General features: G+C 67.6%; 50 protein-coding genes (1 of these 50 cut by a window edge). 19 read left to right on the forward strand and 31 right to left on the reverse strand.

The genetic code is table 11. The features are described 5' to 3' along the window. Nucleotides 1-627: the 5' portion of an amino acid ABC transporter substrate-binding protein gene (locus AB4Z37_RS08905; protein ID WP_441516348.1), read on the reverse strand. 573 nt of this gene lie to the left of the window's left edge; the window shows 627 of its 1200 coding nt (coding positions 1-627); its start codon is at nucleotides 625-627; its stop codon lies beyond the left edge, outside the window. Nucleotides 628-874: 247 nt separating this feature from the next. Continuing rightward, nucleotides 875-1498: a TetR/AcrR family transcriptional regulator gene (locus tag AB4Z37_RS08910; protein ID WP_441516349.1), complete on the reverse strand. Its 624-nt coding sequence runs from the start codon at nucleotides 1496-1498 to the stop codon at nucleotides 875-877. Between the two features lie 360 nt (nucleotides 1499-1858). Here AB4Z37_RS08910 and AB4Z37_RS08915 point away from each other — a divergent pair, with 360 nt between their 5' ends. Both AB4Z37_RS08915 and AB4Z37_RS08920 read left to right on the forward strand, forming a co-directional pair. Continuing rightward, nucleotides 1859-2662 carry an SDR family NAD(P)-dependent oxidoreductase gene (locus AB4Z37_RS08915; RefSeq protein WP_441516350.1) on the forward strand — a complete coding sequence of 268 codons (804 nt, stop codon included), beginning with the start codon at nucleotides 1859-1861 and terminating at the stop codon, nucleotides 2660-2662. A 31-nt stretch (nucleotides 2663-2693) separates the two neighbouring features. After that, a complete protein-coding gene (locus AB4Z37_RS08920) occupies nucleotides 2694-3815 on the forward strand; it encodes a DUF5938 domain-containing protein (RefSeq protein WP_441516351.1) in 1122 nt (373 codons plus the stop codon). 31 nt (nucleotides 3816-3846) lie between these two features. Here AB4Z37_RS08920 and AB4Z37_RS08925 read toward each other — a convergent pair whose 3' ends face one another. The 4 genes from AB4Z37_RS08925 to AB4Z37_RS08940 form a co-directional block, all read right to left on the reverse strand. Beyond that, a complete protein-coding gene (locus AB4Z37_RS08925) occupies nucleotides 3847-5814 on the reverse strand; it encodes a MacB family efflux pump subunit (RefSeq protein WP_441516352.1) in 1968 nt (655 codons plus the stop codon). 5 nt (nucleotides 5815-5819) lie between these two features. Beyond that, complete coding sequence (locus AB4Z37_RS08930; protein WP_441516353.1) at nucleotides 5820-6983, reverse strand: efflux RND transporter periplasmic adaptor subunit; 1164 nt, start codon at nucleotides 6981-6983, stop codon at nucleotides 5820-5822. A 167-nt stretch (nucleotides 6984-7150) separates the two neighbouring features. Beyond that, nucleotides 7151-8602: an efflux transporter outer membrane subunit gene (locus tag AB4Z37_RS08935; protein WP_441516354.1), complete on the reverse strand. Its 1452-nt coding sequence runs from the start codon at nucleotides 8600-8602 to the stop codon at nucleotides 7151-7153. A 47-nt stretch (nucleotides 8603-8649) separates the two neighbouring features. Further along, on the reverse strand, nucleotides 8650-9489 hold the full coding sequence (locus AB4Z37_RS08940; protein ID WP_441516478.1) for a DUF3313 domain-containing protein: 840 nt from the start codon (nucleotides 9487-9489) through the stop codon (nucleotides 8650-8652). A gap of 229 nt (nucleotides 9490-9718) precedes the next feature. On the opposite strand from AB4Z37_RS08940, the gene AB4Z37_RS08945 reads away from it, so the two are divergent. After that, the gene (locus tag AB4Z37_RS08945; protein ID WP_441516355.1) at nucleotides 9719-10444 is read left to right on the forward strand and encodes a response regulator; all 726 of its coding nucleotides are present in this window, start codon (nucleotides 9719-9721) and stop codon (nucleotides 10442-10444) included. Continuing rightward, on the forward strand, nucleotides 10444-11784 hold the full coding sequence (locus tag AB4Z37_RS08950) for a sensor histidine kinase (protein ID WP_441516356.1): 1341 nt from the start codon (nucleotides 10444-10446) through the stop codon (nucleotides 11782-11784). The genes AB4Z37_RS08945 and AB4Z37_RS08950 overlap by 1 nt, the downstream gene beginning before the upstream one ends. Before the next feature lie 15 nt (nucleotides 11785-11799). Here AB4Z37_RS08950 and AB4Z37_RS08955 read toward each other — a convergent pair whose 3' ends face one another. Then, nucleotides 11800-13140: an aminotransferase-like domain-containing protein gene (locus AB4Z37_RS08955; RefSeq protein ID WP_441516357.1), complete on the reverse strand. Its 1341-nt coding sequence runs from the start codon at nucleotides 13138-13140 to the stop codon at nucleotides 11800-11802. Nucleotides 13141-13247: 107 nt separating this feature from the next. Between AB4Z37_RS08955 and AB4Z37_RS08960 the strand changes: the two genes are divergently transcribed. Then, nucleotides 13248-13466 (forward strand): DUF1127 domain-containing protein, encoded by a 219-nt coding sequence (locus AB4Z37_RS08960; RefSeq protein WP_441516358.1) that lies wholly within the window; start codon nucleotides 13248-13250, stop codon nucleotides 13464-13466. A gap of 333 nt (nucleotides 13467-13799) precedes the next feature. Here AB4Z37_RS08960 and mtnA read toward each other — a convergent pair whose 3' ends face one another. Together mtnA and mtnK are read right to left on the reverse strand one after the other, a co-directional pair. Next, the gene (mtnA, locus tag AB4Z37_RS08965; RefSeq protein WP_441516359.1) at nucleotides 13800-14894 is read right to left on the reverse strand and encodes an S-methyl-5-thioribose-1-phosphate isomerase; all 1095 of its coding nucleotides are present in this window, start codon (nucleotides 14892-14894) and stop codon (nucleotides 13800-13802) included. After that, nucleotides 14891-16162 (reverse strand): S-methyl-5-thioribose kinase, encoded by a 1272-nt coding sequence (gene mtnK / locus AB4Z37_RS08970; protein WP_441516360.1) that lies wholly within the window; start codon nucleotides 16160-16162, stop codon nucleotides 14891-14893. Before mtnK ends, mtnA begins: the two co-directional genes overlap by 4 nt. A 290-nt stretch (nucleotides 16163-16452) precedes the next feature. Here mtnK and AB4Z37_RS08975 point away from each other — a divergent pair, with 290 nt between their 5' ends. Genes AB4Z37_RS08975 through AB4Z37_RS08985 form a run of 3 tightly spaced genes read left to right on the forward strand, consistent with a single transcriptional unit; the run spans nucleotide 16453 to nucleotide 20137 of the window. Beyond that, nucleotides 16453-17961, forward strand: coding sequence for a sugar ABC transporter ATP-binding protein (locus AB4Z37_RS08975; RefSeq protein ID WP_441516361.1), 1509 nt, complete (start codon nucleotides 16453-16455; stop codon nucleotides 17959-17961). Next, nucleotides 17962-19026, forward strand: a complete 1065-nt coding sequence (locus AB4Z37_RS08980; protein ID WP_441516362.1) for an ABC transporter permease — start codon at nucleotides 17962-17964, stop codon at nucleotides 19024-19026. Between the two features lie 58 nt (nucleotides 19027-19084). After that, a complete protein-coding gene (locus AB4Z37_RS08985) occupies nucleotides 19085-20137 on the forward strand; it encodes a substrate-binding domain-containing protein (RefSeq protein ID WP_441516363.1) in 1053 nt (350 codons plus the stop codon). 420 nt (nucleotides 20138-20557) lie between these two features. Here AB4Z37_RS08985 and AB4Z37_RS08990 read toward each other — a convergent pair whose 3' ends face one another. Together AB4Z37_RS08990 and AB4Z37_RS08995 are read right to left on the reverse strand one after the other, a co-directional pair. Continuing rightward, the gene (locus tag AB4Z37_RS08990; protein ID WP_441516364.1) at nucleotides 20558-22609 is read right to left on the reverse strand and encodes a bifunctional aldolase/short-chain dehydrogenase; all 2052 of its coding nucleotides are present in this window, start codon (nucleotides 22607-22609) and stop codon (nucleotides 20558-20560) included. 71 nt (nucleotides 22610-22680) lie between these two features. Further along, a complete protein-coding gene (locus AB4Z37_RS08995; protein ID WP_441516365.1) occupies nucleotides 22681-23652 on the reverse strand; it encodes a sugar-binding transcriptional regulator in 972 nt (323 codons plus the stop codon). A gap of 254 nt (nucleotides 23653-23906) precedes the next feature. Between AB4Z37_RS08995 and AB4Z37_RS09000 the strand changes: the two genes are divergently transcribed. The 3 genes from AB4Z37_RS09000 to AB4Z37_RS09010 all read left to right on the forward strand — a co-directional run bounded on the left by AB4Z37_RS09000 (nucleotide 23907) and on the right by AB4Z37_RS09010 (nucleotide 26040). Continuing rightward, nucleotides 23907-24212, forward strand: coding sequence for a putative quinol monooxygenase (locus AB4Z37_RS09000; protein ID WP_441516366.1), 306 nt, complete (start codon nucleotides 23907-23909; stop codon nucleotides 24210-24212). 72 nt (nucleotides 24213-24284) lie between these two features. Next, nucleotides 24285-25271 carry a GlxA family transcriptional regulator gene (locus tag AB4Z37_RS09005; protein ID WP_441516367.1) on the forward strand — a complete coding sequence of 329 codons (987 nt, stop codon included), beginning with the start codon at nucleotides 24285-24287 and terminating at the stop codon, nucleotides 25269-25271. A 106-nt stretch (nucleotides 25272-25377) separates the two neighbouring features. Beyond that, nucleotides 25378-26040: a DJ-1/PfpI family protein gene (locus AB4Z37_RS09010; RefSeq protein ID WP_441516368.1), complete on the forward strand. Its 663-nt coding sequence runs from the start codon at nucleotides 25378-25380 to the stop codon at nucleotides 26038-26040. Nucleotides 26041-26049: 9 nt separating this feature from the next. Here the strand turns inward: AB4Z37_RS09010 and AB4Z37_RS09015 are convergent, their stop codons facing one another. Beyond that, complete coding sequence (locus AB4Z37_RS09015) at nucleotides 26050-26469, reverse strand: hypothetical protein (protein WP_441516369.1); 420 nt, start codon at nucleotides 26467-26469, stop codon at nucleotides 26050-26052. 103 nt (nucleotides 26470-26572) lie between these two features. Between AB4Z37_RS09015 and AB4Z37_RS09020 the strand changes: the two genes are divergently transcribed. Beyond that, nucleotides 26573-27508 carry a GlxA family transcriptional regulator gene (locus tag AB4Z37_RS09020; RefSeq protein WP_441516370.1) on the forward strand — a complete coding sequence of 312 codons (936 nt, stop codon included), beginning with the start codon at nucleotides 26573-26575 and terminating at the stop codon, nucleotides 27506-27508. A gap of 145 nt (nucleotides 27509-27653) precedes the next feature. Beyond that, nucleotides 27654-28670 carry a cytochrome-c peroxidase gene (locus AB4Z37_RS09025; RefSeq protein WP_441516371.1) on the forward strand — a complete coding sequence of 339 codons (1017 nt, stop codon included), beginning with the start codon at nucleotides 27654-27656 and terminating at the stop codon, nucleotides 28668-28670. 35 nt (nucleotides 28671-28705) lie between these two features. Here AB4Z37_RS09025 and AB4Z37_RS09030 read toward each other — a convergent pair whose 3' ends face one another. Continuing rightward, nucleotides 28706-28861 (reverse strand): hypothetical protein, encoded by a 156-nt coding sequence (locus AB4Z37_RS09030; RefSeq protein WP_441516372.1) that lies wholly within the window; start codon nucleotides 28859-28861, stop codon nucleotides 28706-28708. A gap of 450 nt (nucleotides 28862-29311) precedes the next feature. Here AB4Z37_RS09030 and AB4Z37_RS09035 point away from each other — a divergent pair, with 450 nt between their 5' ends. Further along, complete coding sequence (locus AB4Z37_RS09035) at nucleotides 29312-30277, forward strand: hypothetical protein (protein WP_441516373.1); 966 nt, start codon at nucleotides 29312-29314, stop codon at nucleotides 30275-30277. 34 nt (nucleotides 30278-30311) lie between these two features. On the opposite strand, the gene AB4Z37_RS09040 is transcribed toward AB4Z37_RS09035, so the two are convergent. Then, entirely contained in the window at nucleotides 30312-30674 is a 363-nt protein-coding gene (locus AB4Z37_RS09040) for a methylamine utilization protein (protein ID WP_441516374.1), read from the reverse strand. A gap of 223 nt (nucleotides 30675-30897) precedes the next feature. Between AB4Z37_RS09040 and AB4Z37_RS09045 the strand changes: the two genes are divergently transcribed. Then, nucleotides 30898-33792 carry an EAL domain-containing protein gene (locus AB4Z37_RS09045; RefSeq protein ID WP_441516375.1) on the forward strand — a complete coding sequence of 965 codons (2895 nt, stop codon included), beginning with the start codon at nucleotides 30898-30900 and terminating at the stop codon, nucleotides 33790-33792. Nucleotides 33793-33804: 12 nt separating this feature from the next. On the opposite strand, the gene AB4Z37_RS09050 is transcribed toward AB4Z37_RS09045, so the two are convergent. The 4 genes from AB4Z37_RS09050 to AB4Z37_RS09065 form a co-directional block, all read right to left on the reverse strand. Then, nucleotides 33805-34236: a GNAT family N-acetyltransferase gene (locus AB4Z37_RS09050; protein WP_441516376.1), complete on the reverse strand. Its 432-nt coding sequence runs from the start codon at nucleotides 34234-34236 to the stop codon at nucleotides 33805-33807. Between the two features lie 95 nt (nucleotides 34237-34331). Next, nucleotides 34332-34730: a hypothetical protein gene (locus tag AB4Z37_RS09055; RefSeq protein ID WP_441516377.1), complete on the reverse strand. Its 399-nt coding sequence runs from the start codon at nucleotides 34728-34730 to the stop codon at nucleotides 34332-34334. 66 nt (nucleotides 34731-34796) lie between these two features. Next, entirely contained in the window at nucleotides 34797-35318 is a 522-nt protein-coding gene (locus AB4Z37_RS09060) for a cupin domain-containing protein (protein WP_441516479.1), read from the reverse strand. 61 nt (nucleotides 35319-35379) lie between these two features. Beyond that, nucleotides 35380-36777, reverse strand: a complete 1398-nt coding sequence (locus AB4Z37_RS09065; protein WP_441516378.1) for an MATE family efflux transporter — start codon at nucleotides 36775-36777, stop codon at nucleotides 35380-35382. Nucleotides 36778-36806: 29 nt separating this feature from the next. Here AB4Z37_RS09065 and pdxR point away from each other — a divergent pair, with 29 nt between their 5' ends. Then, entirely contained in the window at nucleotides 36807-38276 is a 1470-nt protein-coding gene (gene pdxR / locus AB4Z37_RS09070; RefSeq protein ID WP_441516379.1) for a MocR-like pyridoxine biosynthesis transcription factor PdxR, read from the forward strand. A gap of 19 nt (nucleotides 38277-38295) precedes the next feature. On the opposite strand, the gene AB4Z37_RS09075 is transcribed toward pdxR, so the two are convergent. The 9 genes from AB4Z37_RS09075 to AB4Z37_RS09115 all read right to left on the reverse strand — a co-directional run bounded on the left by AB4Z37_RS09075 (nucleotide 38296) and on the right by AB4Z37_RS09115 (nucleotide 47976). Further along, entirely contained in the window at nucleotides 38296-40038 is a 1743-nt protein-coding gene (locus tag AB4Z37_RS09075) for a chemotaxis protein (protein ID WP_441516380.1), read from the reverse strand. 2 nt (nucleotides 40039-40040) lie between these two features. Beyond that, nucleotides 40041-41135, reverse strand: a complete 1095-nt coding sequence (locus tag AB4Z37_RS09080; protein WP_441516381.1) for a protein-glutamate methylesterase/protein-glutamine glutaminase — start codon at nucleotides 41133-41135, stop codon at nucleotides 40041-40043. An 8-nt stretch (nucleotides 41136-41143) separates the two neighbouring features. Next, on the reverse strand, nucleotides 41144-41986 hold the full coding sequence (locus AB4Z37_RS09085) for a CheR family methyltransferase (RefSeq protein ID WP_441516382.1): 843 nt from the start codon (nucleotides 41984-41986) through the stop codon (nucleotides 41144-41146). 17 nt (nucleotides 41987-42003) lie between these two features. Further along, nucleotides 42004-42474 carry a chemotaxis protein CheW gene (locus AB4Z37_RS09090; protein WP_441516383.1) on the reverse strand — a complete coding sequence of 157 codons (471 nt, stop codon included), beginning with the start codon at nucleotides 42472-42474 and terminating at the stop codon, nucleotides 42004-42006. Nucleotides 42475-42544: 70 nt separating this feature from the next. Further along, complete coding sequence (locus AB4Z37_RS09095) at nucleotides 42545-44740, reverse strand: methyl-accepting chemotaxis protein (RefSeq protein WP_441516384.1); 2196 nt, start codon at nucleotides 44738-44740, stop codon at nucleotides 42545-42547. Nucleotides 44741-44768: 28 nt separating this feature from the next. Beyond that, nucleotides 44769-45245 carry a chemotaxis protein CheW gene (locus tag AB4Z37_RS09100; RefSeq protein ID WP_441516385.1) on the reverse strand — a complete coding sequence of 159 codons (477 nt, stop codon included), beginning with the start codon at nucleotides 45243-45245 and terminating at the stop codon, nucleotides 44769-44771. Further along, nucleotides 45245-47296, reverse strand: coding sequence for a chemotaxis protein CheA (locus AB4Z37_RS09105; RefSeq protein WP_441516480.1), 2052 nt, complete (start codon nucleotides 47294-47296; stop codon nucleotides 45245-45247). The genes AB4Z37_RS09100 and AB4Z37_RS09105 overlap by 1 nt, the downstream gene beginning before the upstream one ends. Beyond that, nucleotides 47293-47658 (reverse strand): response regulator, encoded by a 366-nt coding sequence (locus AB4Z37_RS09110; protein WP_441516386.1) that lies wholly within the window; start codon nucleotides 47656-47658, stop codon nucleotides 47293-47295. Before AB4Z37_RS09110 ends, AB4Z37_RS09105 begins: the two co-directional genes overlap by 4 nt. Nucleotides 47659-47661: 3 nt before the next feature. Beyond that, a complete protein-coding gene (locus tag AB4Z37_RS09115) occupies nucleotides 47662-47976 on the reverse strand; it encodes an STAS domain-containing protein (RefSeq protein ID WP_441516387.1) in 315 nt (104 codons plus the stop codon). A 306-nt stretch (nucleotides 47977-48282) separates the two neighbouring features. Between AB4Z37_RS09115 and AB4Z37_RS09120 the strand changes: the two genes are divergently transcribed. Further along, the gene (locus tag AB4Z37_RS09120; RefSeq protein WP_441516388.1) at nucleotides 48283-49362 is read left to right on the forward strand and encodes an HD-GYP domain-containing protein; all 1080 of its coding nucleotides are present in this window, start codon (nucleotides 48283-48285) and stop codon (nucleotides 49360-49362) included. On the opposite strand, the gene AB4Z37_RS09125 is transcribed toward AB4Z37_RS09120, so the two are convergent. The 4 genes from AB4Z37_RS09125 to AB4Z37_RS09140 form a co-directional block, all read right to left on the reverse strand. Further along, nucleotides 49334-49663, reverse strand: coding sequence for a hypothetical protein (locus tag AB4Z37_RS09125; RefSeq protein ID WP_441516389.1), 330 nt, complete (start codon nucleotides 49661-49663; stop codon nucleotides 49334-49336). The two genes, AB4Z37_RS09120 and AB4Z37_RS09125, sit on opposite strands and share 29 nt — an antisense overlap. An 82-nt stretch (nucleotides 49664-49745) precedes the next feature. Continuing rightward, the gene (locus tag AB4Z37_RS09130; RefSeq protein WP_441516390.1) at nucleotides 49746-51668 is read right to left on the reverse strand and encodes a putative bifunctional diguanylate cyclase/phosphodiesterase; all 1923 of its coding nucleotides are present in this window, start codon (nucleotides 51666-51668) and stop codon (nucleotides 49746-49748) included. A gap of 50 nt (nucleotides 51669-51718) precedes the next feature. Beyond that, entirely contained in the window at nucleotides 51719-52015 is a 297-nt protein-coding gene (locus AB4Z37_RS09135) for a hypothetical protein (RefSeq protein ID WP_441516391.1), read from the reverse strand. 53 nt (nucleotides 52016-52068) lie between these two features. Continuing rightward, nucleotides 52069-53739: a PAS domain-containing protein gene (locus AB4Z37_RS09140; RefSeq protein ID WP_441516392.1), complete on the reverse strand. Its 1671-nt coding sequence runs from the start codon at nucleotides 53737-53739 to the stop codon at nucleotides 52069-52071. Between the two features lie 499 nt (nucleotides 53740-54238). On the opposite strand from AB4Z37_RS09140, the gene AB4Z37_RS09145 reads away from it, so the two are divergent. Beyond that, a complete protein-coding gene (locus AB4Z37_RS09145; RefSeq protein ID WP_441516393.1) occupies nucleotides 54239-55252 on the forward strand; it encodes a PAS domain-containing protein in 1014 nt (337 codons plus the stop codon). A 71-nt stretch (nucleotides 55253-55323) separates the two neighbouring features. Next, nucleotides 55324-55800, forward strand: a complete 477-nt coding sequence (locus AB4Z37_RS09150) for an NUDIX domain-containing protein (RefSeq protein WP_441516394.1) — start codon at nucleotides 55324-55326, stop codon at nucleotides 55798-55800. Nucleotides 55801-55859 lie beyond the last annotated feature (59 nt).

Here is a 55859-nt window from a genome sequence, read left to right on the forward strand (position 1 = left end):
GCCGATCGGATACTTCTCGAAATACACCACCTCGAAGCCACGCTTCTTGGCGCTCTTCTCGAACTCGTTGGCGAGCGACAGCGGATAGAGATCGTTGCGGGCAAGGATGGCGACGCGCTTGACCGCCGGCGCCTTGGCCTTGATCAGGTCGGCGATCGGCTCGCTCAGCGTCGAGTTGTCGGTGTAGAGGCCGAACAGGTTCTTGTAGCCCTGGTCGAACACCTCGGCCGAGGACGCGCTGGAGGCGAGCAGCGGCACGCCGTACTTCTCGGCCACCGCGCTGACCGCCTTGGCCGCGCCGGAGCCGAACGGCGAGAACAGGAAGTCGACCTTGTCGTCGCTGATCAGTTTTTCGGCGAGCTGCACCGCCTTCGGCGTCGTCGACTGATAGTCGTAATAGACCAGCTCGACCTTGAACGCCTTAGCCCCGGCCTTGATGCCACCCGCGGCGTTGACCTTGTCCTGCCACAGCTCATAGCCCTGCTTCAGCTTGGCGCCTTCGGGAGCGAGCGCGCCGGTGATCGGCAGCGGCGCGCCGATGCGCAGCACCTCGTCGGCATGCGCGACCGAAAGCGAGAGCGTGGTTGCCGCGAGGGCGACCGCCGCCAGTGAGCGAAGCATTGTCATTCTTGATCAACTCCATTGTCGTCGAAGTTCCGATCTCCGCGACGCCTGATGTGAAGTCAATCAACGCGGCCAAGAAAGCAAAGTCCTGCCGCCGATATCGTAAATCTTGAAAGCGACGCGCTGCAATCGCGCGCCACCAGAGGACATTCTTCCTGCACGCCAGAATAGATTGATCTTCGTGCTGCGCTTGCGCCGTGTCTGCGGCAGCCTGCCGCAGGGATGGCGCCTGGCATGGCTGCCGGGCGGTTCAGCAGATCGACGGCAGCAGCCGCTTCACCTCGGCGACCATGTCGGGAACGGCACTGGCATCGTCGGCGAGATGCTTGAGCAGATAGCGCTGGAACAGGCCGTCGAACAGCGCATAGAGCACGCCGGGGGACACCACCGGCGTCTTGCCACCGAGCTCGGCGTAGCGCGAGGCGATGCGCCAGACCATGTTCTCGAGGCTCTGGTCGATTTCCAGCACGTCGCCGCGGAACGCGTCCTCGAACAGCGCCTGGGCGCGCAGGTCGTACCACAGGCGGTGCATGCTGGCGTCGTCGCGCAGCGTCTCGGCGAGCTTGCTGGCAAAGCCTTCCAGCAGCGCCTCACGGCTGCGCGCGGTGGCCGTGACCTCGTCGTAGCGCGTGACGCACTTCGCCTTGTAGTGGCGCACGCAGCAGCAGATCAGGTCGAGCTTGTCGGCGAAGTAATAGTGAAACACGCCGTGGGTGAACTCGGACTTCTGCGCGATCTCTCGCAGGCTGGTGCGGGCATAGCCGAGCTCGCCAAGGGTCGCGAGCGCTGCCTCCGCAAGCTCGATGCGGCGGGCGTTGAACTTCTCCTCGCGCAGGGCCTCGACCACGTCGGCGACCCGGTCCTTCGCACTCATCTGCCGCGTCATTCCCCTCGCCATCCACCCTTCCGGCCGCGGGGTTCGCTTTCGCCCCGCATCCATCTGCCGCCAGGTCCGAGACTGTGACGATCCCGTGCCGGCTTCGCAATCCTCTTGTGATGAGGGCATCAGCTTTATCTTGACAACTGTCAAGTTTTAGTTTGACGTCTGTCAAAATCAATTTTGACAACTGTCAAGGAAACGCGCCCCGTTCCGGGGAGGGCTCGGCGGCAAAGGCCTCGATCGAGGCCTTTCGTGACGTCTTGCTCGCGACATCGACATCCCCCGCGCAACCGGCCTCGACGGCCGGACCGCGGACGGCTGCCCATCACCAACGATCGTAACGGAGGAAATGACATGTCTGGACAAAGGCTTGCAGGACGAAAGGCGCTCGTCACCGGCGGCGCCCGCGGCATCGGCGCCGACCTCGCCGCGGCGTTGGCGAAGGCCGGCGCGGCGGTGATGATCGGCGACGTCCTCGCTGAAGAGGGCCGCGCGACGGCCGCGACCATCGCGCAGAACGGCGGCACCTGCGGCTTCGTGGCGCTCGACGTCACCAGCGACGCGCAGTGGGACAAGGCCGTCGCGACCACCGTCGCCGAACTCGGCGGCTACGACATTCTCGTCAACAATGCCGGCATCGAGATCGCCGCGCCGCTGATCGACGTCAGCGCCGAGGACCTCAAGCGCATGTTCGACATCAACGTAGTCGGTGTCGCGCTCGGCATGAAGCACGCATTCCGCGCCATGCGTCCCGGCGGCGCGGCCGGCCGCGGCGGCGCCGTCGTCAACATCTCGTCGGTCGCCGCCACCATCGCCTTTCCCGCCATCGCCGGCTACTCGGCCTCGAAATCCGCGGTCGATCGCATGACGCGGATCGGCGCGGTGGAAGCCGGCAAGCTCGGCTACGGCGTGCGGGTGAACTGCGTCTATCCCGGGCTGATCGCCAACGCGATGGGCATCAACCTCGCCAACGAGATCGTCAAATTCGGGCTCGCCCCGGACGTGGAAGCCGCGGTCGCCATGGTGCTGGCGCAGACGCCGCTGGGCCGGCTGTGCGAGCAGCGCAACGTCGCCGACGCCGTCGTGTTCCTGTGCTCGGACGAAGCGAGCTGCATCACCGGCGCCGGCCTGCCGGTGGACGGCGGCATGGGCACCTGATCACGAACCGCAATACAGGGAGGAGAATTCCATGAGCGACAAGAAACCCGTCGTCGTCTACGGCGTGTCCGGCTACACCGGCCGCCTCGTCTGCGAGTACCTGCGCGAGTACAACATCCCGTTCATCGCCGCCGGCCGCGACAAGGCCAAGGTGCAGGCGGTGGTCGACAAGATCCCCGGCATCGAGACCGCCGACTACGAGGTCGTGCAGGTCGAGCACACCGTCGAGGCGCTGACCAGCCTGTTCAAGGGCGCCAAGGTGGTCAGCAACATGGTCGGCCCCTTCATCAAGTATGCCGACACCGTGGTGGAAGCCTGCCTCGCCGCCGGCTGCCATTACACCGACACCACCGGCGAGCAGGACTGGGTGCTGCATGCGCAGCAGCGCTGGGGCGAGACGTTCGGCGCGAAGGGCCTGCTGCTGTCGCCGGGCATCGCCCAGATGTACACCACCGGCGAGATCGCCGCGAACATCTGCCTGGAAACGCCCGGCCTCGACACCCTCGACATCCTGGTGCTGTGGAAGGGCTTTCCCACTTACGCCTCGACCCAGACCATCTTCACCATCCTCAAGGCCAAGTGGTACTACCTCGAGCAGAACAAGTACGTGGAGTGGGACCCGACCGCGAACTTCGAGGTCAGCGTGCCGGGCCAGCATGAAGGCGCCATCGCGGTGCCATGGGGCGGCACCTCCCATCCGGTGTGGTTCAAGAACGATCCGCGCGTCGCCAACTGCAAGGTGATCGGCGGCGTGTTCGCCCGCCAAGTGATGGAGGGCGTGGTGCAGACCCAGCAGATGGTCAAGGCGAAGATCAAGCCACTGCCGCCGGAGCAGCAGGAGGCAGCCCTCGCCGAGATCGCCGCCTCGGTGCAGGCCAGCATGCCGCCCCGCGAGAACCCGCGGATCAACACCTCGCTGGATTCGGTGCACGCCTCCGGGCCGCTCGGCCGCGCCCACTGCGTCATTCACGGCGTCTGCAACTACAAGCAGACAGGGCTGCTGCAGGCCTATGCGGCCTATTCGCTGCTGCAGACAGCGCCGAAGCGTGCGGGCTTCGCCTCGGCGTGCCAGGCGTTCGGCCATCGCGAGCTGCTGGGACAGTTGCGCAGCTTTGGCCTCGTGATGAACCCGATCCTCACCGTGCATTCCTGACGCATACGGGCGGCGCGACACCGCGCCGCCCCTACTCCCGCGACAGTGCCGCCACCGGATCGAGCCGCGAGGCGTTGCGCGCGGGCCAATAGCCGAACACGATGCCGATCAGCGTCGCGGTGACGAACGCGGTGACGATCGAGGCCGGCGAGTAGATCAGGCTGAAGCCGACATCGAAGGCGTTGAACGCAGCGCCGAAGCCGAGCGCGAGACCAATGCCGAGCAGGCCGCCGATCAGGCACACCAGCACCGCCTCGATCAGGAACTGCTGCAGGATGTCGGTGCGGCGGGCGCCGACCGCCATTCGCACGCCGATCTCGGCGATGCGCTCGGACACCGACACCAGCATGATATTCATCACCCCGATGCCGCCGACCAGCAGCGAGATCACCGCGATGGCGGCGATGCACAGCGTCAGCGCCGACGTGGTGCTCTCGATGGTGCGGCGGACATCGTCGGTGTTGAGGATGAAGAAGTCCTTGGCGGGGTGGCGCTCGGTCAGCACGCGGGTGGCCGTCTGCTCGGCGATGGCGGTCGGGGTGCGATCCTCGACGCGCACGCTGATGCTGCGCAGCGCCATGTCGCGCAGGAAGCGCGACTGCACCGTGGTGTAGGGCAGATAGATGGTGGGCATGGCGCTCGAGCCGAAGCCGCTCTGCTGCTGGCGGGTGACGCCGACGATGCGGCAGGGCACGCGGCCGACCAGCACGACGCGGCCGACCGGGCTCGCGGGATCATCGCCGAACAGCGCCTTGCGGGCGCTGTCGTCGATCACGGCGTCCTGGGCATAGGCGCGCACGCCGTCGGCATCGAGGAAGGCGCCCTCCGCGAGCTGGGTGCCGCGCACGCGAAAATACTGCTCGCCGACGCCGTTGACCTGGGCATTGACCTCGATCGAACCGACCCGCAGCGTGCTGGTGGTCGTGACCGTCGGGCTGATGGCGGCGACGAACGGCTGCTGCGCCAGCGCCCGCGCGTCCGCCAGCACCAGCGTCTTGATCCGGCCGGCGCGGACGTCGCCGAAATCCTTGCCCGGAAAAATCTCCAGCGTGTTGGTGCCGAGGCTGTTGATGTTGGCCAGCACCTTGTCCTGCACGCCGGCGCCGAGGGCGGCGACGCAGACCACCGAGGCGACCCCGATGATCATGCCGAGCATGGTCAGGAAGGCGCGCAGGCGGTGGGCGTTCATCGCCAGCAGCGCCATGCGCAGCGCCTCGCGCAACCGATCGAAGGTCGCGCTCCAGGGCGGACGGTCGGAAGCGGACGCGGCCCGGCGCGGCGCGGAGACCGGCGCGGCCGCTGCCGCGTGATCCGGATTCGGACGATCCGACACCACGACGCCGTCGCGCAGCTCGATGATGCGCCGGGCGCGGCGCGCCACCGCCATGTCGTGGGTCACGATGATGACGGTGCGGCCCTCGGCGTGGATCTCATCGAGGATGCGCAGCACCTCCTCGCCGCTGCGGCTGTCGAGCGCGCCCGTCGGTTCGTCGGCGAGGATGACGTCGGCGCCGTTGATCAGCGCGCGCGCGATCGACACCCGCTGCTGCTGGCCGCCGGAGAGCTGGCCGGGCCGATGGCCGCGCCGCGGCGCCAGTCCGAGCCGCTCCAGCAGCCCGGCGGCCTTGTCCTCGCGCTGCCGTGGCGGCACGCCGGCATAGACCGCCGGCATCTCGACATTGCCCGCCGCGCTCAGCTCGCCGAGCAGGTGATAGCGCTGGAAGATGAAGCCGAAATGCTCGCGGCGCAGCGCCGCCAGTTCGTCGGGATCGAGCGCCGACGCCTCGCGGCCGAAAATCCGGTAGCTGCCGGAGGTCGGCCGGTCGAGGCAGCCGAGGATGTTCATCAGCGTCGACTTGCCCGAGCCGGACGTGCCGACGATCGCCACCATCTCGCCGGCGGCGATGGTGAGGCTGACGCCGGCGAGCGCGGCGACGGTCGCGCCGCCCGAGACATAGTCGCGGCGCAGGTTGTCGAGCGCGATCAGCGGCGGCGACATCGCCGTCACCCCTTCGGCAGCGGCTTGATCGACGGATCCGGGATGGTCCCGGTCACCACCGTCTCGCCGGCCTTCAGCCCGTCGCGGATCTCCGCGGTGATCTTGTTGTTGAGGCCGACCTTCACCGTGCGCGTCGTCACGACGCCGGTCGGCCCGAGCACCTTCACGGTGGCGCTGCCGTCGGCGCCGGGCGCCTCCAGTGCGGCGGATGGCACGGTCAGCACGCCGCGTGCTTCGCCGAGCACGATATGCACCTCGGCGGTCATGGAGGTGCGGAGCTGGCCATCGGGATTGGGGACGCTGAACACGCCGTTGTAGTAGACGGCCGCTGATGTCGACGACGACGTCGCAGCCGCCGCGGTCGCCGACGAGGTGAAGCTGCTGTCGGTCTTGACCGACTCCGGCGCCGGCTCGATCGACTGCAGCGTGGCCTGATAGCGATGACCGGGATTGCCGAGAATGGTGAAATAGACCGGCTGCTCCGGCTTCACCCGCACCACGTCGGCTTCCGAAATCTCGGTGCGGACCGTCATGGTGTCGATCTGCCCGACCACGACAATGGTTGGCGCCGACTGCACCGCGTTCACCGTCTGGCCTTCCTGGGTGACGATGGCCAAGACGGTGCCGTCGATCGGCGCGCGAATGCGGGTGTAGCCGAGATTGATCCGCGCGGTCTCGACCGCGACCTCCGCCTCGATGATGCGGGCGTCGAGCTGGGCGATCTGTGCCCGCGCGGTCTTCACATTGGCTTCCGCGGTGTCGTAGTCGGCACGCGAGGAGGCGTTCTGCGCCAGCGTCATCTGCTGGCGTTTCAGCCAGGCCTCGTTGAGGGCGAGCGTCGCCTCTTTCTCCTGGCGCTGGGCGCGGGCATTGTCGAGCGAGGCGACACTGGTGCGCAGCGCGTTCTCCTGCGGCAGGGAATCGATCTCGCCGATCAGGTCGCCCGCCTTGATCTGCTGTCCCAGCGCGACCTTCAGCGCCACCAGGCGCCCCGACACCTGCGCACCGATCGCCACCAGCCGCGCCGGCTTCAGCGTGCCGGCGGCGAGCACGGTCTGCTCGACGTCGCCCACGGTCACCTGCGCCGTGACCAGGTTCGCCGGCCCCGCCGGACCGAACCAATGCCGCAGCAGCCAGCCCCCGACAACGAGGCCGCCGAGAATCAGCATGGCCCACAGCCAACGTCGCCGCGGCCGTTGCCGTGACGGTGCGATCCCCGGCTGCGGCGCTTCCGCCGACGGCCGCGGCGCGGGATCAGTGGGGCGGGCCCGCCGATCGTCGGGAAGTCTTGCGATGTCCTGAATGCGTGGCATGGCTGGTGTCCGCGTTGCGTCGCCTAGAACTGGAGCGCCGGCCGCGGGCCGGTGTTCGCGTCCACGACATCGGGTGTGGTGCTGTCGACGGCGCCGTCCCAGCCGCCGCCGAGCGCCTTGGCAAGGGCGATGTAATCCTTCGCCACCGCGACACGGCTCTGCAGCAGGGCGTCTTCGGCGGAGAATTGCGAGCGCTCCGCGTCGAGCGTATCGAGAAAGCTGGTCGACCCGGTCTCGTACAGCGCGCGCGACAGCTTCAGCGCCGTCTGGTAGCGGCGCGCTGCCTCGATGAGGCTGCGGCCGCGGACCCGTTCCTGGGCGAGCGCGACGGTCGAGGTCTCGACGTCCTGCAACGCCGTGAGCACCGCGCCGCGCCACGCGTCAAAGCGCTGGTCGCGCTGCGCCTGGGCAATCTCGACCGCGGCGCGCAGCTTGCCGCCGTTGAAGATCGGCACGCTGAGGGTCGGCCCGATCGACCAGCCGATGGTGGAGCTGCGGCCGAGGTCGCCGATCCGCAGCGCCGTGGTCGACACCGAGCCGGTCAGGCTGACGCTGGGATAGAGCGCGGCCTCCGCCTGCCCGATCTTGGCTGTGTGCTGTGCGAGCTGCCGCTCGGCGCGGCGCACATCGGGCCGCATCCGCAGCACGTCGGCCGGGATGCCCTTCGGCAACGGCAGGCGCGGCGCCGGAATCCGCCCCGCGGCCGCAAGCTGCGGCACCAGCGCGGTGGGATCACGCCCCAGCAGCACGCCGATGCGGTGCATCGCCTCCGCCTGCGCAGCCTCGTGGCTCGGGATCGTGGCCTCGGTGCTCGCCGCCAGCGCCAGCGCCTTCTCCAGATCGACCGACCCCGCCGTGCCGGCCTCGAATTTCCGGCGCGTCAGCGCCGCGGTCTCGCGCTGCGACGCCGCCGCCCGGCGTGCCAGCGCAGCGCGCGCCTGAGAGCCGCGCGCGTCGACATAGGTCGCCGCAACGTCGCCGATCAGCGTCACCAGCGTGGCGCGCAGGTCATCCTCCGCCGCTTCCGCGCCATAGGTCGCCGCCTCCACGGCACGGCGGTTGCCGCCGAACAGGTCGAGCTCCCAGCTCGCATCGAGGCCGGCCTGGAACTGGTTGAATGTCGTGGCCCCGATCTCCGTCACGCCGCTGGCGCTGCGATTGGCATTCGCCGCGCCCGAGCCGCCGATCACGGGAAGCAGCGCGCCGACGGCCTGCTTGCGCAGCGCGCGCGCCTCGCGGATGCGCGCCTTGGCCGCGGCGACGTCGGGATTGCCGGTCACCGCTTCGGCGACCAGACGGTCGAGCAAGGGATCGCCGAGCCGGCGCCACCATGCGCCGAGCTGCAGCGGCGCGGTCGCAACAGCGGGCTTGTCTGCGCTCCAATGCACCGGCAGCTCCAGCGCGGGAGGCACGTAGTCGGGCCCCACGGCACAGCCGCCGAGCAGCGGCATGGCCGCAAGCCAGACCATGAGCATTCGTCCTTGGCGCCGTCCGGTCAGGCGGCGCAGCATCGATATCGACATCACGGCGGGTTCGTCGCAGCTCCCTTGTCGGACCACTCCGGCGGCAGCCCGACATTGCCGGCGATCATGCCGACCAGCCCGGGATCACGGCCGAAGGCTTCGCAGGCGGCATATTTCGGCTGCCCGCCCAGCGACGTCCCGATCGATTCCAGCGACGGCAGGCGCGGCGGCTGACCGAACGGCGTCGTGCCGGTGACGAGCATCTGGCTGAAGTCGGTAGCGAACGACGACCCGAGATCATAAGGGTCGCTGACCGCGGACACCTTCGGGGAATTGGTGAAGGAGTTCGCGCCGCGCGCCCACACCATCGCGGCCAGTTGATGCCCGGCGGCGTCCTGCGCCTCGCTCTCCACGGTGAGACTGCCGAGACCGATCGGAATCCGGGGGATCGGCACCCTGACGCCGAGCGCCGACGGCACGATCGATGCAACCTTCGATGCGCCGGCGGCCATTTCGTCGGTCGGCGCGGCCTGCGTCACCTTGACATGCGTGGTCAGGTCGGCCGGCTCGTCGGGGCCGACGATCCGCAGGCGCTCGCTCAGGCCGCCGCACAGTGCGCGATCGATGAGATTCGCCACCAGGCGGCGCTGCTCTTCCGACAGTTGCGGCGATGCGCCGGGTGCGAACACCGTCGGCCAGATGCGCACGCTCCTGGCGGCCAGCACCTGCTCCTTGTCGACATGCAGCAGCGACTTGGTCAGCAGCCCATCGGACGGCTTCAACCGCTCATAGGACGACAATGATCCTCCTCTCGTCATCGGCGCGCTGGCACAGCCGGACAGCGCGCCGATCGCGATCCCCGCCAGCATGAACTGTGGCACGCACGCGGATGCCGACATCCGCGACGCAACGTTGATGACAATGTTCCACGAGATCGCCATGGCACCCTTCGATTGATCGCGGCGCCAACCTATCCTTTCGCAGCAGGACCCGATGTGAAGTGATGTTAAGAGACTTTTCTGTCGTGAACATGATGTCATTGGCGCGCGCAGCGACAAAAACGGCGCGCGCCGGCCACATCACGATGCGGCCACAAATCAGGCGGATGCCGGCGACGGGAGGTCAGCGATGCTCACCAGCTCAATTCCGGCGAAAGCGCGTATCCTCTGCGTCGAGGACGACCATGAGCTCGCGCGCATGCTGGCAGACGTGCTGATCGACGGCGGCTTTGCACCGGGCCATGTCGGCTCGGCACGCGAGATGGATGCGGTGCTGGCACGCGATGGCGCCGATCTCATCGTGCTCGACGTGATGCTGCCGGGCGAGGACGGCTTGAGCATCTGCCGCCGGCTGCGTGCGGCGTCGCCAATCCCGATCCTGATGCTGACCGCGCGCAGCGAGGACCTCGACCGCATCGTCGGCCTCGAGATCGGCGCCGACGACTATGTCACCAAGCCGTTCAACTCCCGCGAACTCGTCGCCCGCATTCGAGCGCTGCTGCGGCGCGCCGAAGGCGGCCCGAACCAGGCCCGGATGCCATCGCTGTCATTTGCCGGGTGGCGCATCGACCCGGCGACGCGCGAGCTGCGTGACCCCACCGGCATCCGCGTGGTACTGACCAGTGTCGAGTTCGAGCTGCTGCTCGCTTTCTGCCGGCATCCCGGCCAGGTGCTGTCGCGCGAACAGCTCATCGACATCGTCCACGGCGGCCAGGCCGGCTCGATCGAGCGCAGCATCGATGTCCATGTCAGCCGCATCCGCCAGAAGATCGAAACCGACCCGCGCGATCCCGCGCTGATCAAGACGGTGCGGCTCGGCGGCTACATGCTGGCCCGGCCGGTGGAGCCGGCGTGATGGCGCTCGCCCGCCGCATCACGTCGTGGCGTATCGCAACCCAGATCACCGCGCTCGCCGCGACGTCGATGCTGCTCGGCATCGCCGCGGTGATCGCGGTCACGCTGATGCTGCTCGGCCTCTCGCCGCCGGACGACAGCCCGCCCTTCCTGATCACCCGCATGGCCGATGTCACGCGGTTTGCCCGCGCCGCACGGACAGCGGCGGAGAGGGACGCGTTCCTCGCCGTGGTTCGCGGCGCCGGCTTCACCGTCACGCGCCGTCCGATCGCGGCACTGGTGCCCGCGGCAACCTCGCATCCGCCGTTCTCGACGCGCCTTGCGCTGCAGCAACTGACATCGCTGCCCGGCATCGTGGTGCTGAACGATCTGCGCGATCCGGCCGCCGCCGGCCCGCAGACCGTAGTCCGCCTCGACGACGACCAGGCCCTGGTCTTCGGCGGCATTCCCGCGGCCAGCATCTGGCCGGCACTGATGGCGCCGACCCTGCTGCTGCTGGCAATCGTGCTGGTCACGCTGCTGTTGCTCGCCGCCTATGCCGCGCGCGGCATCGCCGCGCCGTTGATGCGGATGGCGGCCGCCGCCGCCGCGTTCGGCCGCACGCCGCACGACGCCGCCGCGCTGCCGCGGCGCGGCCCGCGCGACATCCTGCTGCTGGTCGACGCCCTCAACGACATGCGCGCACGCATCCGCGCCCTGCTCGACGACCGCACCCGCGTGCTCGCCGCCATCAGCCACGACCTGCGCACGCCCCTGACGCGGCTGCGGCTGCGCGCCGAGCGCGTCGCGCCCGATGCCTTGCGCGACGGCATGCTCACGGACCTCACCCGCATGGGCCATATGATCGACGACACGCTGTGCTACCTGCGCGACGACGCGCGGCGCGAGCCGGTGTCGCGCATCGACCTGCCGAGCGTGGTGCAGACCGTGTGCTCGGATTTCACCGACATGGGTCATGCGGTGAGCTATGTCGGCCCCGCGCGGCTCGCCTGGCGCTGCCGGCCGCTGGCGCTGACCCGCGCGATCACCAATGTGGTGGACAATGGCGTCAAGCACGGCCGGCAGGTGACGGTGACGCTCGCGCTCACTGCGGATGATGCCGTCGTGATCGCGATCGCCGATGACGGCCCCGGGATCGCGGCAGGCGATCGCGAACGGGTGCTCGCGCCGTTCTTCAAGGCGGAGGGCGCGCGGCCGCAGGACGGCAGCGGCTTCGGGCTTGGCCTGTCGATCGCGCAGGACATCCTGCGCCGGCACGGCGGCGACATCAGCCTCGCAGCGGCGGAGCCACGAGGACTGATCGTGCGGCTGCGCCTGCCTGCGGCCCCGGTGCTGCCCTGAGCCACATGGCGAGCGTCACTCGGTGACGTCGGCCTCGTCGTGGCTCTCCACCAGCGCGCGCAGCCGCTGCACCGCGACCGCAAGCTCGTCATGGCGCGGCAGGCCGAGCGCGAGCCGCACGGCGTTGGGGGCATGGGTCGGGGTCATCGCGAACGCCCGCCCCGGCGTCACCGCGACGCCGCGGCGCCCCGCCGCCGCGACGAAGGCGTCGGACGACCAGTGATCCGGCAGCGTCAGCCAGGCGTGATAGGTGCGCGGATCCGCGGCAAGCTGATGACCGGCAAGGCCCGTCGAGACGATGCGCTGGCGCTCACGGGCATCGATGCGCTTCAGCCGCACGATCTCGGCGGCAGTGCCGTCGGCCATCGCACGCGCAGCGACATCGAGCGCGAGCGGCGTCACCGACCAGGTGCCGGCGCGCACCACGGTGGCGAGACGATCCTGCAGCGGCTTCGGCGCGACGATGAAGCCGACCGCGACGCCCGGCGCCAGCCGTTTCGACAGGCTGTCGATGGCAAGGCAGCGCTCCGGCGCCTGCGCGGCGAGCGGCGGATCGTCGGCGAGGAAGCCGTAGACGAGGTCCTCGATGATCACGAGGTTGAGCTTGTCCGCGAGCCGCAGCAACTCCTGGCGGCGCGCCGGCGACATGGTGTGGCCGAGCGGGTTCTGCAGCACCGGCTGGACATAGACCGCCGAGATCGCGCCGCTGCGATGGGCGCGCGCGATGGCGTCGGGCCGCAGGCCTTCGGCGTCGGTCGGGATCGGCACGATGCCGACGCCGAGGCGCGCGGCGATGCTGCGGATCATCGGATAGGTCACGGCCTCGACCGCGAGCCGGCCGCCGACCGGCACCACCGCCGAGATCGCCGCCGCGATCGACTGCCGTCCGCTGCCCGAGAACACGAAGCTGTCGGGGTCGGGCCGCCAGTGCGCGGTGGCGAGAAAGGAAGCTGACACGCCGCGCGCCGTCGTCAGGCGGCGCTGGGTCAGCGGTCCCAGCGCGTCCGCGAGCGCGGCCGCGCGCTGCAGGCCGGCGAGCGACTTCGCCAGCAGCTCGGCCTGCGCCGGCACGGTCGGGAAATTGAATTCGAGATCGATGCGGCCTTCCTGCGGCACGCCGCGGACGATCGACGGCGTGAGGTTGCGGCCGGCGACAAAGGTGCCGCGCCCGACCTCGCCGACCACGAGACCACGGCGCAGCAGCTCGCTGTAGACCCGCCCGGCGGTGGAGGCCGCGATGCCCTTCTCGTAGGCGAAGATGCGCTGCGGCGGCAGCCGCTCGCCCGCCTTCAGCGTGCCTGCGGCGATGGCGTCGGCGACCTCCTCGACGAGGGCGGTGTACTGGCTCTTCGACAATATTGCACCCGGTGCAATGAAAAGATTGCACCGAGATATGTATCGGAGCATTGATGATAGGGCAATCGAAAACCTCGCGCCCTCACTGACAAACCCCGAGACCGACCATGCGCTCCGCTCCATTCCGCACGTCCAAGCCCCTCAGCCTCTGGCACGCGTCGTGGATCCGCAAAGTGCGCGGCTGGATCGAGCTGCCGACATTGTGGCTGGAACGCAACCGCACCCGCCACGACCTGCGCGACCTCAGCGCCGAGCAACTGCGGGATGTCGGCCTGAACGTCGAGCGTGTGCGCACCGAGGCGCACAAGCCGTTCTGGCAGGCGTGAGGCTGTGGGCGCACGGAACTGAACGCGGCTTTCGGCCTCATGGTTCGAGACGCGGCCCTGCGGGCCGCTCCTCACCATGAGGGGAAAGCACTGCGTGCTTGATGCGAGCTCCATTCAGCACCGTAGCCCGGATGAGCGAAGCGACACCCGGGTCAGTGCACGACAATCCCGCATGTCGCCGCGCTCATGCGGGCTACGCGACTACGCACTCGGCACGCAGCTCCATTGAGGCCGCTGCTGCGCGGCGCGCCATCGCATCACTCCTCATCCTGAGGAGCCCGCGCAGCGGGCGTCTCGAAGGATGAGGCCCCAACGCGCGCCTTCGAGCGCGCCTTACGCGCGCTCGGGAAACAGCGCCTTCAATCCCGCCGGTGACGCCGTGGCGACGCCGCGCTCGGTGATGAGGCCGGTGATCAGCCGCGCCGGCGTGACGTCGAACGCCGGATTCGCCGCCGGGCTGCCGTCGGGCGCGATGCGCACGCTGGCGATGGCGCCGTCGGCGTTGCGGCCCTGCACGAAGGTGACCTCGGCGCTGTTGCGCTCTTCGATCGGGATCTCCTTGACGCCGTCATGCACCGTCCAGTCGATGGTCGGCGACGGCAACGCCACGTAAAACGGCACGTCGTTATCCCTGGCGGCGAGCGCCTTCAGGTAGGTGCCGATCTTGTTGCAGACGTCGCCGTTGGCGGTGGTGCGGTCGGAGCCGACGATCACCATGTCGACGTCGCCATGCTGCATCAGATGGCCGCCGGCATTGTCGACGATCAGGGTGTGCGGCACGCCATGGCCGTTGAGCTCCCACGCAGTGAGCTGGGCGCCCTGGTTGCGCGGACGCGTCTCGTCGACATAGACATGCACCGCAATGCCCGCCTCGACCGCGAGATAGATCGGCGCGGTCGCGGTGCCGTAGTCGACGGTGGCGAGCCAGCCGGCGTTGCAGTGGGTCAGAATGTTGACCGGCTCGCCCGGCGCCTTGCGCGCGGCGATCTCGCGGATGATCGCAAGACCATTGAGGCCGATGTTGCGGTTGAGCGCGAGGTCCTCCTCGGCGATCTCGCCGGCGCGGCGGTAGGCGGCGGCGGCGCGCTCACTGACCGGCAGCGGCCGCAGCACACGGCGCATCTCGTCGAGCGCCCAGCGCAGATTGATCGCGGTCGGCCGCGTCTCGTGCAGCTTGTCCCAGGCAGCATCGAGCGCCGCATCGCTGGCATCGCCGCGCATCGCGATCGCCATGCCGTAGGCGGCGGCAACGCCGATCAGCGGCGCGCCGCGCAGCCACATCTCGCTGATCGCGGCGGCGACGTCATCGAGCGTGCGCAAGGTCACCACACGGAACTCGTGCGGCAGCCAGCGCTGATCGATGATGTCGACCGAGTGGCCGTCGTCGTTCAGCCAGATGGTGTGGTAGTGACGATCTCCGACTTTCAAATCACGGTCTCCTTCTCGAGGCGCTGCGCGAGGCCGTGCACCTCGACAAGACTGTGGATATGCCTGCGGTTGACAGCGAGGTGGCGCCCGAACTTGAGTGCGCTGGCTTCGCAGCGGCTGCGCAGCTCGACGTCTCCGATGGTCTCGAAGTCGGCGTTGTGCGCGAGCCCGAGAATGCGGCGATGAATCTCGACGCCGGCGAAGCCGAGCAGGTCGACCCAGATGTCGTGCAGCACATGGTCGAGTGCCTGCTCGGCGCCGAGCGCGTCGTCACGATCCTCGAACAACGCGCGCTGGTAGAGGATGCCGCTGCGCTCGGTGCGCCACAGGTGCGAGAACTCGTCGCGGAACGTCGCCCAGATCTCCTCGACCACGCCCAGCAGGTAGGCCCGCATGGCGTCGCGGCTGCCGTTCGCCTCATGGCCGCGCTGCGAGAAGTAGCTCATCCAGAAGTTCGCCAGCATCATGCCGACGTCGAAGGCGATCGGCCCGTAGAATGCGAACTCGGAATCGATGACGCGGGTGTCCTGCGGCGTCACCATCACCGAGCCGGTGTGGAGGTCGCCATGCAGCAGCGTCTCGGCCCTGGTCGCGAACAGGTGCTTGAGCTTCTGCGCTTCGACCTTGAGGTCGCGGTCGGCGCGCAGCTCGGCGACGAGGCCGTCGAGCTGCGGCGAGGTGTGGTGGTTGAGCTTCGCCTCGTAATAGGGATCGGAGAACACGAGGTTCTCGGTGATGTCGCAGAGCTCGACATTGTCGGCGAACAGCGCGAGGTCTTCCTTGCGCTTGCGCGCCTCCATGGCGAAGTCGGAGCCGCGGAACAGCGTGCGCGCGGCGAACAGGCCGAGGTCACGGCCGATCTTCGGCAGTTGCTGGCCCTCGATCAGGGCGCGCCGCAAAATGATGTGCGGCGACAGGAATTCCATCACGATGATCGCCTGGCCGGCGTCGAAGTGGAAGATCTGCGGCACCATGCCCGGCGCGCGCTCGCCCTCACGCACCAGCGCGTGATACTCGAAGAAGGTCCGCTTGAGCGGCAGCGGCCAGCTCTCGCCGACGAGGCGCACATAAGGCAGCGCCTGCTTGACGATGGCGCTGCCGGCGCCGCCGTCGACGATGAACACCAGATTGAGATTGCCGTCGCCGACTTCGCGCACGCGCCACTGCGTGGTGTCGGCGCCGATCCGGTCCTTCAGGGCCGGCAGGCTGCCGAGCCGCTGCGGCAGGGTGTCGGGCGTCAGGGCCTCGAATGCCTTCGTCTCCCCCATGTCGTTCTCCCCGGATTGTCCTTCGTTGGGTTTGACCTCATGCCGCGACCGCCTCGCCGGCTGTACCGGCGAAGCGTCGCGCCGTTGCGCGGGACGGAGCTCGCGCCGCCATGGCCAGCCGCGACCGCGACGCCATGCGCGAGACGTGAGGATTCCCTTCCAACGAAACGCCGGCACGCAGGCGATTGCCAACGCGCCTCACCTTTGATGTGGCCAATTCTGGCAAATGTCAATCGACTTGACATTTGACGAGGCGACCGCCTAGCATCCTGGCCGCTGGGAGGAACACAATGAACGAGAAGCCCGTGTTCCGGGTCGACGGATTGCGGAAAGCGTTTGGCAGGATCCAGGTCCTCGGGGGCGTGGACCTCGAACTGCATGCGGGGACCGTCACCGCATTGATGGGCGCCAACGGCGCCGGCAAGTCGACGCTGGTGCGGATCGTCAGCGGCGTCTACACGCGCGACGCCGGCCATATCACCCTCGCCAATCAGGACTTCTCACCGGCCTCGCCAGCCGACGCCATCCGTGCCGGCGTCGTCACCGTGCACCAGAACATCAATGACGGCGTGGTCGCTGACCTCGACGTCGCCACCAACCTCACGCTCGACCGCCTGAACGGGCGCGGCTCCCGGCTGCTGTTCAATCCGCGCCGCGTGCGCGAGGACGCGCGCAAGGTCGCCGAGCGCATGGGGCTGACGCTCGACCTCTCCGCCAAGGTCGCGGACCTCGTCCTCGCCGACCGCCAGATGGTGGCGATCGCGCGCGCGATGGCGCACGAGCCCAAGGTGCTGATCCTCGACGAGCCGACCTCGTCGCTGTCGAGCGCGGAAGCCGAACGGCTGTTCCAGGTGGTCGAGCGCCTCAAGGCGCGCGGCGTCGCCATTCTCTATATCTCCCATCGTATGTCGGACATCCGCCGCCTCGCCGACAGCATTGTCAGCCTGCGCGACGGCCGCATCACCGGGCGCTTCGACGGCCCCGATCTCGACTACGAGGGCGCCGTCGACGCCATGCTCGGCAAGACCGTAAGCCGTGGCGGCGTCACCGTGCGCGATGCCGGCGACACCATCTTCCAGGGCGACGGCCTGCAGCTCGGCCCGTCCACCGCGCCATTCACGCTCGCGCTCGGCGACGGCGAGATCGTCGCCATCACCGGCCTTGTCGGCGTCGGCAAGACCGCGCTGGCGGAGACGCTGTTCGGCGCGCGCCAGCCGGCGGGCGGCCGCATGCGGCTCGACGGCAGGGCATACGCGCCGCGCAGCTCCCAGCAGGCGATCACGCGCGGCGTCTATCTCGTCGCCAAGGACCGCGCTGCCAGCGGCATCGTGCCGACCTTCAATCTCTTCGAGAACATGAGTCTGCCGTTCCTGCCGCGGCTGTCGACGCTCGGCGTCACCAGCCGCCGCACTGAGCGCCAGCAGGCACGGGCGCAGATCGCATCGCTCGGCATCGTCTGCCGCAGCGAGCGTGACGAGCTCGACACCCTGTCGGGCGGCAACCAGCAGAAGGTGATGGTGGCGCGCTGGCTGAGCCAACCGGCACGGCTTTTGATCCTCGACGAGCCATTCCAGGGCGTCGACATCGCCGCGCGCCGCGACATCGCCGGCAAGCTGCGGGCGTCGGCCGAGGGCCGCGCCACGCTGGTGTTCCTCACCGAACTCGACGAAGCCTTCGAGATCGCCGACCGCATCCTGGTGATGTCGGAGCAGACGATCGTCGGCGAGCACCGCAATGCGGAAATCAATGTGGACAAGTTGCTGGCCGAGATCGCCGGCCGGCATGGAACGATGACCTGAATGACGACACAAGACACCAAGACCGCTGGCGCCGAGCCCGCGAAAATCGTGCCGCCCCTCGCCGCCGCCGGCTTCAACCTGCGTGATGCGGCGATCCGCTACGGCTTCCTGCTGCTGCTCGCCGGCCTTATCGTCTACTTCTCTGTCAAGACCAACGGCTTCGCCTCGCCGCAGAGCGCCGTGTTCATCCTGCAGTCGGTGTCGATCACCGGCATCCTCGCCCTCGGCGTCACCGCGACGCTGGTCGTCGGCGGCTTCGACCTGTCGATCGGCTCGGTCGCCACCACCGCGATGATGGCGTCGTCCTATGTCATGGTCATTCTCGGCGGCGACGCCCTGACCGCCACCATGGTGTGTCTCGCCATTGGCATCCTGATCGGCCTGATCAACGGCTTTCTCATCGTCTACACCCGCGTGCCGGATCTGCTGGCGACGCTCGGCATGATGTTCCTGCTGCTCGGCCTGCAGCGCATCCCGACCGAGGGGCGCTCGATCGCCACCGGCATGACCCTGCCGGACGGCAGCGTCGCCACCGGCACCTTCAGCCCCGCCTTCCTCGCCCTCGGCCGCCAGCGGCTCGACTTCATCCTGCCGAATCTCGTGCCAGTGTCGGTGGTGGTGCTGCTCGCGCTCGCGGTGCTGATCTGGTTCTTCCTCGAATACACCCGCTTCGGCCGCATGATGTACGCGGTCGGCTCCAACGAGCGCGCCGCCGAACTCGCCGGCGCGCCGGTCAAGGCCTACAAGATCTTCGCTTACGTCATCTCGGCGGTGTTCGCCTCGATCGGTGGCATTCTCCTTGCCGCCCGCCTCGGCCGCGGCGACATCGCCTCCGGCAACAACCTGCTGCTCGACGCGGTCGCCGCCGCGCTGATCGGCTTCGCCGTGCTCGGCGCCGCCAAGCCCAACGCGCTCGGCACCGCCGTCGGCGCGCTGTTCGTCGGCGTGCTCTTGCAGGGCCTCACCATGATGAACGCGCCCTACTACACCCAGGACTTCATCAAGGGCGCGGTGCTGGTGATCGCGCTCGTCTTCACTTTCTCGCTGTCGCGCCGTCGCCGTTAGGGCGGCGCGTCCTTTTTCCAACCAACGACGATCCAAACTTTTTGTGGAGGAGACAAGAATGCAGACGACACGCAGGACACTCGGCCGGCTCGCGCTCGGCCTGATCGGCGCCACGGCCCTCGCCACCGGCGCCTTCGCCGACGGCGCGCCGAAGCCGTTCGACAATCCCGGCAAGGTCAAGATCGCGCTGGTGCGCTATCTCTCGACCGGCGACTTCTTCCAGTCCTATCTCTCCGGCGTCGAGGCGCAGGCCAAGGCGCTCGGCGTCGACCTGCGCGTGTTCGACAGCCGCCAGGACGCGGCCCTGCAGGCCGACATGGTCGACCAGGCGATCGCGCTCGGCGTCAACGGCATCATCATCCAGCACGGCCTGACCGAGTCGATGAAGGAAGCCGCCGCCCGCGCCGTCAAGGCCGGCATCAAGGTCGTCGCCTTTGACGTCAATGTCGACAACAAGGACATCCCGCAGATCGAGCAGTCCGACCGCGACCTCGCCCGCCTTGCCCTCGAGCAGGCGATCAAGGACAACGGCGAGAGCTTCAAGGCGGGCTATGTCTACGTCGCAGGGATCGCGCCGCTCGACCGTCGCAACGAGACCTGGGTCGGCGTCAAGAAGAAGTATCCGGGCATCAAGGAAGCGGCGATGTTCGGCACCATGGACAACCCGATCGCCAACTCCGTCGCCAACCAGGCGCGCTCGGTGCTGACCGCCAACCCGGACATCACCGTGATGTTCGCGCCCTATGACGAGTTCGCCAAGGGCGTGAAGATCGCCGTCGACGAGGCCGGCCTCTCCACCAAGATCAAGATCTACTCGGCCGACATCTCGACCTCGGACATCGCTGCGATGCGCGAGCCGAACAGCGCCTGGGCTGCGACCGCCGCGACCAACCCGGCCGTCGTCGGCCAGGTCTCGGTGCGCGCCCTCGCCATGCTGCTCGCCGGGCAGGACCCCGGGCACAATGTCGTGGTGCCGCCGACCCTGATCACCCAGGCCCAGCTCAAGAGCGCCGACATCAAGAACATGGAAGAACTCGCGGTGAAGCTGCCGCAGTTCGCCCATGCCGACGTCGCCGTGCCAGCCTGGATCCCGCTGCCGAGCAAGAAGTGAGCGCTGACGCGCTCGACACGCGATCACGCACTTGATTGCTGATCGCGCGCTCTCGGATCGATCAAGCAGAAGGGCGGCCCCATGGGCCGCCCTTTTTGTTTGATCGATGCGTCTCACTTCTGACAGGCGTCATGCGCGGGCTTGACCCGCGCATCCAGCTTTCTCACCGTGCAATGCAAGCTCTTGAAACTGGATCACCGGGTCTCGGCGCTGTCGCGCCGGCCCGGTGATGACGCAGAATACGTAGGCAGCACCTTCTCCCCTCATGGTGAGGAGGCGCGTCAGCGCCGTCTCGAACCATGAGGCCCGTGCCTCGGCCTCATCCTTCGAGATGCCCGCGATGCGGGCTCCTCAGGATGAGGCCGAGTGCGAGGCACGGCTGTTGTTGGCCATGCCGCGCCCCTCGCAACCTCCGCAACGTTACCGCAGCGCTGCGGCGATGTTGCCGCCGTCGACGGTGGTGACGTCGGCGGTGGTGCGCTCGGCCAGCGCATGGTGCAGGAAGGCCTGCGCCACGTCGTCGGCGGTGACTTCCTGGCCCAGCAGGTTGCCGGACATGTAGTCCTTCTCCGACAGGCCGCGCGCCGCGGAGCGGCTGGCGATCATGTCGTTGCTGAGCAGCCCCGAGCGAATGCGATCGGCGTTGACGGCGTTGACGCGGATGCCATCGCTGCCGTGCTCGAGCGCATACTGGCGCGACAGGAACAGCGTCGCCGCCTTGGGCAGGCCGTAGGCGCCGAACCTGGCGCCGGGGTTGACCGCCTGCTTGCTGGCGTTGAACAGCAGCGCGCCGCCGGTGCCCTGCGCCTTCATCACCCGCACCGCGTTCTGCGCCACATGCTGATGGGCGAAGAAGTTGAGCTCGAAGCTCTTGCGCAGCAGGGCGTCGTCGAGGGTCGCGATCGCGCCTTCCCAGGCCGCACCGGCATTCGACACCACGATGTCGACACCGCCGAAGGTCTTGACCGCGGCATCGAACGCCGCTCGCACCGACGCCGGATCGGTGACGTCGCAGGCGACGCCGATGGCGTTGTTGCCGACGCTCTTCGCGACGTCAGCCGCCTTGGCGCCGTCGAGATCGACCACGACGACATGAGCGCCCTCGCGCGCAAACGCTTTCGCGGTGGCAGCGCCGATGGCGCCGGCGCCGCCGGTGACCAGCGCCACCTGCCCGGTGAGGGGCTTGGGCTTGGCGCCGGCGAGCTTGGCCTGCTCCAGCGACCAGTACTCCAGCGAGAACAGGTCGGCACGGCTGAGCGGCTGGAAGCGGCCGACGGCTTCGGCGTCGCGCGCCGCCTCGATCAGCATCTCGCCGACGTCGGCGGCGATCTTCGCATCCTTCAGCGTCCGGCCATGACCGAACATGCCGAGGCCCGGCACCAGCGTCAGGCGCGGCATCGGGTCGAGCATGGTGCGCTTGATGTCGTCGTTGGCATCGTTGTCGTTGAAGTACGCCGTATAGGCCTTGACGTAGGCCGCGGTGCGCTCGTCGATGATCTTGCGGAAATCGCCGAGCTTGTCGGCCTCCGGCGCCGGCAGGATCATCGGCCCGGTCTTGATGCGGATCGACAGATCCGGCGTCGACACGCCGCGGGCAAGGATATCCTCGGCCTGCGCGGAATTGACGAACTCCAGCACCTGCGGCGAGGTGCGGAATTCGCTCACCATACGGTCGAAACGGCCTTCGCCGCGATCCACCGCGACGGCGCCGCGCAGCATCGAGGCGATCTCCTCGGGCTTGGCAAGCTTGCCCGGCAGCGTGACGGGCGTCAGCGGGCTGCGGCGCGTGCGCACATGCTCCTCCGCCAGCGTGACGTAATGGATCATGCGGCCATAGGCTTCCTTGGCGGTGTCGCCGAAGGTGAAGATGCCGTGCTTGTCGAGGATCAGGCCCTCGACGCTCGGATCCTGCTCGTAGATCTCCGCCGCGGCCTTGGCGAGGTCGAAGCCCGGCATGATGTAGGGCACGAAGCCCATCTTCGGGCCGAACACGGCGTCGGCGATCGGCCTGGTGTCGGGCTGGTCGGCAATCGCAAGGATCGCGGTCGAATGGGTGTGGTCGACGAACTTGTGCGGGAGGAACGCGTGCAACAGCGTTTCGACCGACGGATTGGGCGAGGACGGATCGATGAGGTTGGCGCGCTGCAGCGCCACCATGTCCTCGTCCGACAGGCGGTCGAGCTTGCGCGCTTTCAACAGCGCGCCGAGCTTCACCGCGGGCAGGCCCTGCGGCTCGATGATGCCCATGTCCCAGCCGCTGCCCTTGACGCACAGCACATCCCAGCTGTCGCCAACGAGATCCGTGACCGTGGTCTTCAGCGAGGTATTGCCGCCGCCATGCAGCACGAGGCGCGGATCGCCACCGAGCAGCCGCGTGGTGTAGACCCGCAGCGCGAGATCGCGGCTGACACCCTTCTTGGCATATTGCGCGACGATGGCCTCCGCATCGCTGTCGCGCCAGAGATTCTCCATACCCTTCACTCCTTGAGCATCAATGGCGGCGGAACACGCTCCACCGCCTCATTCATCCAGATGGTTCGATGTCACGCCGCCGGTCGCGTCAGTCCTTCCGCGCGCCAGCGCTCGAGCAGCCGCCGCGCCAGCGCGGCAGTGACGATCAAATGCGAAGCGAAGCCGCCCTTGAGCGCGGCGGTCAGCGCCTCGAACTTCTCCTCCTGCTGCACCACCAGCATGCGGCGCGGAATCGCCCGCAGCGAGGCGAGATCGGCGGAGATGCAGCGGCGGTTGTGGTCGCAGTCGAGCAGCTGGCCGTCGGCGTCGATGAGCTGGCCGGCGATGACGCCGGCGGCGCCCACCTCGCCCATCGCCAGCATCTCGGCGGCCGTGAGCGCGCCGCACATCACGAGATGGCTGTCGGCCTCGATGCCACCGACCGAGTACAGCGCGAGCGCGCAGTCGGCGATGGTCGCGAGCTGCTCCTGGATCACCGGCTCGCGGCGCAGCTCGTCGGCGAGGCGCTGCGAGCTCAGCACCAGCGGCGCATAGAAGTTCATGCCCTTGGCGTTGAGACGCCGGGCGATTTCGGTGGTGCACTGGTCCGGACGGTAGGCATAGGGCGCGCCGAGATTGCCGCACAGCTGCACCACGGTGACGTCCTGCAGGTCGGCAAACGGCATGACGTCGGCGATCTGGTAGACGGTGTTGCCCCAGGCGATGCCGATGCGGTCGCCGGTCTTGATCAGTTCGAGGAACACAGCTGCGGCGAGCACCGGCATGTCGGCTGAGGGGTCGCGCGCCTTCTTGTCGTCCGGCACCACCCACACCGCGTCGAGGCCGACGGCGTCCTCGAGCTCGCGCGCCAGCACGTCGTCGGCGAACAGCTGGGTCGAGGTGGAGATGTTGACGATGCCCGTCTCGCGGGCGCGGCGCAGATACATCGCCACCGAGGCGCGCGAGATGTCGAGGTGCTTGGCCACCTCGTCCTGCCGCAGACCATGCATATAATAGAGCCAGGCGGCCTTGTGCATGATCCGGTCGGTCGCGCGGATGGCCATGGTCTCCCTTCCCTGTGTGCTTTTAGACATTATTCACGCGAGTTGACAAAAGTCAATTCCACGTCACGCGACGGAAATAAATCAAATAAATCAATTAAATAAGAATTGGATCGCAATGCCCCAGCGGGTCATGCGGCATCGCCGGACGCTTCGAGCGGCGTCGAAGCACCCGCGCGCCAGCCCCTGCTACGCCTCCTGCCGTCGCCGCGGTCACAGCGTCCGCGGCACGCCCCAACCGAGACAGGAGATCCGACATGACCAGAGATACGCAGGACGGCTTCGTGGTGACCGCGCTCTGGGAGGCCAAGCCCGGCGAGGAAGCGGCGATCGCCGACATCCTCGCCCGCTTCGTGCCGCAGATGCGCAGCGAGCCCGGCACGCTGAGCGTCACCGTGCATCGCGCCCGCGCGACACCCGCCCGCTACTTCCTCTACGAGGTGTTCCGCGACGAGGCCGCCTATGCCGAGCACCAGCAGACGCCGCACTTCAAGCAGCTCATCGTCGAGCAGGCGCTGCCGCGGCTCGCGACCCGTGAGCGCACCCAATACGAAGTGCTCTGACGCCAAGACAGCCGCCCCACGGTCTCGGCGGGAACGATGGACGGCTGCCGGCTTGGCTGCTAAGACCAATTTATGTCCAAAGCTGCCAAGCCTCGCTCTGTCGTCTTCGTGCTCTATGACGGCGTCCAGCTGCTCGATGTCGCCGGCGCGGCGGAGGTGTTTGCGCTGGCCGGCCAGCTCTCGGGCCAGCCGGCCTATGAGCTGTCTTTCGTCAGCGCGCGGGGGCTGGTGACGTCATCCGCCGGGCTGCCGCTCGGCGGCGCGCCGCTCGACGCGGCCCCCAAAACGATCCACACCCTGGTGATCCCCGGCGCGACCGAGGCGCCGCTGCGCGCGGCGCTACGCGACCGCGCACTGATGGGCTGGATCGCGCGCGCGACCCGCCGCAGCACCCGCGTCGTCTCGGTATGCTCGGGCGCGTTCATGCTCGGCGCGCTCGGCCTGCTCGCCGGCCGCCGCGCCACCACCCACTGGCTGGCGCTCGACCAAATGGCGCGCGCGTTCCCCGACACGACGGTGGAGCGCGAGGCGCTGTTCGTCGAGGACGGCCATGTCTGGACCTCGGCCGGCGTCACCACCGGCATCGACCTCGCGATGGCGATCGTCGGCCGCGATCTCGGTGCCGACGTGCCGCTCGCCATCGCGCGCATGCTGGTGCTGCACCTGGTGCGGCCGGGCGGCCAGTCGCAATTCTCGACGCCGCTGTCGCTGCAGGCCCGGCCGGGCCCCGACCTCGGCCGCTTGATCCCGTGGCTGGAGACGCGCCTCGACGACGACGTCAGCGTCGCGGCGATGGCGGACGCCATGGGCATGAGCGAGCGCACGTTCCACCGCCGCTGCCGCGACGTGTTTGGCCTCGCGCCCGGCAAGCTGCTCGCCGAGCTCCGCCTCGACCGCGCCCGCACGCTGCTCGGCGACGACGCCATTCCCGTGAGCACGGTGGCGGCGCGCGCCGGCTTCTCCGACGCCACCGCATTCAGCAAGGCGTTCGCCAAGCGCTATGGCGCCTCGCCCTCGAGCTATCGCCGCGCGTTCGCACAGGCGGCACAAAACGCCTGACACGCTGGCAGCAATGGCCATGTATTTGTCATGGTCCGTGGCGGACCCCGCCTTCATCATCCCTGCATCACATGGCGCATAGCGGCTGCGCGCAAGGGAGACCCCGATGAAGTTCGCATTCCTGCTCTATGATGGCATGACCGCCCTCGATCTGATCGGTCCGCACGAGATCCTGAGCCGGCTGCCCGGCGTCGAGGCGGTGCGGGTGGCGAAGCATGCGGGCCCGATCCACACCGACACCAGCATGACACTGACCGCGGACGCCGGCTTCACCGATGTGAGGCGTGCCGACCTCCTGCTGGTGCCCGGTGCCGGCAATGCCACCGCGATGCAGGACGATCCGGCAACGCTCGACTGGGTGCGCCGCATCGACACCACCACGCGCTTCACCACGTCGGTATGCACCGGCAGCCTCATTCTCGGCGCCGCCGGACTGCTGCAGGGGGTGCGCGCCACCTCGCACTGGGCAGCGCTCGATCGCTTGACCGCATTCGGCGCGACGCCGGTCAGCGCGCGTATGGTCGAGGACGGCAAGATCGTTACCGGAGCCGGGGTCGCCGCCGGCATCGACATGGCGCTGGCGCTCGCGGCGCGGATCTCCGGCGAGCGCGTGGCGCGCACGCTGCAGCTCGCGATCGAGTACGATCCCGATCCGCCGTTCGACAGCGGCCATCCTGCGAAGGCCGACCCGGCGCACGTGACGGCCTTGCGCGCCCTGATGTCGGCCGCGTTCGTCCCACCGCCGCTTGCGACCGCCGCGGACGCGTAACCGCGGACCTCAGCGCGCCGCCGCGGCCTGCGCTTGCGCGGCGCCAGACCGCAGATAGAACACGATCAGCCACACCGCATAGCCTGCGATCATCACCGTCTGGATCCAGTAGGCCGTGGTCGGCGCGCCGTTCAACACGCTGCGCAGCGCATCGGAGATGTTCACTGCAGACAGGCCAAGCACCGTGACAGAGATCGCGACCAGTGCCGCCGGCACGGTCGGCCGGTGCTGCGCTGCCGCATAGAACAGGCAGGCGTAGGTGAAGGCGCAGAACGAAATGATCTTGTCCTGATAGGCGTAGAACGGCACGTCGTAGTAGACGAACAGCACGGGCACCTTGAAGCCGGTGAAATGCGCCACCGCCATGCAGCAGAAATAGACGACGCCCGCCAGCAGCGAAACGTTCAGGATTCTGTCGTTGAGCGTCATGAGTACGATCCTCGTCGCAGTCCGAAAAACGGATCGGCATGATCGCGCCCGGCGCCAGACACGCCAGTGGCGAAAGCGACAAAGATCAGGTCATATGTGACACATGCGCACAAAGACTCCGATCCGCATCGCCCTTGTCGCCTATCCCGGCGTGACGCTGTCCGCGCTGCATGGCCTCTCCGACATGATCGCCAAGGCCGACGAACTGGGACGGGCCGCGGGTGCCCCGGAGCTGATGGCCGTGCAGCTCGCCTCCGAGCAAGTCGGCGCCGAAACCTTCGCGGCACTCGACGCCGTGGTGCTGCCGCCGAGCGCGGTGAACGGCGACCCGCCTGCGGATGCAACGCTGCTCGACTGGCTGCGCGCCCAGCACCGCGCGGGTGCAGTGATCGCCTCAGTGTGCGTCGGCGCTTTCGTGCTCGCACGCACCGGGCTGCTCGACGGCCGCCGTGCCACCACCCACTGGGCGCTCGGTGAGCAGCTTGCGGCGCTGTGTCCGCGTGCCCGGATCGAGACCGAGCGGCTGCTGATCGACGACGGCGACATCGTCACCGCGGCCGGCCTGCTGGCCTGGGTCGATCTCGGCCTGCACCTGATCGAGCGCTTTCTCAGCCCCGCGATCATGCTCGACGTCGCGCGCCACTTCCTGGCCGATCCGCGCGGCCGCGAGCAGCGCTTCTACAGCCCGTTCGCGCCACGGCTGAACCATGGCGACGCTGCGGTGCTGAAAGCGCAGCACTGGCTGCACGGCGCCTTCGCCGGCCGGGTCAGTGTTGCGGAAATGGCCGCGCAGGCCGGCCTTGGCGGCCGCACCTTCCTGCGCCGGTTCCAGAGCGCCACCGGGTTGCGGCCGACCATCTATCTGCAGCAGTTGCGCGTGAGCAAGGCACGCGAACTGCTGGAACTGTCGCGGCAACCGCTGAGCCAGGTCGCCTGGCAGACCGGCTACGAGGACGCCGCCGCCTTCCGCAAGGTGTTCCAGCGCGCACTCGGGCTGACGCCCGGCGAATATCGCCGCCGCTTCGGGATCGCAGCCTGAGCACGACGCATTCGCCGCGCGGCGCTGCCCTTTTCGTCACCGGTCAGCCATGGGGAGCCCGACATGGGAACCCCGGATGGCCCCGGCGGCGGCTGTTAAAACTTCTGCAACCATAGTCCGCCAAGGTGCCAGCCGAGAGGCTATGATGAGAACCTGGGCCGGCTATTCCGTTGCCGCAGCACTGCTGCTGGGCCTGCCCCTTGCGTTGTTCGCAACCGGTCAGGCCGAGAACCCCGCCGCCGTACGCGCGAGCTACCGCCGTCCGGCCGCGATCCCGTTTCCCGACAGCAACCCCTTCAGCAACGCCAAGCACGCGCTCGGTGAAAAGCTGTTCTTCGATCCGCAGCTGTCGGGCTCGAAGACGATCTCCTGCGCAACCTGCCATGATCCGGCGCGCGCCTGGAGCGACAACCTCCCGCATGCGGTCGGCGTCAAGGAGATGGCGCTACGCTCGCCCACCCTGATCGACGTCGCCTTCACCGAGCCGCTCGGCTGGGACGGCAAATTCGCCGATCTGGAATCGGTCACGTTCGGTCCGCTGAGCAGCGCGGCCAACATGGACATCACCGAACAGGAACTGATCAAGCGCCTCACGACAGCACCGGGCTATGCCGATGCCTTCACGCGGGCGTATGGCGACGCCAAGGTGACGCGGCCGCGGATCGAGCAGGCGCTCGCCACCTTCGAGCGCACCATCACGGCAGGTGAAGCGCCGTTCGACCGCTGGATCATGGGGGATGAAAGCGCCATCGGCGCGCAGGCCAAGCGCGGCTTCGCGCTGTTCAACGGCAAGGCGCACTGCGCGGCGTGCCACAACGGCCCGTCCTTCACCGACGGTTCGTTCCACGACATCGGCACCGCCGAGGGCGACGACATTGGACGCGGACAGATATTCCCGACCTCGGTCAAGCTGCGCTATGCGTTCAAGACGCCGACGCTGCGCGACGCCGCGAAGCGGCCGCCCTACATGCACAACGGCTCGGCCGCGACACTGCAGCAGGTCATCGATCTCTATGACAAGGGTGGCATCGACCGTCCCAGCCGGTCGCCGGAGATCAGGCCGCTCGGTCTGACGCCGGATGAGAAGGCCGATCTGATTGCCTTCCTGCAGACGCTTTCCGGCGCGCCTGCGACACCGAACGCACCGCCGCCGCTGCGCTGACGGCCGTCGAAGCGGCCGATCGCGCGACGCGCCGTTCAGGGCATGTGCGGCAGGATCGCACCGATGCCGCCGAACCCCGCAATCAGCAGCCAGCCCATGCAGCCGACAACGGCATCCGAGCGCATGGCCTGCGCAAGGCGCGCAGCCGCAGCGTTACGACAATTCTTTGCAATGTTGATGATCTCGACCATCGGCCTGCTCCACAATGACGGAGCCTGACTACGTGATGCGCATTCAGGACCGATGAGTCCGATCGCTAAAATTCGAGACATCCATCATTGAGCGCTGCGCGAGCGCCCGGCGCGCTCGGTGAAATGATACCGCAAGCGACACGTTCCTTGATCTCCAGCCGCTTTGCGCCAGCACGATTGCACCGCGGTATCTGCTTGCGACAGCAGATTTTTCGCACGTCGCCAAGTGGTGGCCAGCATTAACCACAAAACCACACCATGAAACTCAACGATCGAAAGTTAAATCAAATCCAGTTATAATTAATCGAAAATAAACGCTGTGGTTGAAGTTTAATGACGAGTGATAATTCACTAACTGTTAACCATGGCGCGCGACGGGTCGGATTCAAATTCAGCACGGGGCCATCGCTCGCAAGGCTGGTTCTGACCGCGCTATTCTGCGTCGCCGGGATGCGCACAGCCGACGCCCATGTGAAATGGTTCTGCGCCTACGACGTCGCCGGGCAACCGCGCGGGCTGGAAAACGTCCTTTGTCAGGACTTCGAGCTGCTGCTCGGCATCGCGCTGTTCTGGCTGCTGATGGGATGCCTGGTCGAGCGGAGCTTCATCGGTGACGCGATGACCCGCGCCCTCAACGCGGCGACCCACCGCATCATGCTCAACACCGAACTGATCGTCCGCGCGGTGTGCGGCTTCTTCCTGATTTCCATTTGGGCGACCGGCGGTATCATCCTAACCCCCGAGCTGAAGACGACGTCGACCATCGTTCCGACCATCCAGCTCCTCACCGCGGCGGGGCTGCTGTGGCGGCGCACGATGCCGCTGTCCGCGCTCGGGATCGTGGTGCTGTTCGGCATCGCCGTGCACGACTACGGCGCCTTCCACCTCGCCGACTACCCGATCTTCCTCGGCGTCGCCGCCTACCTCGCCCTCACCGGGTTGCAGAAGGACCTGTTCGGGGTGCGGCCGCTGGACGTGGTGCGGATCGCGACCGGCATCACGCTGATGTGGGCCTCGATCGAGAAGTGGGCCTATCCGGAGTGGAGCTTCCCGATCTTCATCGAGCATCCGGCACTCACTTTCGGCTTCAGCGCCGAATTCTACATGCGCGCCGCGGGCATGGTCGAGTTCGTGCTGGCCTTCGCGCTGATCTGGACGCCGCTGGTGCGCCGCGTCGCGGCCATCATCCTGGCCGGCATGTTCATCAGCGCGTGCTTCGAGTTCGGCAAGCTCGACACCATCGGCCATTCGGCGATCATCGCGGTGCTGTTCGCGATCATGGCCGACGACCGCGTCCAGGTCGGCGACCGCCGCCATCCGATCCTGGCGCCGCTCAGCATGAGCGCGGCGCTGGTGGCGACCCTGCTGGTCTACTATGTCGGGCACGCCGCGCTGTTCAGCACGGCCGTGCTGTAGCGCCCCCGGCGCGCGCCGACGACGACCGCCGCCGTCACTTGACGTGAACGAGCAACTTCATCTTGGGATGGATCGCGCACAGCACGGTGAAATCGCCGACCGCCGTGAACGTGACATCAAATTTGCTGCCCGGCTGCTGATCACCGGAATCGAACTTGAATGCGCTGGCGTTCAAATAGATGTGATGGAGCAGGTCGCCGTCATCGTTAACGAACTGTAAAGTTTCGCCGCGCTGGATCGCGACCTCGCCCGGCTTGAATTCCCGGTTCTTCTGCGAAATGACGTGGGGCGCGGCGCCGATGGCGACGCCGGCCAGCAGCCCCGCGGCCGTCACCACGGCGAGGTGAATGCCCGTCGTTTTGCCGAGCTGAAGCCGCCGCGCCCATTGCCGCATCATTCACCCTCTCTCACGGTCAATCCTGCACGCGCGAGACGTTGCGGCCCTGCGCACGGGTCGTGGAACTATACCGAAAGCGGGTAAGAAAGCCTTAACGATCACGCAATCGATCGCAGCAATTAACAACGGCAATTTAAGAGAAAGCCGCCACATTACCGCCGCGCGTAAGTGCCGGGCATTATCCGGCGGCGCCCAGGTCAAGATGTTAATGTAAAGTAGCTGAATGCGTTCGCCGATTGTCGATAGAGCAGATGGTAGCGCCGCCGCTCGCCTGACGGGCCGCTGGCTGCCGCGTCTCGTCACGACGTTCAGCACCATTCGCAGCCAGATCCTGATCGCCTGCCTTGCGATGTGCATCATCACCGCGGTGATGGGAACCTACGCGACGCTTGGCATCCGCCATGCCGGCGAGCTGGTGGCCAAGACGTTCGACGAATCGCTGATGTCGATCAACTATGCCCGCGCCGCGGCGGCCGACTTTTCCGCCATGCGCGCCGCCTTCGCGCGCAGCCTGGCGACCGACGACCCGGCGGTCCGCAAGGCGCTCAACGAAGAGATCGCCTCGCTCGCCAAAACCCTCACCGAGGACCTGTCGATCGCCGCCGAGCGCTCGCAGTCCGCCCGTGCCGCCGCCGCCGCCCGCAAGGCGCAGGATGCCGCGACCGCCTGGGAGAAGCTGCACCTCAAGGCGCTCGGCGGCCCCGAGGCCGCAAGCGGTGGCGCCGTCCTGATCAGCGACGTCGACCAGTATTCCAAGATCGTCGATCAGGAAGTCGAGCTGCTGGTCAACTACACCGCGGGCGACGGCTTCCTGTTTCGCCAGCGCGCGCTCGCCGCCATCGACAAGGAGCTGCGCCTCAATCTCGCCGGCCTCGCCACCGCGCTGCTGCTGTCCGGCCTGATCGCCTGGCTGCTGTCGCGCCGGATCATCCGGCCGGTCGCTGTGGCCTCCGCAGCCGCCCGCGGCATCGCCGATGGCGATCTCGAAACCCGCATTCCCGCCGGCGGCAACGACGAGCTGGGAATGCTGCTCAAGGCCATGGGCGTGATGCGCGACAACATCCGCGCCATGATGGAGCGGGAGATCGCCCAGCGGCGCTCCGCCCAGGCCCGCCTTGCCGATGCCCTCGAGAGCTCCCGTGAAGGCGTCGTGATGCTCGACGCGGACGGCAAGATCGCACTCGCCAACGCCCAGGCCTGCGAGTTCATCGACGGCTCACCGCAGCTGCTGTATCCGGAGCTGCTGTCGCCCGAGCAGACCCCGGACACCGCACCGAGCAGCGCCGACGCCGAGACCGCGAGCGAGGCCCGGCTGCCGGACGGGCGCTGGCTGCGCGTCAGCCGCAGCACCACCCAGGAAGGCGGCTCGATCATCGTCTACGGCGACATCACCGCGCTGAAGCAGCAGGAAGCCCAGCTGCACGCCACCAACCTGCGGCTCGACGCGGCGCTGGAGAACATGTCGCAGGGGCTGTGCCTGTACGACCGCGAGGCGCGGCTGCAGGTGGTCAATCGCCGCTTCTGTGAGATTTTCGGCCTCGATCTCGCCCGGGTTCGATCAGGCATGACATTCGCCGAGGTGCTCGATCTCAGCGTCACCGCCGGCAACCATGCCGACCAGAGCGCCGAGGACCTGCTCGCGGACCACCAGCGCATCGTGCAGAACGAGGCAGGCAGCTACTTCCTGCAGCTCAGCGACGAACGCATCGTCGCGGTCACCTACCGGCCGACGGCCGATGGCGGCTGGCTGATCACCTATGAGGACGTCACGGAACAGCGCAAGGCGGAATCCCAGATCGCCTTCATGGCCCGCCACGATGCCCTGACCAAGCTGCCCAACCGTTCGATGCTCGCCGAGCGCATCGAGCAGGCGATCGCCCAGGCCGGGCGCGGCTCGAACTTCGCGGTGTTCTGCCTCGACCTCGACAACTTCAAGCAGGTCAACGACACGCTGGGACATCCGGTGGGCGACGAGTTGCTATGCGCCGTCGCCGACCGGCTGCGCGCCTGCGTCCGCGAGGTCGACACCGTCGCCCGCCTCGGCGGCGACGAGTTCGCCATCATCCAGTCCGGCATCGAGGCGCCCGAGGATGCGGCGCGCCTCGCCCGCCGCATCGTCGAATGCGTCGGCCAGCCCTACGAGTTCGGCGAGCAGCGCATCGTGATCGGCTGCAGCGCCGGCATCTCGCTGGCGCCGGGCGACGGCACCTATGGCGAGAAGCTGCTGAAGAACGCCGACGTCGCGCTGTACCGCGCCAAGACCGACGGCCGTGGCACCTGGCGTTTCTTCGAGCCGGAGATGGACGCCATCCTGCAGGAGCGGCGCGCCATTGAGCTCGACCTGCGCGAGGCGATGGAGCGCGACCAGTTCGAGCTGTTCTACCAGCCGCTGTACGATCTCAGCCTCAACGAGATCTGCGGCTTCGAAGCGCTGCTGCGCTGGCGTCATCCCGTCCGCGGCCTGGTCTCGCCGGATCAGTTCATCCCGATCGCCGAGGAAATCGGACTGATCATCCCGCTCGGCGAGTGGGCGCTGCTGCATGCCTGCGAACAGGCGGTGACCTGGCCGAACGAGCTCAAGGTCGCCGTCAACATCTCCGCGGTCCAGTTCCGCAGCCCGCGCCTGATCGAGGCCGTTGCCGATGCGCTGGCCATCTCCCGCTTGCCGGCGCGCCGGCTCGAGCTCGAAATCACCGAGTCGGTGCTGCTCGCCAACAGCGCCGAGACGCTGGCGACGCTGCACGAGCTGCGCGCGCTGGGGCCGCGCATCGCGCTCGACGACTTCGGCACCGGCTATTCGTCACTGAGCTACCTGCGCAGCTTCCCGTTCGACAAGCTGAAGATCGACCGTTCCTTCGTCAAGGACGCCACCACGACGGATGGATCGGACCTCATCGTGCGGGCCATCATCAGCCTCGGCAAGAGCCTCGGCATGCGCACCACGGCCGAAGGCGTGGAGACGGTCGAGCAGTTGAACCGGATGCGCGCCGAGGGCTGCAGCGAAGCCCAGGGCTTCCTGTTCAGTCCGCCGGTGCCGGCCACCGAGCTCGCGTCGGTGATCATGGCGTGGCACAGCGGCCCGCGCAGCCGCACCGTCACACGGATCAAGGTCTCCTGAGGCCACGCACGGTCACTCCTCGCGCAGCGACTTGGTCATGAAGATGCGGCTGGTGCCGGGCGGATCGCAGGCGATCTCACCGAACCGCCGCCAGCCATGGCGGGCATAGAAGTCCGGCGCCTGGAAGCTGATGGTGTAGAGGACGGCGGCACGACAACCACGCCGGCGCCCCTCGTCCTCGAACCGGCGCAACACCTCGGCGCCGATGCCGCGGCCGCGCAGCACATTGGGCAGGAACAGCAGGTCGAGAAACAGCAGCCCGAACGACGATCGCCCCGTGGCGCCGCCGGCAGGCTGCCCCGAGACCGGATCACGCACCACGACCGCGAGTGCGCGCTGGTCGCCATAGCCGGCCGCCGCGGCGTTGAAGCGTGCAAGACCGCCGCCGATCGCCTGCATGGCGGCGGCATCGACGACGACAGAGACCTCAATGACCGGATTCATGCCGCCGCTCCCGCCGGGATCAAGCGATGGCGAGGATTGCGCGGGCGCGGCCGCAGCGCAAGGCTGCGAAATGCCGGCGCCCGGCTGTGCGGCGCTCAGCGCGCCAGGCAGTCGCGGCAGATCACGAGATGCTGCCTGAGCTCCTGCTCCGCGGCATCGGCCTCGCTCTGCTGCTGCGCATAGGCGTCGATCGGGTTCGACCGCCCCGCCGCCGTGGCGGGCGCGACGGCATTGAGCGGGCCAAGCACGATCTCGTGGCGCGGGCGGCGCGGCCGCTTGACCGGCTGCGGCGTCTCCGACGGACGCGACCCGGCGCCGTCCCAGGCGATCTGCACGCCCACGGGTGACGGCGCGGTGCACAGGCCCGAGGTACAGCAACCACCAAGCGCCAGCGCCACGACGCCCAGCGCCGCCCATTTCACCACGGCCATCGGACCACTCATCACCACGCCGCCTGTCGCTACACTGGAAGCGGCCTCACGCGCGACAGCCATGGTGTTACGGCCAACTGGTTAAGAACAGGGTAAATGCCCTGTTCACCATGCTGCACCGGCGGCACATCACTGGTGATAGGTCGTCAGTTCCGCGCCCTCGTCGGCGACGAAGACCGCGAGCAGCTCCGCCGGTTCGACCACACTGGCATTCTCCGACACGAGATGCACCGCGCCCGGCGGCTCGAAAAAGCTCTCGCCGGGCTTGAAGGTCTCGACCGGGCCGCCTGCGAGCTGCGAGCGGATGGTGCCCTTGATGATGTAGGCGGTCACTGAGCCGCTGTGATGATGCGGCGGCGAAAACCCGCCGGGACCATAGCTCACCCGCACCACGGTGACGCGCTTGCCCGGCACGTTCGGCAGCGCGTGGGATGTCACCGGCGTCACCACCGGTTGCTGCCGCGCATCGCGTCCGTCGGCGGCATTGGCGGCACAGATGATGCCCGACAGCGCTGACTGCGGATCGGCCATCCGCTGCAGCGGCGCCGCCGCGCTGCCGATCGCCATCGCGACCGCAAGGCCCGCGGCAGCGGCCGGCAGCGGACCGCGGCAAAGCCGCCAGCTCGTGCCGGACGGGATCAGGGCAGTCATTGTCGTCATCGTCATATCTCCTCTGCGAGATGCGCCGCACCGGCGAAACCCGCGGTTCAGATCAGGGACGCGCGTCCCAGCGGCTCGTCGACATCGCGACGATGGCGCCGAGGCCATAGGCCAGGAGCCCCGCGGCGGCGAGCAGGACCAGCCGCGACAGGCTCAGCCCCGCGCGGGTGATCCACATCGTGCCGGCCACGACCACCAGCAGGCGGAATGATTGCGCCAGCACCATCGGCACGATGCGGCCGGAGCCTTGCGAGGCGTAGTAAAGGCAGTGCGCGAGGCCAAAGCCGGCGAACGCCGGTCCCGCGAGATGCAGGTAGGTGTTCGCGGCCACGACCACGGCGGCATCGTCGCTGAACAGCGCGACCCACAGCGACGGCACGGCCGCGACGATCAGGCCGAGCAGGCCGGTCGCGCCAAAACCGAGGAGACCGGCCGTCCACGCCGCCCGACGCGCCCGCGCGACATCGCCGGCGCCGATCGCGGCGCCCACCATCGGCGTCGCCGACACGCCGAACGCAAAGGTCAGCGGCATCATCAGCAGTTCGAGGCGCGCGCCGATGCCATAGCCGGCGAGCGCGTCGGTGGAGAGTTGCGCCGCCAGATGCGCCAGCACCAGCAATGCGCCGATCGCCTGGCAGGCGGCAAGGCACGCCGGCGCGCCGACGCGCAGGATCTCGCCGAACAGCCTGGGATCGAGCGGTGCGAGGCGCCAGTCGAAGCGCAGGCGGGCGCGGCCCGACGCCAGATACAGCGCCAGCCCGATCGCCGCCGTGGTGTAGGCCACCAGCACGCCGCACGCGACTCCGGCCATGCCGAGCCGCGGCAGCGGCCCGAGCCCGAGGCCGAGCGCGCCGCCGACCGTGATCTGCAGCAGTGCGATGCCGACGAACGTCGCCGACGGCACGATCATGTCGCCGGTGCCGCGCAGCACCGACGCCAGCGCATTGGTGAGCCAGATCGCCCCCGCGGCCGCGAAGGCAACGCGCGCATAGGCGAGCGCGGCGTCGAGCACCGCGCCGTCGCCGCCGAGCCAATGGAAGATCGGCCGGCCGAAGCCGATGATGACGAGCGTGAAGGTGAGCCCGGCACAGCCGGCGATCACCACCGCATGGCGCACCAGCGCCGTCGCCCGGGCGGTGTCGCCGGCGCCGAGCGCGCGCGCCACCGCCGCCGTGATGCCGCCGCCCATGGCGCCGATCGCCATCATCTGCAGCAGCATGAACACCGGCAGCACCAGCGCGATGGCGGCGAGCGCATCGGTGCCGAGGCGACCGACATAGCCGGTCTCGGCGATGCTGATCGCGGTGACCGCGCACAGCGACACCGCGTTGGGCACGCTGAGGCGCAACAGCGTCGGCAGCACTGGCGCCTGCAGCAGGCGGCCCGCCGGCGCCGCGCCGTGGCGGAAGCGCGGCGGCCCGGCGGCGGATATCGTCTCGACCCTTGTCATGGGTTCAGCGTGCCCTGATAATTGGCTCCATGAAAAGGTCCAATCAACGTAAAGACGATGGAGCCAATCCAGCAGGCGCGGCCACCGTCGCCGGGCGCGGCGACACCCTGACGGAACGGCTGCACCGCGAGCTCAAGGCCGAGATCCTGAGCGGCCGGCGGATCGGCGGCACCCGCCTGCCCTCGACGCGCCAATTCGGCGTGCAGGCCGGTGTCTCCCGCAACATCGTGCTCGCGGTCTACGACCTCTTGCTGAGCGAGGGGCTGGTCGTCAGCCGGCGCGGCGCCGGCACCTTCGTGCGTGATGGCGCGGCGCGGCCGTCACAGCCGCCGCCGGCGTTCGACCCGCGTGTGCTGCAGGCCCGCATCCGCTCGCCCTGGCGCGACGGCGGCCTCACCGACCCCATCGCCGCATCGGCGCCGTTCGACTTTCGCATCGGCATTCCCGATACGAGGCGGTTTCCGCATGACGTGTGGCGGCGCTCGATCGCCCGCGCGGCGCGCGAGCTTGCGCGCCGCGGCGGCAACCTCGGCCCGTCGGACGGCCTGGCGCCGCTGCGCGCCGCCATCGCCCGCCATGTCTCGTTCGCCCGCGCCGTCGCCTGCACGGCGGACGACATCATCGTCACCGCCGGCGCGCAGCAGGCGCTCGACCTGATCGCCCGCGTGCTGGTGACGCCGAACCGCACCGTCGCCGCAGTCGAGGATCCCGGCTATCCGCCGGCTGCACATGTCCTCGCCGCGGCCGGCGCACGGCTGCATCCGGTCGCGGTCGATGCGCAGGGCCTCGTGGTCGACGCGCTGCCGCGCGCGGCCACGCTGATCTACACCACGCCGTCGCACCAGTTCCCGCTCGGCGCCGTGCTGTCGGCGCAACGCCGCGCGGCGCTGATAGCATTCGCCCACGCCCGTGGCGCCGTGATCATCGAGGACGACTATGACGGCGAATTCCGCCATCACGGCCGGCCGCTCGACGCGCTGCAGACCCTCGACCGCGCCGGACAGGTGATCTATGTCGGCACGTTCTCCAAGAGCCTGTTCCCGGCGCTGCGGCTCGGCTTCATCGTTGCGCCGCCGTGGCTGCGGCGGGCGCTCGTCGCAGCCAAGCAGCTCGCGGACTGGCAATGCCCGCTGCTCGAGCAGATCGCCCTCGCCCATTTCATCGACGACGGCCATCTTGCGCGCCACGTGCGGCGCATGCGGCGTATCTATGCGGAGCGGCATGACGCCCTGACGGCGGCGATCCAGCGCGACCTCGGCAAGGCCTTGACGCTTATTCCATCGTCGAGCGGCCTGCATCTCGCCGCCCTGACGGCGCCTGGCAAGAGCGCGGCGGCGCTCGCCACCCGCGCCCGCAACGCCGGCATTGCCATCCAGACCGCACGGGCCTACCGCAGGGATCACGGCGGCGGCGATGGCCTCGTGTTCGGCATCGGCCAGATCGAGACCGACGCGATCGACACCGCCATCCGGCGGCTGGCGCGCCTCCTCACCCCGTGAGGCCGGCGCGCCGCGTCGTTCAGAAGAACAGTACGTCGTCGGCGGCCGCGTCGGCGGGGGCTGCCGCGGCGATCTCCACCACCGGCGCGAGCCCGAGCTGGCGCAGGAAGGCATTATGCACGTCGCGCTCGCCCGCCATGGTGTAGAGCGGATAGAGCTCGTTCCGCACCAGTTCGCCGAAGCCATGCCGGTCGGCCTGCCCGATGGTCGCGACCGGCTCGCCTGCCGCGGCAAGGTCGTTGACGAGATGCTTGACGCCGCGCAGCTCGTGCGCAAAGCCACGCAGCCGTTCTTCGGCCGCCCTGATCAGCTGCCCGAACTGCTCGCCCTCCGTCGACAGCCGGCCGCGCAACGCGAACAGCTGGGCATTGCCGCCGCCGATGTCCTGCACCACCTGGGCGATCGTCGGCGCGAGATCGCCGACCTGCGCAGTATCGCCGTGCTGCTGGAGGTCGCGCAGGGATGCTGCCGCCTCGCCGATCTTGTCGAGGATCGGCTTCAGCAGCTCGGCGCTGCCGGAAATGTCCTTGGCGGTGCTGCCGAGCTCGTTGGCGATCACCACCAGCGCATGGCCTTCCGTGCCGAGATGCGCCGCCTTCAGGCTGGCGTTCATGCCGACCAGGATGATGTCGGCGACCGCTTCGCCGAGCTCGGCGATGGTGCGGCCGAACTGCGTCAGCGTGCCCTCGAAGATCGCGGTGGCATCCGCCACCGACCTGCGGGCGATCTCGCACTGGGCGATCAGGGCCGACGCCTGGGCAAGGCCCTGCTTCACCGCATCCAGGAACGAGCCCATTCCGCCATCGCGGTCGCTGTACAGCGCGCGGCCGCCATCGATCATGCGCGCGGCGTCGGCCGACAGCACCTGCAGGCCACGGCCGATGCGATCGATCTCGGCTTCGAAGCCACCGATCGTATCCGCGAGCTGACCGGACTGCAGCCGCAGCACGAGGCTGGCACAGGCCTGCCCGGCGACCTGCTCGGGCACGAGGCGTGCATCATCGGGCCGGTCGACCAGCGCCAGCGCCGTACAGACATGCTCGAGCCGCTGCCGGACGCTGTCACCGGCCTGCAGCGACACGATCATCTCTCCGACCGCCATCGAGATCTGCGCCGCGCCGGCCGACGCGGCCTGCGCCACGTCGCAGCTCTGCGCCTGCCCGCGCCGGATCTCCGCATAGGCGGCGACGAGATCGGCGCCGACCGACCGCAGCCCGCCGCCATAGGCCAGCTCGAACTGGGTCTGCCGCGAAAGTGCGGCGCCGATCGCCTGCGCGAGGCGCTCCTGATCGCGGCTGCAGGCATCGACCAGGCCCTGCGCCGACTTCGCGAGGTCGAGCACCTCCTGGGTGAAATCGATGAAATGACCACGGTTGTTGCTGAGCGAGACGGCCTCGATCCGCGCGCTGCGCGCGATCACCGCGACCATCTGGATCGACTTGACGAGACGCTGCAACAGCAGCGCGATGTCGCTGCAGCCCTCGCCGATCGCCTTCAGGGCGACACTCTGCCGCGGCAGCGCGTCGGCGAGCCCGGTCAGGCGTTCGGCGATCGCCTGCAGCGCCGTCGAAGCGCTCTCCATGTCCGCGCCCGACAGCTGCGTCGAGATGGCGGCAAGGTCGCGCTGCAGGCCCTCGAAGATGCCGTGCGAGCGCCCGAGATGGTCGCCGACGCGCGCGAACGTATCCTCGATCCGCACCGTCACGGCGGCGACGGCGCTGCGCGCGCCCGCGGCGGTGTCCTCCAATCGTCCTGCGCTCATTGTCAACCTGCCGATACCATCTGTCCGACCGTGCCCCACATCATGATCTCGCGGGGGATCTGGGTCAGTGAAACCACCTTGTCGACGGCGCCGCGGGCGATCGCTTCCTTGGGCATGCCGAACACCACACAACTGTCTTCGTCCTGAGCCCGCGTCGCCGCGCCGAGCTTGCGCATCTCCAGCAGCCCGTTGGCGCCGTCGTCGCCCATGCCCGTCATGATGATGCCGAGCGCGTTGCGGCCGGCATGCTGGGCCGCCGAGCGGAACAGCACGTCGGCGGACGGCCGGTGCCGCGACACCGGCGGGCCGTCCTTGATCGCGATGTGATAGCGCAGCCCGGTGCGCTGCAGCAGCATGTGGCGGGCGCCGGGAGCGATATAGGCACAGCCGCGCAGCACCGGCTCGCCGTCCTCGGCTTCCTTGACCTCGATCGCGCACAGGCCGTTGAGCCGCCGCGCGAACGCCGCGGTAAAGCCCTGCGGCATGTGCTGCACGATCAGAATGCCGGGACAATCGGGGGGCAGCACCTCGAGCACGTCGCGCAGCGATTCCGTGCCGCCGGTGGAGACGCCGATGCAGACGATACGGTCGGTCTCGGGCCGCACGCGCCCGACCACCGGCGGCGGAATGATCGCGTCCGCCGTCAGCTTGGCCTCGACCGTGCGCCGCGGCTGCTGGCGCTGCCGGACCCGCGCGCGGGCCGCCGCCTTCACCGCCTCGCGCAGCTGCGACGACGATTCCAGCAGTGCCTGCCGCGTCTCGACCCGCGGCTTGGGCAGGATCTCGACGGCACCGGCCGCGAACGCCTCGAACATCAGGTCCGATCCGCGCTCGGTGAGCGTCGAGCAGATCACCACCGGGATCGGCCGCTGCGCCATGATCTTGCGAAGAAACGTCAGCCCGTCCATGCGCGGCATCTCGATGTCGAGAATGATGACATCAGGAATTTCGTCCTGGATGCGCCGGGCCGCGGCAAACGGATCCGACGCCGCGGCCATGACCTCGATGTCCGGATCCTCGTTGAGGATCGACGTCAGGATCTGCCGCACCGAGGCGGAATCGTCGACGATGAGAACCCTGAGCTTCTGTCTGGACATCTGACCACTCACATCCTGAAGATGGTCGGCTGCACCTGGCGCAGCCCGATGGTGCCGTCATGGACCATGGATTCCGAGTGCCCGACCATCAGGTAGCCGCCCGGCCGCAGATGGCTGCACAGCCGCTTCACGACCTGCTGCTGGACCTGCTTGTCGAAATAGATCAACACGTTGCGGCAGAAGATGATGTCGACGTCGCGATCCACCGGATAGCTGGCATCCATCAGGTTCATGCGCATGAAATGCGTGGTGGCGCGCAATTCCGGCGCGATGCGGACTTCGGCCCGGGCCTTGTCCCTGGCGGACAGGAAATACCGCCTCCTGAACTCATCCGGCACCGGCGCGGCGAGCTCGCGCGGATAGATACCGAGCCGCGCCTGCTGCAGCACATTGGTCGAGATATCGGTGCCGAGAATGCGGAAGCGAAACTTGCCACCCCTGCGCACGAGATCGTCCAGCACCATGGCGACGGTGTAGGCCTCCATGCCGGTCGAGCAGGCCGCGCTCCAGACCTTCAGCCGCCGCGGCACAGCGCCGCGCCCGCCGAGCAGCTCAGGCACGGCCACGCGGCGCATGAACTCGAAATGCGACGGCTCGCGGAAGAAATCGGTCTTGTTGGTGGTGACGCTGTCGATCAGGTGCACCAGCTCGCTGTCGAAATTGCGCGTGTCGAACAGGTGCTCGACATAATCGTTGAGGCTGCGGTAGTTCAGCGCCCGCGCGCGCTTCTGCAGCCGGCCCTCGATCATCGAGCGCTTGCCGGGCGGCAGACGGATGCCGACCTGATCCTGCACCAGCTCGGCGACCGAGCGGAAATGCTGATCGGTCAGGTGGGCGGCGGCCTGCAACATGGGGGCACCGTCGCGGATCAGGCAGCCGCCTGCGGGCTCATCGGCATCCCGTCGGACGCCATCAGCCTGGCAAGGTCGAACACGATGATGAACTTGTCGCCCTTGCGGCCGATGCCGGCGATGTAATCGGACTTCCAGCGCCCGCCGACATTGGGCGGCGCCTCGATCAGGCTTTCGTCGATGTCGGTGACCTCGAACACGCAGTCGGCGACAAAGCCGACGCCGAGGGTGCGGCCGTTCATCGGCACGTCGAGGATGATGATGCGCGTCGCCTCCGTCGGCACCGCCGCCGGCAGGCCGAGCTTGATGCGCAGGTCGACGATCGGATAGCCGCTGCCGCGCACGTCGATCATGCCGAGCAGGAACTCCGGCGCATGCGGCAGGCGGGTGATCGGCCTGAGGTCGAGAATCTCGCGCACATTGCGGATGCCGATGCCGAACACCTCCTTGTCGAGGCCGAGCGTGAGATATTGGTTGATTTCAGCCATCGGTCGCTCCGAACATCGCGGCGGCATCGAACAGCGCCCGGCCCCGCCATGCGGGACCGGGCCCAGGTGCTTACCTCTGGAACTCGGCGTCGCGATCGTCGCCGCCGTCGTCCATATCGAAGGAGAAGCCGCCGCCCGCGCTCGCCACCTTCTTTGATCGCGCCGGACGGGCCGCTGGCCTTGCCGGACGCACCGCCGCCGCCATGCTTGCCGACTTCGAGCGCAGCTGCGCCACGGCGCGATCGGGCGAGAAGCCGCTGGCATGGCCCTGCGCGTTCTCACTGATCTTGAAGTAGGCGATGGTCGCCTGCAGTTGCTCGGCCTGGGAGGCGAGCTCTTCCGAGGTGGTCGAGACCTGCTCGGAGGCGCTGGCGTTCTGCTGGGTAACCTTGTCGAGCTGCTGGATCGCCTGGTTGATCTGCGCCGAGCCGACGTCCTGCTCGCGGCAGGCGGCAGTGATCTCCTCGACGAGCTCGGCGGTCTTCTTGATGTCGGGCACCAGCTTCGACAGCATCGTGCCGGCCTCCTGGGCGACCTTCACGGTCTCCGACGACAGCGTGCCGATTTCGGCGGCCGCGGCCTGACTGCGCTCGGCGAGCTTGCGTACCTCGGAGGCAACCACCGCAAAGCCCTTGCCGTGCTCGCCGGCGCGGGCGGCTTCCACCGCGGCGTTGAGCGCCAGCAGGTCGGTCTGCCGGGCGATCTCCTGCACGATGGTGATCTTCTCCGCGATCGTCTGCATCGCCTCGACCGCGCGGCTCACCGCCATGCCGCTGGCTTCCGCGTTCTTCGCCGACTGGTGGGCGATGTTCTCGGTCTGGCCGGCGTTCTCGGCGTTCTGCTTCACGTTCGCGGTCATCTCCTCCATCGACGAGGAAGCTTCTTCCGCCGACGACGCCTGCTCGGTCGCCCCCTGCGACAGCTGCTCGGCGCTGGCGGACAGCTCCTGGCTGCCGGCGGACACGTTCTGCGCGGCGGTCAGTGCTTCCGACACGATGGTGCGCAGCCGCTCGATCATGCGCTCGAGCGCCCTGCCGAGGGTGTCCTTGTCGGACAGTCGCTTGGCGTCCACCATGAGGTTGCCGTCGGCGATGGTGTCGGCGATCTTGGCGGTGGCGTTGAGGTTGACCGTCATGGCGTTGAGCGACTTGATGAGATCGCCGACCTCATCGTTGCTGGACGCATCAATGGTCTGGCTGAGGTCGCCGAGCGCGACCGCATCGGCGAGGCCCACGGCGCGGCTGAGGCCACGGCTGATGCTGAGCGCGATCCACGCCGCCGACACCACCGCGATCACCAGCGAGGCGAGGATGATGCTGATCAGCAGCGTCTTGGCGAACGCCGCCTCGGCCGCTGCCGCCGCCGAGATGCCGTCCATGCTCTTGTTGGCGAAGGTGGCATAATCGCGGAACGCGGCCAGCGTCTCCGCCGTCAATGCCTTGCCTTCCGTCATATTCATGGTCGCGGCCTTGAGATTGCCGGCCTCGATGACGATGCCGAGAATGCGGCTCACCACCTTGACGAGCTTGTCCTTCTCGACGGCCATGCCGGCGGTGGCGATGTCCATGCCGTCCAGGGCCTTGACGGCGTCGACGAAATGGCCATTGAACGCTTCGATTTGACGTCCCGCCAGCGCGACGTTGGCCTCGAGGTCCTGAAGGCTCTGCGCCGAGAACGTCAGCGCCAGTGTGCGCATCGCGCGCGACACGTCGAGGCGCATGGTCTGGACCTGCAGCAGCGCCTTGGTGGCTTCCGTGCCGCTCGCCTTGGCGGCCTGGGCGTAGGCCGCGTCGGCGGCGTCGCTGAACGATTTCAGCTGCGGCTGACCTTCGTCGGCCCAGATCTGGGCGGAGCGGTTGTTCGAGTTCAGCTTGGCGTTCTTCATCACCTGATCGCCGATGGCATTCAGGCTCTTCAGCTTGGCCGCGCCGACCTCGAGCAGCCGCCGGCCTTCCTCGGTGGCGTGCGCATACAACACGTCATAGTTCTTCAGTGCGGTGGCGCGCCGCTCTCCCGCCTCGACGATGAACGCCTCGGTGTCCTTGTCCGACAGCGCCATCACGGCATTCTTTTCCGAGCGGATCTGGCCCTGCAGGCTGTCGGTCAACGCGGCGAGCTCGCTCAATCGCTGGGTCTGGGCGAGAATCTCGTTCTGCGAGTTCTCGAGCGATACCAGCTTGTTGTACGCGATGCCCCCCGTCACCATGGACAACGCGATGACCGCGCCGAACGCGCTCGCCAGTTTCGCTTTGACAGAAAATCTCATAGCTCAGCCCCCAGGATCTCGATCAGTCTCAGTTCAGGATACGCTGCATGTTGGGTACGATGACGAACGCTTCATTCCATTTGGCAATGAAGCGGACGAACTCGGGTCGCCAGTGCATGCCGACGCGCGGCGTCTGCTGCACATCGGCGCCGGACAATTCGGTGACCTCGTGCACCCTGTCGGCGACAACGCCGACCAGCACCGCATCACCATCGATCGTCACTTCCAGCACCACGATGCGGGTGTCAGGCGTCGTCTCCGGCCTCGCCATGCCGAAACGGGCATGCAGGTCGGCGAGCGGAATGACGTTGCCGCGCACGTTGATGATGCCGGGCAGGAACGGCCGCGCGCCAGGCACGCGGGTGATCGGCACCGGGTCGATGATCTCGCGGACGAGGCCGGCGTCGAGCGCGACCGTTTCCTCGCCGAGCCCGAGCATCACGACCTGCATCTGCCCCGCCACCTCGGCGGCATCGCGCGCTTCAGCGTTCAGTGCCTGCGACATCACGCGGCCTCATGGACGGTTTGCGCGCCCGACTGGGCGATCGCGAGCAGTTGCGGAACATCGAGGATCAGCGCGGCTGAACCATCGCCGAGAATGGTGGCGCCCGAAAACATGGTCACGTCGGCGTGCAGCTTGGACATCGACTTGATCACCGTCTGGTGGTTGCCGATGATCTGGTCGGCGACCAGGCCGACCCGGCCGTCGCCGGTCGAGGTGATGATGATCATCTGGTGGCGGTCGGGTTCGCCGGTCTGGCCGAACATCCGCCGCAGCCGCACGAACGGCACGAGATCGCCGCGGACGTTGAGGAAGTTCATGCCGCGGCTGCGTTCGTCCGCGGGCGGCAGCTCGACACACTCCTCGACGGCGGACAACGGGATGATGTAGCGCTGGGTGCCGACCCGGATCAGCAGCCCTTCGATGATGGCCAGCGTCAGCGGCAGCCGCAGCGTGACAATGGTGCCCTGGCCCGGCACGGTCGCCATGTCGATCGAGCCGCGCATCGCCTCGATGGTGCGCTTCACGACATCCATGCCGACGCCACGACCGGACAGCGCCGAAATCGTCTGCGCGGTGGAGAAGCCGGGATGGAACAGGAACTGGTGGATCTCCGGATCGGACAGCGTCGCGCCGGGCGCGATCAGGCCCTGTTCCTCGGCCTTGGCGCGGATCCGCGCCGTGTTGAGGCCACCGCCATTATCCCGAACGGTGACCAGCACCTGGGCGCCGGAATGGATCGCCATCATCTCGATCCGGCCGATCTCGGTCTTGCCGGCGGCGGCACGGCGGGCCGGGTCCTCGATGCCGTGATCGATGGCGTTGCGGATCAGATGCACCAGCGGATCGGCCAGCCGCTCGATCATCGTCTTGTCGAGCTCGGTGTCTTCGCCGGAGGTGACGAACTCCACCGGCTTGCCGAGGTCGCGCGACAGGTCGTGGATCAGGCGCCGGAAGCGGCCGAACAGCGAGCCGATCGGCATCATGCGCGCACCCATGGTGGTGTCACGCAGGCTGGATGCCAGCCGCTCGATCTCTTCCGCAACCAGCTTGATCGACAGATCGCTGCTGACCGCGGCGAGCTGGGTGAGGCGTGCCTGGGCGATCACCAGTTCGCCGACGCGGTCCATCAGTTCGTCGAGACGCTCGGCCTGGACGCGGACCGTGGCTATGCCGCGGTCATCCGCTCGCTTGGCGTCGTCGCGCTTCGCCGCCGCGGCGTTGGCCGGCGGCGCAGCGGCAGGCGCCGCATCGACCGCCGGCGTGATGGCGGCCGGTGGAGGCGCGTCATCGGCCGCGCTGTCCTCCAGCATCGGAACGGCAAGCGGCAGTTCATCGGCGCCGTCGAGCGGCGACAGCTCCAGCTTCATCTCGTCGAGCACGAACATGAAGACGTCGCGAATGGCTGCCTCGTCGCAGTCGCCGTGCAGCACCACGTCCCACTTGAGGTAGCAGTACTCCGGCTCGAGCTCGTCAAGTGTCGGAATGTCGTCGGTCAGCGGCACCGCGAAGCACGAGCCGAGCTTGCGCAAGTCATCGAGGTAGTCGAGCGGGTTGGAGCCGTTGCGCAGGATATGGCCGTCGAAGGCCATATGGATCTTCCAGCCGCCCCCGGGGGCGGTGGCCGGCGCCTCAACCGCCGGCAGCGCTTGCGCTGGCACGGTGTCCGCGGCGGCATCCTGCGGCTGCATCACCCGGCGCAGGTCGTCGAGGATGGCTTCGCCGATGATGTCGTCCGTGGTGTCCGGCGCCTCGATCAGGGCACGGATATAGTCCTTCGCGCCCAGCGCTGCGGAAATCAGGTCCTGGGTCGGCGTGATCTCGCCCTTGCGGACACGATCGAACGCGGTCTCGAATTCGTGGGTGAAGGCCGCGACCTTGTCGAAGCCGAACATCGCGCCGGACCCCTTGATCGTGTGCAGCGCGCGGAACGCGGCATCGATCAGCTCCTTGTCGTCGGGCCGGAGGCCGAGGTCCAACAGCGCAGCTTCGAGCACCTCGAACAGCTCGCTGGCTTCCTGGCGAAAAACCTCGGTGGGATCCATCATCGTCAGGAGCGAACCAGTTTGCTGACCACGGCGAGCAGTTGCTCGGGCTTGAACGGTTTGGTGATCCAGCCCGTCGCGCCGGCGCTCTTGGCTTCCTGCTTGCTGGCGTCGCTGGATTCAGTGGTGAGAAACACGATCGGCAGACCGACCAGCGTCGGCATGCCGCGTAGCGCGCGGATCAGCTCGAGGCCGTTCATCACGGGCATGTTGAGGTCGGTGATCACGAGATCGACTTTGCCCGCCTTGACCTTCTCCAGCGCCTGGGCGCCGTCACCCGCCTCGACCACGTTGTGACCGGCGGGGCCGAGAACGACCTTGATCATCTGGCGGATGCTCGGGGAGTCGTCGACGGTGAGAATGGTGGCCATGGTTCAGGACCCGTTTGTTGCTGGCGGGGAATTATAGGGTCGCGAACCTGTCGCGAAGCCGGCGCGGTGCAGCGCGTTGCGCAGCGCCTGCGAGAAGGCGCGCAGGCCGATCCGCCGCCCCTGCTGTTCGGCTGTCTTGGTCAGCGACAGCAGAAGCTGGACAGCCGTGACGTCCGCTTTCTCGACGGCGGAGCAGTCGATGTCGAGCTGCTGCTGGCGCCCGGACGCTTCCCGCACCATCTCGTAGGTGCTGCGAATGGCGCCAATGCTGCAGTCCGCCGGAAGGCGAACCGAGTGCGAACCAGACTGCTTATCCATCAAACCAACGCCCGCCCATCGGCAGGTTGTGATCCGCGATGTCGGACCGATCCTGCCGGCTCATTGCCTGGAGTAAGAGTTTACCAAAGTCGTTATTAATCTTTTAACGACGAGGCGGCGCCAGACCCGCGGATGAACACTGCCAGCACAACCGCAGGGCGGAACAAGCCGGCGCTTATTAACCTTTCATTAAGACAACAACGATGACCCGCGGCGTGACACGGCGAGGGGCACGGAGGTTTAGGTTCCCGTTAAATCGGCGGCTTCTAGCCTCACCGGACATATTCGAACGCCGGAAACCGGGAAATGACCGTTCAGGCCCTGCTGGTCGACGACAGCCCATCGATGCTCGACCTTCTCAAACGCCTCGTCGAAGCCGACGGCAGCGTCCATGCCCACGCGTATCTCGATCCCCTCGAGGCGCTCGAAGTCGCACGCACCACCGACTATGACATCGTGCTGGTCGACTACCAGATGCCCCAGCTCGACGGTATCTCGTTCATTCGCGAGCTACGGAATTATCCGCGCTTCGTCGACGTTCCCGTGGCCATGATCACCTCGGTCGAGGACGAAGCCGTTCGCCTGCAGGCACTGGAAGCCGGCGCCACCGACTTCCTGCCGAAGCGGCCACAGGCCACCGAGCTGAGCGTGCGGCTGCGCAACCTGATCAAGCTCGGGGCCGCGGTGCGCAAGCTCAACAACCAGGCCGAGATGCTGGCGAGCGAGGTGGCCGCCGCCACGCGCAAGCTGCAGGAGCGCGAGGAGGAGATCATCCTGCGCCTCGCGCTCGCCGTCGAATATCGCGACAACGACACTGGCGAGCACACCCTGCGTGTCGCCCGCTACAGCCGCCTGATCGCCGAAGAGCTCGGCCTCGCGCCGCGCTTCTGCCGCGAAATCTATCTCGCCGCGCCGCTGCACGACGTCGGCAAGGTCGCGATCCCCGACCAGATCCTGCTCAAGCCTGGCCGCCTCGACGAAGCCGAGATGGCGACCATCCGCACCCATGCCGACATCGGCAGCCAGATCCTCGCCGACAGCCATTGCGAGCTGATCCAGCTCGCCGCCGTGATCGCCCGCGGCCATCACGAGCGCTGGAATGGCACCGGCTATCCCGACGGCCTGCGCGGGCGCGAGATCCCGATCGCCGCCCGCGTCGTGGCGGTGGCCGACGTGTTCGACGCGCTGACCATGAAGCGCCCCTACAAGAACGCCATGCCGCTCGAGGAAGCGCGCGCCTACATGGCGGCGCGCAGGGGCACCGAGTTCGACCCGCTGTGCATCGATGCGTTCCTCGCCCGCTGGAACGAGGTGGTCGAGATCAGCGGTGCTGCCGAGACCCCGGCGCCCTCGCGCATCAGCGCGGCACGGCTGCAGCCGGCCTGAGCGCACGCTTCGCGCGAAGCGGTGCCGCCGCCTGGGCCGCCCGGATCAGTGCGCTCGAGCCGTTGACCGCCGCGGCCGCCGCCTGCTGCGCCGCCGCGCTCGCGGCATCCGAGGCATAGCTCGGCGCCGCGATCGTCGGCGCGCTGCCGAACTGCGCCGCAAGCAGCAATGTCAGCAGGCTCGTCCCTGCCATCAGGCCCCGGCGAGACACCCGGCGCGTGCCCCCTGGCCGCGGCAGCGCACCCACGGCGAGATCGCCGCGCGCACGGGAATGGTCGGGGGCTCGAGCTCGAACCGGCATGACACATCCTTCCAGCAGGCCCCGCCTTGCCGCAAGTTGCCGGTCATCTTCATATCCATGCATTCACGCCTGGCCGGCGCGGCTACACGGCGCAAGCCTGCGCTGGCACGGCAAAGGACGTCACGCTTTCCTTGGCGAGCGGCCGGCTGAAGAAGTAGCCCTGAAACTCGGAGCAGCCCAGCGCCCGCAGGGCTTCCGCCTGCTCCAGTGTCTCCACGCCCTCCGCCACCGATCTGGCGCCAACGTTCTGGCAGAGCTCGATCACCGTCTTGACGATCCCTGCCTTGACCGGATCGGTGCACAGGTCAGCGATGAAGCAGCGATCGATCTTGATGATGTCGGGCGCGAGGTGGTGGATATAGCTCAGGCTGGAATAGCCGACGCCGAAATCGTCGATGGCGATCGAACAGCCGAGCGCCTTCAGCGCCGCGATCGACGACTGCACCAGGTTGAGGTTGTCGGCGAAGATCGATTCCGTGATCTCGAACGTCACCAGAGCCGCCGGCACGCCAGAACCGCGAACGATATTCATCAGGCTGAGAATCTGCTCCGATGACGTCAGGTCGCGGACCGACAGGTTGACCTTCAGCCCGACGCCGGCCGGCCACTGCGCCGCATCATGCAGCGCCTTGCGCAACACGGTGCGGGTCAGCGCATTGATCAGCTCGGAGCGCTCGGCGATCGGAATGAAGACGTTCGGCGAGATTTCGCCAAGCTCGGCGCTGTGCCAGCGCGCCAGCGCCTCGAACGAGATCACGGCTCCGTTGCAGGCATCGATCATCGGCTGGTAGAGCATCACGATCTCGCGGTCGAGATCGGCGCGCTTCAGCGTCTGCTCGATCCGGCTGGTCTGGCGCACCGCCTGCTCATGCGCGGGCGAGAACAGCTCGACCCGGCCGCGACCGTTCTGCTTGGCGCGGAACAGCGCATAGTCGGCGCGCTCATAGTGATCGTGAGGCTTGTTGCCGTCACGCGCGGCAATGCTCAGGCCCACCGACAGGCCGACATGAACGGTAAGGTGATCGACGGCCACCGGCACCGCGCAAGCGGCGATGAAGCGCTGACAGAGCTGCGGTGCGGTGTCCTGCAGGCCCGCCCCCCGGAGCAGGATGGCGAACTCGTCGCCGCCGAGCCGCGCCACGCAGGACCCGGCCGGCGCCACCAGCGCGAGGCGCCCGGCGATCTCCTTCAGCACCCCATCGCCGGTCACATGTCCGTAGAGGTCATTGACCTGCTTGAAGCCGTCGAGGTCGCCGATCACCACGGCGAAGCCCGTGCTGTCCGTCACCACGCCGTAGAGCTCGGCAAAGAAGCGGCGCCGGTTCGGCAGGCCGGTCACCGCATCGATGTTGGCGAGTTCCGCGTTCTGCTGGCTGAGGCGGGCGAGTTCACCCTTGGCGCGGACCATCTGCTCGAAATCGCGGCAGAACGTGACGACGACATAGAACATCCCGCCCGAGACCAGCAGTAGATTGATGGCGATCGCGATCTCGACCAGACGCGCGGTGGCGAACAGGTAGCCGCAAAACGGCGGCACCACGATCAGGATGATGGCCAGCGCCGCCGCGCGGACATGCATCAGCAGGAAGACACAGCTCACCACCGTGATGCCGACAAACAGCACGACATGCCCGTGTCCGGTCAGAAAGCCTTTCGCGGTATCGAGATCGTACGGATAGAGCGCCAGCGCCCAGACCAGCAGCGCCACCCCGATCAGGCTGCCGAGCACGATGGTCAGGCGCACATTCCTGCGCGCTTCCTCGATCGAGAACTGCACATGCCGGCGCAGCTGCCATCGCACCATGCGCACCACGATCAGCGCGATCACGGCCGCGGGAACATAGACGGTGAGAGCCCGCGGCGCCGCCGAGAAATGGGTGACGGCCACGGCCACGGTATTGACGATCAGGATGAAGTACAGCAGCGGCGCCCGCCGCTTGAACGCCTCGATCTGCGCCAGCAGAACGTCGTCATGACCGCTGTCGGCCAGACCAGGCCCTCTCATGATCTGCATCATCTTCCCCATCCCCCGAAACGCCGGCGCACTACCCTGCGTCAAGGACGCAGCGACGCGGCTCGCTCGGTCTCGCTCGCCTGCATCAACTGCTCCAAGGCGGCGCGGACCATCTTCATCTGCCGTTTGAGGTCGGCATGGTCGGCCTGAAGACGGTCCCTGGCGGCAGTGGACGGCAAGTGCGCGATCGCGGCCGCCAGCGTGGCCTGCGCGATCTCGATCTCGATGATCGCATAGAGCAGCCAGCCGACGTCACGCAGCGGCCACAACGCCTCATCGACCGTCCCGGCGGCATTGCCCGCCGTCCGGCTGGTGGGAAACGGGATGGCTTCACTCATGTGTTTCTCCGTCACGGATGGGAGGGCGACAGCGGACAAACGTGATGCGCATGTCATCGGCCGATGCTGGCGGCTTCAGCCGCCGCCTGCTGCATGCTCGCCGACATCGCACCGGCGACGGCGCTCTGCTGCTGGATCGCCGCTGCAGTCGAGGAGACGTACTCACTGACGTCTTCGATCGTCGACTTGATGCGGCCGAGCGATGAGAGAACGTCCGATGAGATGCCGTTCATTGCCTCGATCTCGCTGCTGATCTTGTCGGTTGCCTGCCGGGTCTGACTGGCGAGACTCTTGACCTCCGCAGCGACCACCGAAAACCCTCTGCCCGCCTCGCCGGCGCGCGCCGATTCGATCGTCGCATTCAGCGCCAGCAGGTTGATCTGTCCGGTGATCTCCTGAATGAACTCGACGATACCGCTCATCGAACGCGCGGCATCACTCAATCGCTTGGCCTGCTCATCGGCCGCGTCGACACGCGTAACGGCCGTGGCGACCGTGTCGCGAGACCGCACCATGGCATCGGCGATCTCGCTCACCGACGCGTTGAGCTCTTCCGCGCCGGCCGCTACCGTCTCCATCAGCCCTCGGACATGCTCGCTCTTCTTGCGCGCGACGACCTGCGCGGTGGTATCCATCGCAAACTTGATTACTTTCTGCGGCCGGCCGTTGGAATCGAGCACGGGGTTGTAGGAGGCCTGGATCCACACATCCTGTCCCCCTTTTGCGATGCGACGAAACTCGCCGGACTGGCAGCTACCGCGGCCGAGATTCGCCCAGAAATCCCGATAGGCCACGCTGTCGCTCTCCGCCGGATCGAGGAACATGCTGTGGTGACGGCCGCGGATTTCCTCGAGCGTATAGCCGAGCGCGCGCAGGAAATTGTCGTTCGCGCCGAGAATATGACCGGACAGATCGAACTCGATCACCGCCTGCGATCTGCTGATCGCCGCCATGCAGCCGGCGAGTTCCGCGGCTTCCTGCTTCTGTCGGGTGACGTCGGTCGCAATCACGAGCACCTGACTCGGGGAGCCGCCCTCACCGGGAATCGGAACGTAGGTCGCCAGGATCCAGAAGGTGCGATCTGCCTTGGCCAGCCATTGAAACTCGCCGGACTGCGCTTCGCCGCGGTTGAGCGCGGCCCAAAGCTCCCGGTGCGCCGTCGTGTCGCGCTCCGCCCGAGGAACCAGCACGCTGTGATGCTGTCCCACGATCTCCTCGGGCGAATAACCTGTGAGTGCAAAGAAGTTGTCATTGGCGGTCGCAACCCGCCCATCCATGGTGAACTCAATGGTTGCCTGCGCGCGGCCGACCGCCTGTGCTCGGGCCTGGAGCTCCCGCGCACGTTGTTGCAGCGTACTGTCACTCCATCCAACGGCGAAGCCGATGATCCGGTCCCGGCCATCCTTCAATCGTGTCGCGGACAACTCGAACCAGCGCTCGCCGACAAGCAGAGATGCCGCTTCGCCATCGAGCAAGGCATCCCTGGCAAGCTTGCGTCCGGCGATGGCATCCAGGCACTCGAACAGGTTACGCCCGACGACACCGCCGAACACGAATCCCGGATCGGCGCGCCGCAACGCTGGTTCCAGCTCGGCCAGCAACTGCTTCATCGCATCGGTCAGATGCGAAACGCGGCCATCGCCATCGGCCATCATGACATGAGCAGGCATCGCCTCGATCGATGGCAGTACGCGGCTATTCTTGAAAGGCAGCAATCGACGCATGGGGCGTGTCCTATTGCGAATTTGGATTTATTGATGGAGCGTGAGGTCGCGACGCACGTGCAGGCGTCGCGGCGAACCACGATGCCGCCGCGGAACCAGCAGACGGTAACGGCTGTGACGATCGTGAAGAAGTGGCGATCCATGCCGGATCCGCGAGGTCGCGGCGCGCTGTACTTTCGTCGTGCCCGGGCGATCGACACCCGCGAACCGCCATGCTCGCCATCGCAGTTCCGATGTTGCTGCTCGCCGCATCATCCCGCCTTCCCGCATGCTCGCGAGATTAGGGAGAGGCGAATTAAGGTCGTCTATCGCGCGACCATTTTTTGCAGGAGATGCACCGTCGGATGTGACGTAAAAGGGATCAATTGGAACCAATGTCCATGAAAGCGCGGCAAATTATATCATTCGAAATCGAAGATGAACGAGGCCACTTGTTCCAGTTATGATATGATTCCACACATACAAATCATTCAGAGCTATTGCGTTAGCACCTTCTCATATGCATGAACGATCGAGAACACTTTGGACATCATCCGCCCATCTCTTAGCTGTCGCGCAACGTCAAGGAGGTCTTGGCTTCTGGTCGGGCGATCTTGCGGCCAATGAAATCTACGGAACCGATGGCTTCTACCGATCACTTGGCCTCGGCGTGCGATCACTGCTGAGCTTCTCGGAGTGGCAGTCGGTTGTCTATGCAAGTGACCTCGACATCTTTCTTTCGATGTTCGCCCTGCTGCGTGACGGACAGTCGGTCTGCCGAGACTTTCGCATCGTCCATCCGGACTATTCGGTGCACTGGATCCGGGTCGATACCGACGCCATCGTCGGTCCCGATGGTCAACTACGGCGTGTGGTTGGCGTCCTCCTCAACATCGACAGGGAGCGCGAGCTGCTGCTCGCGACGGAACGCGAGAACGACCGCTTCCGGATGCTGGTGAAGCTGTCGGGTGACTATGTTTGGACCACCGACATCAACGGCGCCATCGTGGAACTGCAAGCCTGGCAGGCGCTGACAGGCCAACTGCCGGACACCGGCTCGCATACGGGCTGGGCCAACATGGTCCATCCCGATGACCGGATACGTGTGATGTCGGAATGGAGGGCCTCGTTCGACAACGGCCGTCCCTACAACGTGCGCTATCGCCTGCAGCATCCCGACGGCAACTATCGCTGGGTCACCGTCACCGGCGCGCCGATCTTCAGCGAAAGCGGCACGATGCGCGAATGGATCGGGCTGATCCGGCACGACGCGCCGATCATCCCGCCGAATGCCGCCGAAAAACGCGGCTGGACCTTCACCAGCGCCCAGATGCGCGGTGCGCGGGCAATGCTGAACTGGTCGGTCGAAACCCTCTCGGCGGCAGCCGGCGTCTCGGTCGCGACCATCCTGCGCTTCGAGAGCGACAAGACAAGCCTGCGCGACTCGACCAAGCTGCAGCTGTACAATGCACTGGAACAGGCCGGCATCCAGTTCGGCAGCGACGGATCGTCCATCGGCCTGCGCACGATCTGAACTATGATGATGTCGTGGCGGCCGGAGCGGAGCCAAACAGCCGCCGGCCGTCCGCAGCAAGGCCTCGCACCATGCCGACATCCAGCGCAGGCGTCCTGATCTACCGGCAGAACGATGGCGCGTTGCAGGTGCTGCTCGTGCATCCCGGCGGGCCGTTGTGGCGCAACAGGGATCTCGGTGCCTGGTCGATTCCCAAGGGTGAGATCGAACCCGGCGCAAACGCGGAGGAGACCGCACGACGTGAGGTCAACGAAGAGCTCGGCCTCACCCTCACGGCCCCGCTGCGGCCGCTCGGCGAGGTGCGCCAGCGTGGCGGCAAGCGTGTGATCGGCTTCGCCTGCGCCTCGGATCTCAATGCCGCCGCCGTGACAAGCAACACCTTCGAGATGGAATGGCCGCCGGGAAGCGGCCACCTCCGGGCTTTCCCGGAGGTGGACAGGGCGCAGTGGTTCGACCTGACCACGGCTGGCGACAAGATCCTCGATGGACAGCGGCCTTTCCTCGCGCGGCTGCAGGCGATGCTGGTCCAGTGCCGGCGATCTCCGTAGACACCCTTAAGGCTGCACTCGGAATTTTCACAACCTCGCCGCGCTGCTACCCAAATGGT

The organism is Bradyrhizobium sp. 2TAF24 (assembly GCF_052115025.1).
GTDB lineage: Bacteria > Pseudomonadota > Alphaproteobacteria > Rhizobiales > Xanthobacteraceae > Bradyrhizobium_A.

Excerpts from the sequence above, each read along its gene's own strand:
- AB4Z37_RS08945 (WP_441516355.1), top strand. The coding sequence starts at position 9,719 with ATGCTCACCAGCTCAATTCCGGCGAAAGCGCGTATCCTCTGCGTCGAG.
- AB4Z37_RS08930 (WP_441516353.1), bottom strand. The coding sequence starts at position 6,983 with ATGCTGATTCTCGGCGGCCTCGTTGTCGGGGGCTGGCTGCTGCGGCAT.
- AB4Z37_RS08990 (WP_441516364.1), bottom strand. The coding sequence starts at position 22,609 with ATGGAGAATCTCTGGCGCGACAGCGATGCGGAGGCCATCGTCGCGCAA.
- AB4Z37_RS08915 (WP_441516350.1), top strand. The coding sequence starts at position 1,859 with ATGTCTGGACAAAGGCTTGCAGGACGAAAGGCGCTCGTCACCGGCGGC.
- AB4Z37_RS09065 (WP_441516378.1), bottom strand. The coding sequence starts at position 36,777 with ATGACAAGGGTCGAGACGATATCCGCCGCCGGGCCGCCGCGCTTCCGC.
- AB4Z37_RS09100 (WP_441516385.1), bottom strand. The coding sequence starts at position 45,245 with ATGTCGCAGGCACTGAACGCTGAAGCGCGCGATGCCGCCGAGGTGGCG.
- AB4Z37_RS09125 (WP_441516389.1), bottom strand. The coding sequence starts at position 49,663 with ATGCCGGTTCGAGCTCGAGCCCCCGACCATTCCCGTGCGCGCGGCGAT.
- AB4Z37_RS09095 (WP_441516384.1), bottom strand. The coding sequence starts at position 44,740 with ATGAGATTTTCTGTCAAAGCGAAACTGGCGAGCGCGTTCGGCGCGGTC.
- AB4Z37_RS09130 (WP_441516390.1), bottom strand. The coding sequence starts at position 51,668 with ATGAGAGGGCCTGGTCTGGCCGACAGCGGTCATGACGACGTTCTGCTG.
- pdxR (WP_441516379.1), top strand. The coding sequence starts at position 36,807 with ATGAAAAGGTCCAATCAACGTAAAGACGATGGAGCCAATCCAGCAGGC.
- AB4Z37_RS09060 (WP_441516479.1), bottom strand. The coding sequence starts at position 35,318 with ATGACTGCCCTGATCCCGTCCGGCACGAGCTGGCGGCTTTGCCGCGGT.
- AB4Z37_RS09050 (WP_441516376.1), bottom strand. The coding sequence starts at position 34,236 with ATGAATCCGGTCATTGAGGTCTCTGTCGTCGTCGATGCCGCCGCCATG.
- AB4Z37_RS09110 (WP_441516386.1), bottom strand. The coding sequence starts at position 47,658 with ATGGCCACCATTCTCACCGTCGACGACTCCCCGAGCATCCGCCAGATG.
- AB4Z37_RS08995 (WP_441516365.1), bottom strand. The coding sequence starts at position 23,652 with ATGGCCATCCGCGCGACCGACCGGATCATGCACAAGGCCGCCTGGCTC.
- AB4Z37_RS09055 (WP_441516377.1), bottom strand. The coding sequence starts at position 34,730 with ATGGCTGTCGCGCGTGAGGCCGCTTCCAGTGTAGCGACAGGCGGCGTG.
- AB4Z37_RS08975 (WP_441516361.1), top strand. The coding sequence starts at position 16,453 with ATGAACGAGAAGCCCGTGTTCCGGGTCGACGGATTGCGGAAAGCGTTT.
- AB4Z37_RS09140 (WP_441516392.1), bottom strand. The coding sequence starts at position 53,739 with ATGCGTCGATTGCTGCCTTTCAAGAATAGCCGCGTACTGCCATCGATC.
- AB4Z37_RS08935 (WP_441516354.1), bottom strand. The coding sequence starts at position 8,602 with ATGCTCATGGTCTGGCTTGCGGCCATGCCGCTGCTCGGCGGCTGTGCC.
- mtnK (WP_441516360.1), bottom strand. The coding sequence starts at position 16,162 with ATGGGGGAGACGAAGGCATTCGAGGCCCTGACGCCCGACACCCTGCCG.
- AB4Z37_RS09135 (WP_441516391.1), bottom strand. The coding sequence starts at position 52,015 with ATGAGTGAAGCCATCCCGTTTCCCACCAGCCGGACGGCGGGCAATGCC.
- AB4Z37_RS09145 (WP_441516393.1), top strand. The coding sequence starts at position 54,239 with ATGCATGAACGATCGAGAACACTTTGGACATCATCCGCCCATCTCTTA.
- AB4Z37_RS08985 (WP_441516363.1), top strand. The coding sequence starts at position 19,085 with ATGCAGACGACACGCAGGACACTCGGCCGGCTCGCGCTCGGCCTGATC.
- AB4Z37_RS09045 (WP_441516375.1), top strand. The coding sequence starts at position 30,898 with ATGCGTTCGCCGATTGTCGATAGAGCAGATGGTAGCGCCGCCGCTCGC.
- AB4Z37_RS08980 (WP_441516362.1), top strand. The coding sequence starts at position 17,962 with ATGACGACACAAGACACCAAGACCGCTGGCGCCGAGCCCGCGAAAATC.
- AB4Z37_RS09150 (WP_441516394.1), top strand. The coding sequence starts at position 55,324 with ATGCCGACATCCAGCGCAGGCGTCCTGATCTACCGGCAGAACGATGGC.
- AB4Z37_RS08960 (WP_441516358.1), top strand. The coding sequence starts at position 13,248 with ATGCGCTCCGCTCCATTCCGCACGTCCAAGCCCCTCAGCCTCTGGCAC.
- AB4Z37_RS09020 (WP_441516370.1), top strand. The coding sequence starts at position 26,573 with ATGCGCACAAAGACTCCGATCCGCATCGCCCTTGTCGCCTATCCCGGC.
- AB4Z37_RS08920 (WP_441516351.1), top strand. The coding sequence starts at position 2,694 with ATGAGCGACAAGAAACCCGTCGTCGTCTACGGCGTGTCCGGCTACACC.
- AB4Z37_RS09040 (WP_441516374.1), bottom strand. The coding sequence starts at position 30,674 with ATGATGCGGCAATGGGCGCGGCGGCTTCAGCTCGGCAAAACGACGGGC.
- AB4Z37_RS09010 (WP_441516368.1), top strand. The coding sequence starts at position 25,378 with ATGAAGTTCGCATTCCTGCTCTATGATGGCATGACCGCCCTCGATCTG.
- AB4Z37_RS09025 (WP_441516371.1), top strand. The coding sequence starts at position 27,654 with ATGAGAACCTGGGCCGGCTATTCCGTTGCCGCAGCACTGCTGCTGGGC.
- AB4Z37_RS09015 (WP_441516369.1), bottom strand. The coding sequence starts at position 26,469 with ATGACGCTCAACGACAGAATCCTGAACGTTTCGCTGCTGGCGGGCGTC.
- AB4Z37_RS09080 (WP_441516381.1), bottom strand. The coding sequence starts at position 41,135 with ATGTCCAGACAGAAGCTCAGGGTTCTCATCGTCGACGATTCCGCCTCG.
- AB4Z37_RS09000 (WP_441516366.1), top strand. The coding sequence starts at position 23,907 with ATGACCAGAGATACGCAGGACGGCTTCGTGGTGACCGCGCTCTGGGAG.
- AB4Z37_RS09120 (WP_441516388.1), top strand. The coding sequence starts at position 48,283 with ATGACCGTTCAGGCCCTGCTGGTCGACGACAGCCCATCGATGCTCGAC.
- AB4Z37_RS09030 (WP_441516372.1), bottom strand. The coding sequence starts at position 28,861 with ATGGTCGAGATCATCAACATTGCAAAGAATTGTCGTAACGCTGCGGCT.
- AB4Z37_RS09090 (WP_441516383.1), bottom strand. The coding sequence starts at position 42,474 with ATGGCTGAAATCAACCAATATCTCACGCTCGGCCTCGACAAGGAGGTG.
- AB4Z37_RS09035 (WP_441516373.1), top strand. The coding sequence starts at position 29,312 with ATGCGCACAGCCGACGCCCATGTGAAATGGTTCTGCGCCTACGACGTC.
- AB4Z37_RS09085 (WP_441516382.1), bottom strand. The coding sequence starts at position 41,986 with ATGTTGCAGGCCGCCGCCCACCTGACCGATCAGCATTTCCGCTCGGTC.
- AB4Z37_RS09115 (WP_441516387.1), bottom strand. The coding sequence starts at position 47,976 with ATGGATAAGCAGTCTGGTTCGCACTCGGTTCGCCTTCCGGCGGACTGC.
- AB4Z37_RS08910 (WP_441516349.1), bottom strand. The coding sequence starts at position 1,498 with ATGAGTGCGAAGGACCGGGTCGCCGACGTGGTCGAGGCCCTGCGCGAG.
- AB4Z37_RS09075 (WP_441516380.1), bottom strand. The coding sequence starts at position 40,038 with ATGAGCGCAGGACGATTGGAGGACACCGCCGCGGGCGCGCGCAGCGCC.
- AB4Z37_RS08925 (WP_441516352.1), bottom strand. The coding sequence starts at position 5,814 with ATGTCGCCGCCGCTGATCGCGCTCGACAACCTGCGCCGCGACTATGTC.
- AB4Z37_RS09005 (WP_441516367.1), top strand. The coding sequence starts at position 24,285 with ATGTCCAAAGCTGCCAAGCCTCGCTCTGTCGTCTTCGTGCTCTATGAC.
- AB4Z37_RS08950 (WP_441516356.1), top strand. The coding sequence starts at position 10,444 with ATGGCGCTCGCCCGCCGCATCACGTCGTGGCGTATCGCAACCCAGATC.
- AB4Z37_RS08940 (WP_441516478.1), bottom strand. The coding sequence starts at position 9,489 with ATGTCGGCATCCGCGTGCGTGCCACAGTTCATGCTGGCGGGGATCGCG.